Source organism: Paenisporosarcina sp. FSL H8-0542, assembly GCF_038632915.1.
Lineage (GTDB): Bacteria > Bacillota > Bacilli > Bacillales_A > Planococcaceae > Paenisporosarcina.
In genome coordinates, this window is the sequence record NZ_CP152050.1 from 2,063,912 (window position 1) to 2,120,141 (window position 56,230).

General features: G+C 38.1%; 69 protein-coding genes and 1 pseudogene (2 of these 70 cut by a window edge). 17 read left to right on the forward strand and 53 right to left on the reverse strand.

What is annotated here, in order from left to right; genetic code table 11:
* The 7 genes from ccsB to MHH33_RS10710 form a co-directional block, all read right to left on the reverse strand.
* A protein-coding gene (ccsB, locus tag MHH33_RS10680; RefSeq protein WP_016427447.1) for a c-type cytochrome biogenesis protein CcsB crosses the window boundary here: on the reverse strand, window positions 1-363 show its 5' end (the start). It extends 822 nt beyond the left edge of the window; only the first 363 of its 1,185 coding nucleotides appear in the window; the start codon lies at window positions 361-363; its stop codon lies off the left edge, out of view.
* Window positions 360-2,018: a cytochrome c biogenesis protein ResB gene (locus tag MHH33_RS10685; protein ID WP_016427448.1), complete on the reverse strand. Its 1,659-nt coding sequence runs from the start codon at window positions 2,016-2,018 to the stop codon at window positions 360-362. The genes ccsB and MHH33_RS10685 overlap by 4 nt, the downstream gene beginning before the upstream one ends.
* A gap of 12 nt (window positions 2,019-2,030) precedes the next feature.
* Window positions 2,031-2,567: a thiol-disulfide oxidoreductase ResA gene (resA, locus tag MHH33_RS10690; RefSeq protein ID WP_016427449.1), complete on the reverse strand. Its 537-nt coding sequence runs from the start codon at window positions 2,565-2,567 to the stop codon at window positions 2,031-2,033.
* 160 nt (window positions 2,568-2,727) lie between these two features.
* Window positions 2,728-3,462: a pseudouridine synthase gene (locus tag MHH33_RS10695; RefSeq protein ID WP_016427450.1), complete on the reverse strand. Its 735-nt coding sequence runs from the start codon at window positions 3,460-3,462 to the stop codon at window positions 2,728-2,730.
* A 96-nt stretch (window positions 3,463-3,558) separates the two neighbouring features.
* On the reverse strand, window positions 3,559-4,554 hold the full coding sequence (locus MHH33_RS10700) for a serine hydrolase (RefSeq protein WP_016427451.1): 996 nt from the start codon (window positions 4,552-4,554) through the stop codon (window positions 3,559-3,561).
* A 20-nt stretch (window positions 4,555-4,574) separates the two neighbouring features.
* On the reverse strand, window positions 4,575-5,150 hold the full coding sequence (scpB, locus tag MHH33_RS10705; protein ID WP_081637822.1) for an SMC-Scp complex subunit ScpB: 576 nt from the start codon (window positions 5,148-5,150) through the stop codon (window positions 4,575-4,577).
* Window positions 5,143-5,922 carry a segregation/condensation protein A gene (locus MHH33_RS10710; RefSeq protein ID WP_016427453.1) on the reverse strand — a complete coding sequence of 260 codons (780 nt, stop codon included), beginning with the start codon at window positions 5,920-5,922 and terminating at the stop codon, window positions 5,143-5,145. The genes scpB and MHH33_RS10710 overlap by 8 nt, the downstream gene beginning before the upstream one ends.
* Before the next feature lie 57 nt (window positions 5,923-5,979).
* Between MHH33_RS10710 and MHH33_RS10715 the strand changes: the two genes are divergently transcribed.
* Entirely contained in the window at window positions 5,980-6,477 is a 498-nt protein-coding gene (locus MHH33_RS10715) for a DUF309 domain-containing protein (protein WP_016427454.1), read from the forward strand.
* Here the strand turns inward: MHH33_RS10715 and MHH33_RS10720 are convergent.
* The 14 genes from MHH33_RS10720 to MHH33_RS10785 form a co-directional block, all read right to left on the reverse strand.
* On the reverse strand, window positions 6,474-6,839 hold the full coding sequence (locus MHH33_RS10720) for a GNAT family N-acetyltransferase (RefSeq protein WP_016427455.1): 366 nt from the start codon (window positions 6,837-6,839) through the stop codon (window positions 6,474-6,476). The genes MHH33_RS10715 and MHH33_RS10720 overlap by 4 nt on opposite strands.
* A gap of 185 nt (window positions 6,840-7,024) precedes the next feature.
* Window positions 7,025-8,353 (reverse strand): diaminopimelate decarboxylase, encoded by a 1,329-nt coding sequence (gene lysA, locus MHH33_RS10725; protein WP_016427456.1) that lies wholly within the window; start codon window positions 8,351-8,353, stop codon window positions 7,025-7,027.
* A gap of 78 nt (window positions 8,354-8,431) precedes the next feature.
* Entirely contained in the window at window positions 8,432-9,886 is a 1,455-nt protein-coding gene (locus MHH33_RS10730) for a spore germination protein (RefSeq protein WP_036659386.1), read from the reverse strand.
* Complete coding sequence (locus tag MHH33_RS10735; protein ID WP_016427458.1) at window positions 9,883-10,665, reverse strand: SigF/SigG family RNA polymerase sporulation sigma factor; 783 nt, start codon at window positions 10,663-10,665, stop codon at window positions 9,883-9,885. Before MHH33_RS10735 ends, MHH33_RS10730 begins: the two co-directional genes overlap by 4 nt.
* Complete coding sequence (gene spoIIAB, locus MHH33_RS10740; RefSeq protein ID WP_016427459.1) at window positions 10,662-11,114, reverse strand: anti-sigma F factor; 453 nt, start codon at window positions 11,112-11,114, stop codon at window positions 10,662-10,664. Before spoIIAB ends, MHH33_RS10735 begins: the two co-directional genes overlap by 4 nt.
* Window positions 11,104-11,460 carry an anti-sigma factor antagonist gene (locus tag MHH33_RS10745; protein ID WP_016427460.1) on the reverse strand — a complete coding sequence of 119 codons (357 nt, stop codon included), beginning with the start codon at window positions 11,458-11,460 and terminating at the stop codon, window positions 11,104-11,106. Before MHH33_RS10745 ends, spoIIAB begins: the two co-directional genes overlap by 11 nt.
* A gap of 396 nt (window positions 11,461-11,856) precedes the next feature.
* A complete protein-coding gene (locus MHH33_RS10750) occupies window positions 11,857-12,204 on the reverse strand; it encodes a hypothetical protein (RefSeq protein WP_342541725.1) in 348 nt (115 codons plus the stop codon).
* Window positions 12,205-12,229: 25 nt separating this feature from the next.
* Window positions 12,230-12,427, reverse strand: coding sequence for a hypothetical protein (locus MHH33_RS10755; protein ID WP_342541726.1), 198 nt, complete (start codon window positions 12,425-12,427; stop codon window positions 12,230-12,232).
* A 169-nt stretch (window positions 12,428-12,596) separates the two neighbouring features.
* Window positions 12,597-13,901, reverse strand: a complete 1,305-nt coding sequence (locus tag MHH33_RS10760) for a pyrimidine-nucleoside phosphorylase (RefSeq protein WP_342541727.1) — start codon at window positions 13,899-13,901, stop codon at window positions 12,597-12,599.
* A 17-nt stretch (window positions 13,902-13,918) separates the two neighbouring features.
* Window positions 13,919-15,103 (reverse strand): phosphopentomutase, encoded by a 1,185-nt coding sequence (gene deoB, locus MHH33_RS10765; RefSeq protein WP_016427463.1) that lies wholly within the window; start codon window positions 15,101-15,103, stop codon window positions 13,919-13,921.
* Window positions 15,104-15,186: 83 nt separating this feature from the next.
* Window positions 15,187-16,089: a site-specific tyrosine recombinase XerD gene (xerD, locus tag MHH33_RS10770; protein ID WP_016427464.1), complete on the reverse strand. Its 903-nt coding sequence runs from the start codon at window positions 16,087-16,089 to the stop codon at window positions 15,187-15,189.
* 155 nt (window positions 16,090-16,244) lie between these two features.
* A complete protein-coding gene (locus MHH33_RS10775; protein ID WP_016427465.1) occupies window positions 16,245-16,709 on the reverse strand; it encodes a Fur family transcriptional regulator in 465 nt (154 codons plus the stop codon).
* Window positions 16,710-16,809: 100 nt separating this feature from the next.
* Window positions 16,810-17,346 carry a hypothetical protein gene (locus tag MHH33_RS10780; RefSeq protein ID WP_342541728.1) on the reverse strand — a complete coding sequence of 179 codons (537 nt, stop codon included), beginning with the start codon at window positions 17,344-17,346 and terminating at the stop codon, window positions 16,810-16,812.
* A gap of 33 nt (window positions 17,347-17,379) precedes the next feature.
* Entirely contained in the window at window positions 17,380-17,928 is a 549-nt protein-coding gene (locus MHH33_RS10785) for an NUDIX hydrolase (protein WP_016427467.1), read from the reverse strand.
* Window positions 17,929-17,998: 70 nt separating this feature from the next.
* Between MHH33_RS10785 and MHH33_RS10790 the strand changes: the two genes are divergently transcribed.
* Window positions 17,999-18,901, forward strand: a complete 903-nt coding sequence (locus tag MHH33_RS10790; RefSeq protein WP_342541729.1) for an aldo/keto reductase — start codon at window positions 17,999-18,001, stop codon at window positions 18,899-18,901.
* Window positions 18,902-19,001: 100 nt separating this feature from the next.
* The gene (locus tag MHH33_RS10795; protein WP_342541730.1) at window positions 19,002-19,148 is read left to right on the forward strand and encodes a hypothetical protein; all 147 of its coding nucleotides are present in this window, start codon (window positions 19,002-19,004) and stop codon (window positions 19,146-19,148) included.
* Between the two features lie 59 nt (window positions 19,149-19,207).
* Here the strand turns inward: MHH33_RS10795 and MHH33_RS10800 are convergent, their stop codons facing one another.
* Window positions 19,208-19,468 (reverse strand): YqkE family protein, encoded by a 261-nt coding sequence (locus MHH33_RS10800; RefSeq protein WP_016427470.1) that lies wholly within the window; start codon window positions 19,466-19,468, stop codon window positions 19,208-19,210.
* Window positions 19,469-19,485: 17 nt separating this feature from the next.
* Window positions 19,486-20,673: an acetyl-CoA C-acetyltransferase gene (locus MHH33_RS10805; protein ID WP_342541731.1), complete on the reverse strand. Its 1,188-nt coding sequence runs from the start codon at window positions 20,671-20,673 to the stop codon at window positions 19,486-19,488.
* An 82-nt stretch (window positions 20,674-20,755) separates the two neighbouring features.
* Here MHH33_RS10805 and MHH33_RS10810 point away from each other — a divergent pair, with 82 nt between their 5' ends.
* Together MHH33_RS10810 and MHH33_RS10815 are read left to right on the forward strand one after the other, a co-directional pair.
* On the forward strand, window positions 20,756-21,658 hold the full coding sequence (locus MHH33_RS10810) for a hydroxymethylglutaryl-CoA lyase (protein WP_016427472.1): 903 nt from the start codon (window positions 20,756-20,758) through the stop codon (window positions 21,656-21,658).
* Window positions 21,659-21,669: 11 nt separating this feature from the next.
* Window positions 21,670-22,602 (forward strand): alpha/beta hydrolase, encoded by a 933-nt coding sequence (locus MHH33_RS10815; RefSeq protein WP_016427473.1) that lies wholly within the window; start codon window positions 21,670-21,672, stop codon window positions 22,600-22,602.
* Window positions 22,603-22,676: 74 nt separating this feature from the next.
* Here the strand turns inward: MHH33_RS10815 and MHH33_RS10820 are convergent, their stop codons facing one another.
* The 6 genes from MHH33_RS10820 to MHH33_RS10845 form a co-directional block, all read right to left on the reverse strand.
* Complete coding sequence (locus MHH33_RS10820; protein ID WP_016427474.1) at window positions 22,677-22,895, reverse strand: YneF family protein; 219 nt, start codon at window positions 22,893-22,895, stop codon at window positions 22,677-22,679.
* A gap of 78 nt (window positions 22,896-22,973) precedes the next feature.
* Complete coding sequence (sirA, locus tag MHH33_RS10825; protein WP_016427475.1) at window positions 22,974-23,429, reverse strand: sporulation inhibitor of replication protein SirA; 456 nt, start codon at window positions 23,427-23,429, stop codon at window positions 22,974-22,976.
* Between the two features lie 134 nt (window positions 23,430-23,563).
* Complete coding sequence (gene tkt, locus MHH33_RS10830) at window positions 23,564-25,570, reverse strand: transketolase (protein WP_016427476.1); 2,007 nt, start codon at window positions 25,568-25,570, stop codon at window positions 23,564-23,566.
* Window positions 25,571-25,658: 88 nt separating this feature from the next.
* The gene (locus MHH33_RS10835) at window positions 25,659-25,892 is read right to left on the reverse strand and encodes a DUF896 domain-containing protein (protein ID WP_016427477.1); all 234 of its coding nucleotides are present in this window, start codon (window positions 25,890-25,892) and stop codon (window positions 25,659-25,661) included.
* 67 nt (window positions 25,893-25,959) lie between these two features.
* Complete coding sequence (locus MHH33_RS10840; RefSeq protein WP_016427478.1) at window positions 25,960-26,619, reverse strand: recombinase family protein; 660 nt, start codon at window positions 26,617-26,619, stop codon at window positions 25,960-25,962.
* Window positions 26,619-26,936: a LysM peptidoglycan-binding domain-containing protein gene (locus MHH33_RS10845; RefSeq protein WP_016427479.1), complete on the reverse strand. Its 318-nt coding sequence runs from the start codon at window positions 26,934-26,936 to the stop codon at window positions 26,619-26,621. The genes MHH33_RS10840 and MHH33_RS10845 overlap by 1 nt, the downstream gene beginning before the upstream one ends.
* Before the next feature lie 170 nt (window positions 26,937-27,106).
* Here MHH33_RS10845 and lexA point away from each other — a divergent pair, with 170 nt between their 5' ends.
* Window positions 27,107-27,727, forward strand: a complete 621-nt coding sequence (gene lexA, locus MHH33_RS10850) for a transcriptional repressor LexA (protein ID WP_016427480.1) — start codon at window positions 27,107-27,109, stop codon at window positions 27,725-27,727.
* 245 nt (window positions 27,728-27,972) lie between these two features.
* Here lexA and MHH33_RS10855 read toward each other — a convergent pair whose 3' ends face one another.
* From MHH33_RS10855 to MHH33_RS10865, 3 genes are all read right to left on the reverse strand, one after another.
* Window positions 27,973-28,218, reverse strand: a complete 246-nt coding sequence (locus tag MHH33_RS10855) for a phage holin (RefSeq protein ID WP_016427481.1) — start codon at window positions 28,216-28,218, stop codon at window positions 27,973-27,975.
* A 178-nt stretch (window positions 28,219-28,396) separates the two neighbouring features.
* Entirely contained in the window at window positions 28,397-29,467 is a 1,071-nt protein-coding gene (gene rlmN, locus MHH33_RS10860) for a 23S rRNA (adenine(2503)-C(2))-methyltransferase RlmN (protein WP_016427482.1), read from the reverse strand.
* Between the two features lie 189 nt (window positions 29,468-29,656).
* Entirely contained in the window at window positions 29,657-29,842 is a 186-nt protein-coding gene (locus MHH33_RS10865; RefSeq protein WP_016427483.1) for a hypothetical protein, read from the reverse strand.
* Between the two features lie 280 nt (window positions 29,843-30,122).
* On the opposite strand from MHH33_RS10865, the gene MHH33_RS10870 reads away from it, so the two are divergent.
* Window positions 30,123-30,293, forward strand: coding sequence for a hypothetical protein (locus tag MHH33_RS10870; RefSeq protein ID WP_342541732.1), 171 nt, complete (start codon window positions 30,123-30,125; stop codon window positions 30,291-30,293).
* 141 nt (window positions 30,294-30,434) lie between these two features.
* Here MHH33_RS10870 and glnA read toward each other — a convergent pair whose 3' ends face one another.
* The 3 genes from glnA to MHH33_RS10885 form a co-directional block, all read right to left on the reverse strand.
* Window positions 30,435-31,769, reverse strand: coding sequence for a type I glutamate--ammonia ligase (glnA, locus tag MHH33_RS10875; RefSeq protein ID WP_016427485.1), 1,335 nt, complete (start codon window positions 31,767-31,769; stop codon window positions 30,435-30,437).
* Window positions 31,770-31,815: 46 nt separating this feature from the next.
* Complete coding sequence (locus MHH33_RS10880) at window positions 31,816-32,196, reverse strand: MerR family transcriptional regulator (RefSeq protein ID WP_016427486.1); 381 nt, start codon at window positions 32,194-32,196, stop codon at window positions 31,816-31,818.
* A gap of 111 nt (window positions 32,197-32,307) precedes the next feature.
* Complete coding sequence (locus tag MHH33_RS10885; RefSeq protein ID WP_342541733.1) at window positions 32,308-33,573, reverse strand: methionine gamma-lyase family protein; 1,266 nt, start codon at window positions 33,571-33,573, stop codon at window positions 32,308-32,310.
* Window positions 33,574-33,728: 155 nt separating this feature from the next.
* Between MHH33_RS10885 and MHH33_RS10890 the strand changes: the two genes are divergently transcribed.
* Window positions 33,729-34,346 (forward strand): trimeric intracellular cation channel family protein, encoded by a 618-nt coding sequence (locus MHH33_RS10890; RefSeq protein WP_342541734.1) that lies wholly within the window; start codon window positions 33,729-33,731, stop codon window positions 34,344-34,346.
* Window positions 34,347-34,372: 26 nt separating this feature from the next.
* Here the strand turns inward: MHH33_RS10890 and MHH33_RS10895 are convergent, their stop codons facing one another.
* The 6 genes from MHH33_RS10895 to glpK all read right to left on the reverse strand — a co-directional run bounded on the left by MHH33_RS10895 (window position 34,373) and on the right by glpK (window position 40,021).
* Complete coding sequence (locus MHH33_RS10895; protein WP_016427489.1) at window positions 34,373-34,672, reverse strand: rhodanese-like domain-containing protein; 300 nt, start codon at window positions 34,670-34,672, stop codon at window positions 34,373-34,375.
* A 70-nt stretch (window positions 34,673-34,742) separates the two neighbouring features.
* Entirely contained in the window at window positions 34,743-34,970 is a 228-nt protein-coding gene (hfq, locus tag MHH33_RS10900) for an RNA chaperone Hfq (protein WP_016427490.1), read from the reverse strand.
* Between the two features lie 67 nt (window positions 34,971-35,037).
* Window positions 35,038-35,958: a tRNA (adenosine(37)-N6)-dimethylallyltransferase MiaA gene (gene miaA / locus MHH33_RS10905; protein ID WP_342541735.1), complete on the reverse strand. Its 921-nt coding sequence runs from the start codon at window positions 35,956-35,958 to the stop codon at window positions 35,038-35,040.
* Window positions 35,955-36,875 carry an alpha/beta hydrolase gene (locus MHH33_RS10910; protein ID WP_342541736.1) on the reverse strand — a complete coding sequence of 307 codons (921 nt, stop codon included), beginning with the start codon at window positions 36,873-36,875 and terminating at the stop codon, window positions 35,955-35,957. The genes miaA and MHH33_RS10910 overlap by 4 nt, the downstream gene beginning before the upstream one ends.
* Window positions 36,875-38,518 carry a glycerol-3-phosphate dehydrogenase/oxidase gene (locus MHH33_RS10915; protein ID WP_342541737.1) on the reverse strand — a complete coding sequence of 548 codons (1,644 nt, stop codon included), beginning with the start codon at window positions 38,516-38,518 and terminating at the stop codon, window positions 36,875-36,877. The genes MHH33_RS10910 and MHH33_RS10915 overlap by 1 nt, the downstream gene beginning before the upstream one ends.
* 12 nt (window positions 38,519-38,530) lie before the next feature.
* A complete protein-coding gene (gene glpK, locus MHH33_RS10920) occupies window positions 38,531-40,021 on the reverse strand; it encodes a glycerol kinase GlpK (RefSeq protein ID WP_342541738.1) in 1,491 nt (496 codons plus the stop codon).
* A gap of 335 nt (window positions 40,022-40,356) precedes the next feature.
* Between glpK and MHH33_RS10925 the strand changes: the two genes are divergently transcribed.
* The 4 genes from MHH33_RS10925 (at window position 40,357) to MHH33_RS10940 (ending at window position 43,466) form a co-directional block, all read left to right on the forward strand.
* Window positions 40,357-41,100 carry a metal ABC transporter ATP-binding protein gene (locus tag MHH33_RS10925; protein WP_342541739.1) on the forward strand — a complete coding sequence of 248 codons (744 nt, stop codon included), beginning with the start codon at window positions 40,357-40,359 and terminating at the stop codon, window positions 41,098-41,100.
* Complete coding sequence (locus MHH33_RS10930) at window positions 41,100-41,963, forward strand: metal ABC transporter permease (protein WP_342543765.1); 864 nt, start codon at window positions 41,100-41,102, stop codon at window positions 41,961-41,963. The genes MHH33_RS10925 and MHH33_RS10930 overlap by 1 nt, the downstream gene beginning before the upstream one ends.
* A gap of 19 nt (window positions 41,964-41,982) precedes the next feature.
* Entirely contained in the window at window positions 41,983-42,924 is a 942-nt protein-coding gene (locus tag MHH33_RS10935; RefSeq protein WP_342541740.1) for a metal ABC transporter substrate-binding protein, read from the forward strand.
* A gap of 149 nt (window positions 42,925-43,073) precedes the next feature.
* Complete coding sequence (locus MHH33_RS10940; protein WP_016427498.1) at window positions 43,074-43,466, forward strand: SET domain-containing protein; 393 nt, start codon at window positions 43,074-43,076, stop codon at window positions 43,464-43,466.
* 25 nt (window positions 43,467-43,491) lie between these two features.
* Here MHH33_RS10940 and MHH33_RS10945 read toward each other — a convergent pair whose 3' ends face one another.
* The 7 genes from MHH33_RS10945 to MHH33_RS10975 all read right to left on the reverse strand — a co-directional run bounded on the left by MHH33_RS10945 (window position 43,492) and on the right by MHH33_RS10975 (window position 48,122).
* Window positions 43,492-43,767 (reverse strand): hypothetical protein, encoded by a 276-nt coding sequence (locus tag MHH33_RS10945; RefSeq protein WP_016427499.1) that lies wholly within the window; start codon window positions 43,765-43,767, stop codon window positions 43,492-43,494.
* A gap of 133 nt (window positions 43,768-43,900) precedes the next feature.
* Window positions 43,901-44,218: a hypothetical protein gene (locus tag MHH33_RS10950; protein WP_342541741.1), complete on the reverse strand. Its 318-nt coding sequence runs from the start codon at window positions 44,216-44,218 to the stop codon at window positions 43,901-43,903.
* Window positions 44,219-44,417: 199 nt separating this feature from the next.
* Window positions 44,418-44,645 carry a hypothetical protein gene (locus tag MHH33_RS10955; protein ID WP_342541742.1) on the reverse strand — a complete coding sequence of 76 codons (228 nt, stop codon included), beginning with the start codon at window positions 44,643-44,645 and terminating at the stop codon, window positions 44,418-44,420.
* A gap of 114 nt (window positions 44,646-44,759) precedes the next feature.
* Window positions 44,760-45,890 (reverse strand): hypothetical protein, encoded by a 1,131-nt coding sequence (locus MHH33_RS10960; protein WP_342541743.1) that lies wholly within the window; start codon window positions 45,888-45,890, stop codon window positions 44,760-44,762.
* Window positions 45,883-46,407, reverse strand: coding sequence for a sigma-70 family RNA polymerase sigma factor (locus MHH33_RS10965; protein ID WP_342541744.1), 525 nt, complete (start codon window positions 46,405-46,407; stop codon window positions 45,883-45,885). Before MHH33_RS10965 ends, MHH33_RS10960 begins: the two co-directional genes overlap by 8 nt.
* A gap of 629 nt (window positions 46,408-47,036) precedes the next feature.
* Window positions 47,037-47,405, reverse strand: a complete 369-nt coding sequence (locus MHH33_RS10970) for a VOC family protein (protein ID WP_342541745.1) — start codon at window positions 47,403-47,405, stop codon at window positions 47,037-47,039.
* 237 nt (window positions 47,406-47,642) lie between these two features.
* Window positions 47,643-48,122 carry an immunoglobulin-like domain-containing protein gene (locus MHH33_RS10975; RefSeq protein ID WP_342541746.1) on the reverse strand — a complete coding sequence of 160 codons (480 nt, stop codon included), beginning with the start codon at window positions 48,120-48,122 and terminating at the stop codon, window positions 47,643-47,645.
* Between the two features lie 304 nt (window positions 48,123-48,426).
* On the opposite strand from MHH33_RS10975, the gene MHH33_RS10980 reads away from it, so the two are divergent.
* Window positions 48,427-49,200 (forward strand): hypothetical protein, encoded by a 774-nt coding sequence (locus tag MHH33_RS10980; RefSeq protein WP_342541747.1) that lies wholly within the window; start codon window positions 48,427-48,429, stop codon window positions 49,198-49,200.
* Between the two features lie 255 nt (window positions 49,201-49,455).
* Here the strand turns inward: MHH33_RS10980 and MHH33_RS10985 are convergent, their stop codons facing one another.
* From MHH33_RS10985 to MHH33_RS10995, 3 genes are all read right to left on the reverse strand, one after another.
* Window positions 49,456-49,863, reverse strand: a complete 408-nt coding sequence (locus MHH33_RS10985; protein WP_342541748.1) for a hypothetical protein — start codon at window positions 49,861-49,863, stop codon at window positions 49,456-49,458.
* A 286-nt stretch (window positions 49,864-50,149) separates the two neighbouring features.
* Window positions 50,150-50,503, reverse strand: a complete 354-nt coding sequence (locus MHH33_RS10990; RefSeq protein WP_342541749.1) for a metalloregulator ArsR/SmtB family transcription factor — start codon at window positions 50,501-50,503, stop codon at window positions 50,150-50,152.
* Window positions 50,504-50,923: an SRPBCC domain-containing protein gene (locus MHH33_RS10995; protein ID WP_342541750.1), complete on the reverse strand. Its 420-nt coding sequence runs from the start codon at window positions 50,921-50,923 to the stop codon at window positions 50,504-50,506.
* Between the two features lie 462 nt (window positions 50,924-51,385).
* On the opposite strand from MHH33_RS10995, the gene MHH33_RS11000 reads away from it, so the two are divergent.
* Window positions 51,386-52,204: a protein-glutamine gamma-glutamyltransferase gene (locus MHH33_RS11000; protein WP_342541751.1), complete on the forward strand. Its 819-nt coding sequence runs from the start codon at window positions 51,386-51,388 to the stop codon at window positions 52,202-52,204.
* A gap of 56 nt (window positions 52,205-52,260) precedes the next feature.
* Here MHH33_RS11000 and MHH33_RS11005 read toward each other — a convergent pair.
* Window positions 52,261-52,580, reverse strand: a pseudogene (locus tag MHH33_RS11005) (antibiotic biosynthesis monooxygenase).
* 172 nt (window positions 52,581-52,752) lie between these two features.
* Between MHH33_RS11005 and MHH33_RS11010 the strand changes: the two are divergent.
* From MHH33_RS11010 to MHH33_RS11020, 3 genes are all read left to right on the forward strand, one after another.
* Window positions 52,753-53,535: an alpha/beta hydrolase gene (locus tag MHH33_RS11010; RefSeq protein WP_342541752.1), complete on the forward strand. Its 783-nt coding sequence runs from the start codon at window positions 52,753-52,755 to the stop codon at window positions 53,533-53,535.
* A 385-nt stretch (window positions 53,536-53,920) separates the two neighbouring features.
* The gene (locus MHH33_RS11015) at window positions 53,921-54,346 is read left to right on the forward strand and encodes a ferritin-like domain-containing protein (RefSeq protein ID WP_342541753.1); all 426 of its coding nucleotides are present in this window, start codon (window positions 53,921-53,923) and stop codon (window positions 54,344-54,346) included.
* A 589-nt stretch (window positions 54,347-54,935) separates the two neighbouring features.
* Window positions 54,936-55,118, forward strand: coding sequence for a hypothetical protein (locus MHH33_RS11020; protein WP_342541754.1), 183 nt, complete (start codon window positions 54,936-54,938; stop codon window positions 55,116-55,118).
* 340 nt (window positions 55,119-55,458) lie between these two features.
* Here the strand turns inward: MHH33_RS11020 and MHH33_RS11025 are convergent, their stop codons facing one another.
* On the reverse strand, window positions 55,459-56,230 hold the 3' portion of the coding sequence (locus MHH33_RS11025; RefSeq protein WP_342541755.1) for an MBL fold metallo-hydrolase. 188 nt of this gene lie beyond the right edge of the window; only the last 772 of its 960 coding nucleotides appear in the window; its start codon lies off the right edge, out of view; its stop codon occupies window positions 55,459-55,461.

The following is a 56,230-nucleotide window of genomic DNA, read 5'->3' on the forward strand; positions in this document are numbered from 1 at the left end:
CATGCTCGCATATGCAATAATGATGATTGCAATTGGTAATGCGAACAGTCCGAGTGATGGTGTCCGGTAAATGAAAAAGATTAAAATAAACGCACCAACTACCATCATGCCAAAAGCGGTTGTAAACTCAAATAAGTTACTTACCGGAGCATGTCCAGCAGCTATCCAACGAGTGATGAAGTAAGCCAAGTTTGCGATGAATCCAACAATCGTTACAATAATACCGATGCGTCCCCATCGCTTCTCAGAAGCTGATGCTTCTGACTTTGACCCTTTCACTGCTCCACCGAAAAATAATGTTGCAATCAAATAACAAACAAATGCAAAAAACAATAAATTCCCACTTATCGAGACGAGTGTCATGACGACTTCTCACCATCCTTTTTGAGCTCATGTGATTCAGAGTCCTGTTGATCCATGTATGGAGGCAGTTGTGCTACTTCCGTTAGCTGATCCAACTCTTTTTTAATAGCAAACCAGTTTTTATTCGTATGGGCAGCGACAGCAACCTGTCCATCTTTCGTTTCATGAATCCATATTCTACGGTGATTGAAGTAAGATCCTTGCGCAACCCCGATCATGAAAATCAAGCCACCTAAAGCTAAAATCCATAATGTTTTATCTTTCCGTATAGTGAGACCGGAAACATCACGCGTATCTACATTTTGGAATTCAAGTTTATATTCATTATCCCCAAGCGGCTCCACAGTTTGTTTTATCGCCACAAAACTGGTTTCCCCTTCAGGAGTTTCAGGTGTCTTCATTTCCACTAAAAATGCAGGGTTGTTCGGAACTGGAGACTTCGTTTGAGGCTCTCCCTTTTCAAATCCAGAAAAATCCGGATAATATCCTAACAATTTTACAGAAGACCCATTACCTAAATCATAAGTAGTTTTTGGATTCGTCAAATCGATGGAAAGATCACCTAAAGATTCGCCAGTCGCTTTATTTGATAGATTAAAATGCATTGTGCGAAGTTCATCCAAACGGAAGTCCATTTGATAAACAGAAAAACCTTCAAATTTCAAAGGATGATTCACCTGAATGGATTCTTTTTTCACTTCTTCAAGATTATCAGTTTGACCAGGTAATGCAGTTTCTGGTTTTTTATATAAAACTACATTTGTCTGATAGTTAGATGCAATCGTTCCGACACGATCAATAGCATCTCCGAATACTTCGTCTGATTTTTCTTTATCGTAAGTTTCAAGAATAAATTCTTTACTTTCCAAGTAATAACCAGGTGCTTCCGGAATGGCCCGTGTTTCACCTTCGCGAATCCACATCGTTTCATCCACATAGAATCCTGGTAATGCCCTCAGCATAACCCCGAACAGGAAAATAATAAGACCAACATGATTAACATAAGGACCCCATCTTGAAAAGCGACCTTTTTCCGCCAGTAACGCTCCGTCTTCTCGCTTCACGTTATAACGGAGTTCTTTTAGCTTAGCTTCACTTTTTGTAAACGTTTCTTCTATGGAACTGATGCCACCAAGAGCAAAAAGACGTTGACGTTTCATAAAGCTTTCATGTCTTTTCGTGCGTTGTTTTTTCAAAGAGTTGTATAAAGGAATAAAACGGTCCAAACTTGCAACGATAAGGGAAATACCAAGCATCCCGATTAACGTCTGGAACCACCATGAGCCATATAGATCTGATAAGCCCAATTCGTAATAGATCTTCCCAAACGTTCCATACACTCTTTCATAATAAGCGGCTATATCCGCTTCTGTTGTTGCTGGAACGTAAAGTACTTGCGGTAGAATTGTTCCGATGGCAGCTGCCACCAAAATCATGATAATAATCGTTACTCCGATTTTAACACTTGAAAAGAAGTTCCATATCTTATCAATAATCGATTTGTTGTATGTTTGCGAACGGCGTGCAGAACCTTCGTAACGCATATCCGCTAATTTTAAATCTTTTGCTTCTTTTGTGAGGGGCCGACCACAGTTCCCACATAACACTGTTCCTTCTGGATTTTCATGCCCACAAGCACAAATGATGTTGTTCATATGATTGACTCCTTAATCGGGACGTATCTGCTCCATAAAATGAGCGATGTCCTGTTCTGTCATCTCTCCGCGTACGATCTTCTCAATTTTACCTTCAGGATTGATTAACAAAGTCGTTGGAAGCGGATCAATGTTGTATGTTTCCATCACACTTTTCGTTTTATCAATAACAATCGGGAAATCCAGTCCATACTGGTCAGCAAACTGTTCTACTTCAAAATTGGATTGCGCGATGTTTACAGCCAATATTTCAACACCTTGTTCTTTAAATACTTCGTATTGACGATCCATTGCGGGCATTTCTTTTGCACACGGCTTACACCATGTACCCCAGAAATTTAGAAAGACCCCTTGTCCTTTATAATCTGACAAGCGATGCTCTTCCCCATTTAAATCCACCAAAGTGAAATCCGGTGCTTCGTCCCCAACGCCTAGAACATCCACCTTGTCTTTAGAAGCATTGTTGTAAATAGTGTAAATGATTGCTACTACCAGAACAGACAAAATCAATGTCCGTATCAAAAATCTTTTTTGTTTCGTCTGAGCCATTTTTATACCCTCCTACATGACGAAATAATCATTTATCATTATAACAAAGAAAAGCGGTTGCTAAGACCGCACATTTGAAGGGTTTGTGAACGTTTTCAGGTATTCCGAAAACCTCTAAATTATTTGTGAATAGATTTAAGCAATTTCCAATACCTACTAATTATGAACCAATTTTTCCTGTTTCAGCCATAACACGCAGTAATTTCACTTCATGGGACGTCAACTCACGTGATTCACCTGCATTAAGACCATGAAGCGTCAAGAAAGCAAAGCGTTCACGTTTCAATTTTTGCACAGGGAAACCGATGGCATCGAACATGCGACGAACTTGACGGTTTTTACCCTCATGAATCGTGATTTCAATAATTGCCTTGCTTTGTTTTGGATCAGCCGATAATAATTTGACACGGGCTGGAGCTGTCTTTCCGTCTTCTAGTACAATTCCACGTTCTAACGGTCGGAGTTGCTCTTTCACTGGGATTCCTTTAACTCGTGCAACATACGTCTTATCAATTTTGAATTTAGGATGAGTCAGCGTATATGATAAATCGCCATCATTCGTCATGATTAAAAGACCCGATGTCTCATAATCTAAACGCCCCACCGGAAATAGTCGTTCTGGTATGTGCGGAAATAAATCTGCAACCGTTTTACGTCCTTTGTCATCCGTCACTGCCGAAATAATTCCTCTTGGTTTATATAATAAATAATAAACCTTTTGCTCTTTTTCCAACTTCACGCCATCTACTTCAACTGTATCTGATGCAGATACTTTTGTTCCAAGTTCTTTGACAACTTGTCCATTCACTTTCACTTTTCCTTCTAAAATCAGTTGCTCGGATTTTCTTCGTGACGCAACCCCAGCATGTGCTAACATTTTTTGTAATCTTTCCATACTTTCACCTCATCGTCGATTCCTATACTCTTTAAAAATTATGTCACACTTTCGCTCAAAACAAAAGAAGACCGCTTATTTAATAAGCAGTCTTCGTCATTCATTCCGCTCAATATGTACTTTTTTTGTAAGTATGGTTTTCCCGTTTATTTGTACTTCCCATTTTGCCATCTTTTGAGACGCTTTCGCCCGATTCAAAACGACAAGATGCGAAACTTGTTCATCTTTGTGTTTTAGAATGTAGGCTGACTTGTCAGCTTTCATCACCAATCCACCTGGTAAATCATATGAGCCTTTTTTAATGACTTGAACTCTATCATATTGTGCAAAGACGTTCTCTGCAAGTTGCATGTGCATTTGCCAATCATTCGATTGGTTCAATGTAACAACAATCACTTCTTCGTCTCCATCTTTGAAATACGTTGCAAGTGTTCTACCTGCTGTTTTCGTAAATCCTGTTTTCCCGGCAATCGCTTTCGTTTCCAAGCGAACGAGCTTATGTTTGTTATCCCAGTACTTCCCGTCTTGTTTGAAATGGGGTGCAGTTAAGATCGGTTTGAGTTCTTTATTCTCCATTGCGATTTTCAACATAAGAGCTGTGTCATAAGCGGTAGATAAGTGTTCCTCGTGGTGTAATCCTGATGGGTTTTCAAAGTGTGTATCTTTTAATCCCATAATTTTTGCTTTTTCATTCATCAATTTAACGAAGCCTTCAACTGATCCTCCTGCATGCTCTGCTAGAGCAACTGCTGCATCGTTACCAGACCTCAGCATTAATCCATAAAGCAATACATCAACGGCTGTTTCTTCTCCATTTTTAAGATAAATGGATGAACCTTCTTGCGATGTGGCTACAGGAGAAATTTTGACCTTTTCTTTTAAATCTACTTCATCCGCCACGACAACCGCTGTCCACATTTTTGTTAAGCTGGCAATCGGCATTTTTTGGTCTTCACCACTTCCTGCCAATAACCGTCCTGTCTTCGCATCAATTACTGCATAAGCAGATCCCTGCGCCTCAGATAATCGAGGGTACAACAGACTTACACCTACCAGGAGAATCACTAACAATATCAACCATTTATTTCGCAACCAGCAGCACCTTTCGCTTCTTATTCTTGTTGTTCCCCAAAAGCTTCCTGGAACTTTGTCATGAATAAATCTGTTTGGTCATCATCTTCCGTCCCTTGTGTTTCCGGTAACGGCGGCAACTCATTCATATCATTTAATCCAAATACATTTAAAAACTCTTTCGTGGTACCGTACAGGATGGCACGCCCTGTACCTTCAGCTCGACCGACTTCCTGAATCAGACCTTTAAGGCTTAACGTGTGTAATGGTCTTTCACTCTTCACGCCCCGTAAGTCTTCAATCTCGATTCGTGTAATCGGTTGTTTGTAGGCAACAATCGCCAACACTTCCAATGAAGCCTGTGAAAGAGGTTGATTCGTTGGGTTTTCAACGAGACGTTGAATGGTTTCTGCGTTTTGTTTTTTTGAAATTAGTTGATATGTACCGGCTAATTCTTTTAATTCAATTCCGCGGTTTTTGGATTTTGTATAGTCATCCTGTAATTTCTCTAATGCTTCTTTTACCTCTATAGATGTTGCACCAGTTAAATTTTCAATCTGTTTACTTGATAACCCTTCGTCTCCTGTGACAAAAAGTAAACTTTCAATTCTACTCATCAATAGGCTCAAAAGATTCTTCCTCCCATCGATCATTTATTAGATTAACTGTCAGATCATCAAAATTCTGACGTTGTTCGACCATTACCATTTGTCTTTTCATAAGTTCCAGCAAAGATAAAAATGTGACAACCAGAGTTGGTTTGTCTTCTGATGGAAAAAGTTCTGAAAAAGAACAACTTCCGCCTCGGGATTTCAAAGTCTTGAAGACACTTTTCATTTGGTCCTTGATGGATAGTTCTTGTCGAGTAATTTTGGTGGCAAGCGGGGCTTTCAATCGTTTCCTTCTCAGCATTTTCTGAAAAGCACCCAACATGTCATAGACATTCAAAGGATCATCAAATGCAGTTAATTGTTGAGTTGGCTGATAGTCGGTCAAGTCACTTGGTGCTCTTGTAAAGACTTGTGCTCTTTGTTCTTCTAATTGCTGCAGATTCTCAGCTGCTTCTTTATACTTCCGATACTCAATCAGACGATTCACCAATTCTTCCCTTGGGTCATTCATATCAAGGGCAAGTTCGTCATCATCCAATTCACCTTCGTGAATCGGAAGCAGCATTTTACTTTTGATTGCAAGCAGGGATGCGGCCATTACTAAATATTCACTTGCTTCATTCAATTCAAGCACTTGCATAGCACGAATATGTTCCATGTACTGTAAAGTTAAATCAGCCATTGGAATATCATATATATCAATTTCCAAACGATGGATTAAGTGCAATAATAAATCGAGAGGACCTTCAAAAGCGTCCAATTTTACTTCATAAGACATGTTAAGATCACCCGATCAAATAGATTCAAATTTTAGTATAGAGGAAGTGTGAGAAGAATGCATCCGTTGTTTCACCCACTTTTTGTGCAGTTTGTCATATATTTTAATGAGCACGAGGATTTTTTTGAATGCCACGAAGTGTTGGAAGAATACTGGAAAGAAATTGCACCGAAAGATAAAACACATCCGCTTACTGCTTGGATTTTGCTCTCGACAGGAATGTATCACTGGCGAAGGGGTAATTTCAATGGCGCGAAAAGATCACTGGCCAAATCATACGATCGTTTCCATCTGAATGGTACGAGTGCTTTTTATGAAGGCATTAACTTTTCAAGACTTATCGTGAATTTGGAACAATCACTAGAATCCATTGAAAATAATACATCTTTTCAGCCATTTAAAATACAAGTCGATTCATCTGAGTTATCATCAGCCATCCTACAACAACCAGCATTAGAAGCACTAACAGGTGATCAACTCATACACAAGCATATGCTCCGGGATCGTTCAGAAATACTTAATGCCCGTGAAGAAAAAAGAAGGAACAGACATTAAATGTCTGTTCCTTCTTGCTGGATTGTGCACTTATCTATGAATGGTTTTGTCGATTCAGCAGCCTTTATTTCTGTACATGGAAGGAAATTTTGCACTTTGGATACCATTTCTTTTCCAATCCCTTCACCTCTAAATGAAGGTGAAACAGTTATATGCTGAATCAAACACTCTGTATCTGTAGTTTCTATGCCAATCAAGCCCACAAAATCTTCCTCTTTTTTCCACATAAACAAATGCCAGTTCGGATTATTTTCATAGGTTTGAATGGTTTCTTGTAATTTTTTTAAATCTTTTTCTTGTGGCATAAACGACAGGAGACCCATCGCAATTTTTTCACATATTTTTTTATATCGTACTAACATAATAAATCCCTCATTTTTGATTCCGCTTCAGCACAATGACTATCCTACATCATTTGCAATAAAACTTCAACTCGCAATCCATTATTTAACAGTTTATTGGTTCGGTGCAATAAATATCCAATAAAGAACTCCCCAAACAATACTTATTAATAGGATAAATAAATATAATTTGTTATTGTTTCTTTTCATGAGTGTGCACCTACCGTCTCATCTTGTAAAGAACAATCCAACTTTACGAGATCTTCATAAGTTTCTCTCTTAATGACAATGCGATGATTGCCCTCCTCCACGAACACGACAGCGGGTCTAGGAAGCCTGTTATAATTGCTGGCCATCGAATATCCGTATGCCCCTGTGCAGAATACAGCGAGTATATCTCCCGCTTCTACTATTGGCAAAGAAATGTCTTCGATCAGTTTATCGCCTGATTCACAACATTTACCGGCTACTGTGTAGGTTTTAGTGGCTTCAACTGTCATTTTGTTCGCAACAGCCGCATCATATTTTGCTTGATAAAGTGCAGGACGAATATTGTCTGACATTCCGCCATCTACAGCCAAGTAATTTCTGACACCCGGCACTTCTTTTTGAGATCCAATCGAATATAAAGTAGTTCCTGCGTCACCTACTAGTGAACGGCCAGGTTCAATCCAAATCTCAGGCATTGGATACTTTGCTTCGCCGATTTCAGAACGTATGGATTTAATCATGTCTTCTACATAAATTGCGGGTTGAAGTGGTTTATCTTCTTCTGTATAGCGGATGCCAAAACCGCCCCCTAAGTTTAAAACTGGGCAAACAAAGTCATAACTCTTTTTCCAGGAAAGCATTTTCCCAATTAGTTTTTTTGCTGCCAAGGAGAAAGCAACAGTATCAAAAATTTGTGAACCAATATGACAATGCATGCCTAGTAATTGAATAGATTCTTCATCTTTTACTGCATGGAACGCTTCATCTGCCTGGCCATTATTCAGATCAAAACCAAATTTTGAATCAGCTTGTCCTGTCGTGATATAGTCATGCGTATGCGCTTCAATACCTGGCGTCACACGTAATAAAATATTTACTTGTTTTTTAAGGATTTCTGTTAATCTCTTTAACTGTTCTATTTCATAAAAATTATCAACCACAATACATCCAATACCCGAATTCAATGCAAAGACTAATTCATCATCACTCTTATTATTGCCATGAAAATGAATTCGTTCCACTGGAAAACCGGCATGAATGGCTGTATACAATTCGCCTCCAGACACAACGTCCAAAGACAGTCCTTCTTCAGCTGCAAGCTGATACATTGCAATACTTGAGAAAGCCTTACTCGCATAAGCTACTTGAGCTTCAACTTGCTCACGTTCAAATGTGTGAATAAAAGCACGTGCCCGTTCTTTTATTAATGCTGTATCGTAAACAAATAATGGTGTTCCATAGTTTTTTGCTAATGTCATTGCAGAAGTTCCACCAATTGTTAAGTGACCATGTTCATCCACGGACTGTGTTCCAAATAAATGCATCTTCATCTCTCCCAGTGGTAAGTGGTTTTTCAATATAAGAACTTTACCATAGGGAAAGACTCCGATGCAATGAGTGGATTACGAACGTTTGCGCTTAGGCGAGTGAACAATGAATGGTCTGAGTGCGCCATTTGATGTAGGAAAGCGAACCAGAATGCGTGCCAATGCTTTAGGGAAAAATGGAACGAGCGGCCACAAATAAGGGACTCCCATCGGCTTAATTGAAACCAGGTACATGAAAACGAATAGGATTCCAATGAAAAAGCCATTGGACCCAAATATGACGGTAGCAATAAGCATCACATTTCGGAATAACTTGGCGGCAACACTCAATTCATAAGAAGGTAATGCAAATGTTAAAATGGCTGATACCGCTGTATATAACACTACTTCAGGAATGAAAAGTCCGACATCGATTGCAATTTGACCAATAATAATGGCCGCTACTAAGCCCATTGCCGTGGAAAGAGGTGTAGGGGTATGAATGGCTGCTAGCCTCAAAAATTCAAGACCTAAATCAGCGATCACGATTTGAAGAAAAAGCGGGACCTCTCCATTCTCTTTTGGACCAATGTAGGAAAGAAACTCAGGGACTCGATCTGGTTCCACCACTAATAAATACCAGAAAGGCAAAAGTGTTAAACTCAGGAAAAATCCCGAGAAGCGAAGTATGCGGACAAACGTTCCTATCAAAGGAGCTTGTCGATATTCTTCTGCATGTTGCAAATGATGAAAAATCGTTGTTGGAACTAAAATTACGGAAGGAGAGGTGTCCACGATAATCGCAATATGACCTTCCAATAAATGAGCTGCACATGTATCAGCACGTTCTGTATAGCGGACAAATGGGACAGGATGGAACTTTTGCTTGAATATCCATTCTTCTAGCGACTTGTCTGTCATTGTCAACCCATCGTGATGGATTTTTTTCATACGTTTGCGGATATAATCGATATGCTGTTCATTCGCTACACCTTTAATAAAAGCGATGACCGTATCCGTTTGACCACGAGTGGAAAGCTTTGTTAATTCGAAGCGTAGCGAGACATCCCGGATTCTTCTTCGAATTAATGCCGTATTTTGTAAAATATTTTCCGTGAAGCCATCACGAGATCCGCGAATGACTTTTTCATTATCAGGCTCATCGGGTTGTCTTCCTGGATATGAACGAACATCGATTGTGAAAACATAACCACCAGATGTTACAATACCAAGCTGTCCACTTAAAATTGCGGACAGCCAGGCATCTTTAGAGTCATAGATTGTGACTGAATGATATGGAAAATAACTATTCATTGCTTCAATTTCATGAATCTCTAATTTATGTTTCACTTGAGATGTCGTGCTCTGTGTTAACGTCAAAATTTGTGTAAGCGTCGTAGAATCAATCAACCCATTCATATAGACAAATAATGATGGTATTGACCAAACGTGTGCGTTTTTGACACCAACATCGAAGCTTTCTCCCTTTCCAAACTTGGAATACACAAAGGATTCAGCATCCTGGATATTGGCAAAAAGTGACTTATCTATTGAGATCCATCCTTTAATGTCGCCTGTTTAGGCATCATCCAACTTTTCAGTTGCTTAAGTATTTTCTTTTCCAACCTGGAAACTTGCACTTGTGAAATACCGAGTCTTTCCGCAATATCACTTTGCGTACAGTCCAAGTAGTAGCGTAAATAGATAATCATTTGTTCCCTTTTTCCGAGTTTCGATAAAATATCTCGCAATGGAATGTGATCAAACGAGCGCTCCGAACGTTCGTCTCTTAATTGATCCATCAGAGTTAAGGCGTCCCCTTCACTTTCAAATAATTGTTCATGAAGAGAAGCTGGATCTCTTAATGCATCGGAAGCTAAAACCACTTCATCCATCGTCACATCAAGCGTTGTGGCAAGTTCCGACAAGGAGGGTTGGCGTTCATGTAGCCGAATAAATTCATCGGTTGCATGACGAATTTTAAAACTCAATTCCCGGATGGAACGACTTACTTTAACCATGCCGTCATCTCGCAGGAACCGTTGTATTTCCCCAATAATCATTGGAACAGCATAAGTGGAAAATTTAACTTCGTACGATAAATCGAATTTGTCGACAGATTTCATTAACCCTATACAACCGATTTGAAATAGATCCTCTAAATCCGCTCCCCGTGAAGCGAATCGTTGGACGATGGACCAGACAAGACGGGTATTTCCTTCTACCATGGTTTGTCTGGCAATTTTGTCTCCCTGTTGAGACAAAAAGATCAATTCACGCATTTTTTCTTGAGTCAACAACACGGGTTGTTGTCCGATAGGCGTCGTCATCGTTCACCTAAAACGAAGTTGGATTGTATGGGTAAAAATTCCTTCGTAAAGGTAATCGCAGTTCCTTTCTGAGGCTCTGACCATACCGACAAATGATCCGAGAAACTTTCCATAATGGTAAAGCCCATCCCGGAGCGTTCTCTCTCCGGTTTTGATGTATAAAGAGGTTCCATCGCTTGCTCGAGGTTTGGAATGCCTCTGCCTTCATCGCTGATGGTCATCGTGATTGATTGTCCATTTCTTTTGGCACGTATGGTTACTATGCCCTCCCCATCTTCTTCATATCCATGAATGATGGCGTTCGTCACTGCTTCAGAAACAATTGTTTTAAACTCAGCTAATTCATCAATGGTTGGGTCAAGAGATGCAATAAAGCTCGTCATCACCATACGTGCCAAACCTTCATTTTCACTAATGGCAATAAACGATAGCGTCATTTCATTGTCCATTTAAAATACCCCCTAACTGTGCGATTGTTTCTTCTTCTGTTGTTGGCCAAACATAGGAACCGAGACCAGAATATTGAAAGATTTTTTTCATCGTTTCAGAAGGATGTAAAATAACTGTTTGTCCATTAGTAGGGACAAAATCTCTCATTCTTCCTAAGATAAGTCCAATACCTGCACTGTCCATAAAATGTAAGTCTTGCAAGTTCCATATGATGGCGCGAAGAGTTCCTCTATAAAGAGATTGTGAAATTTCGTCACGGATTGTTTGTGTGGCATGATGGTCAAGCTCGCCCTTTAAGCGAATAATAGCTATACCATCTTCGACAAATAAAAGTTGATGTTTCATCTAGTAACTCCTCCTTTCCGTGACTATTCGAGGTGAGCTACTCCAATTCCTTGTCGTTGACAAATAAAGGTTAAACCTCTTAATTCTCGACAGAAATTGCAACATTCTATTCATTAACAGTATGGAAAATCTTTCATACATTTAAACATCAGAGAAGAAAAAAGGTTTTACTTTTTTGTAGGCATTTACGTTTTGAGCTAAAAGACACTTCCTGTGCTGAGACATGATTTCGAAATGAAAACTGAAGCATAAGGTTTTCAGTTCGCTGTGGACGCCTCATTTGCTGCACCCTGATTTAGAGAATAAAGAGGATGAGGTTGTGACTGTGTCACAACCCCATCCTCTTTTGTTAGATCACCTTGCGGCTTTGTAAAATCATTGAACTAACTTGATCCGTTAGTCTAGCAAGGAATATGTAGTACAATTCCAATGCCTTGCACTTACTTTACTTTTTCCTTCCCACCCCTTCTTCTGCAATTCCTTTGCAATTAACATATTAAAAAAACCATGTCCTACTAAAGCTATCGATTTATGCTCATGTGCATAATCAATTAGCAGTTGGACAGCCATTCCTGCCCTGTCTTTCGCCTGACGGAAAGACTCGCATTCGTTAGAATATCCACTAAACCACAGTAACCTTAAAATCACTGCCCAGATATTTGGCTTTAATCTTACATTAAATAATTTAGTTGGAATTGAAGGTAACTCTGTTTCTCTAAATAAACAATCAGAAACTATTTTCACTTTTGTATTTAATAACCTTGCTGATTCAACTGACCTTTTTAAATTGCTGGATAAAACAATTTTTTGCAGTAGTTACTTTTTCAAGCGTTTCCGACGGGTATAATGACTCTTCAAACACGCCGTTAAAGTCATATTTTCCCACCCATTCCTTAAACTCCATACAAGTCATTTTATTATTTTCAGTCAGTAGTGATCTTCCATGCCGAATCAATGAAATTTCCATATACATCTCCTTGTAATACAATGATTTTTGTACTAATAACTTGTTATTTTCTATAAAAAGATTAACAATCCTTGTTTAACCAAGCTCGATGTACGTCTATTAAAGTACACGTTATTTTAAAAATACCATAAAAAAAGCGATCTCCGAGAGACCGCTTTGATGATTTAGATTATTGAGTGATGATTTCTTCGATTAATTTTGGTGCTTTGGTTGGTTCTTTTGAGAACTCAATATATTTGTACAATATCTCCATAACTTTTTCTACATTTTGAGTGTTAGCGTGGATTGTTGCAAGGGACTCGCCCTCTTTAACCGCATCGCCAACTTTTTTGTGAAGCACGATGCCGACTGCCAAATCAATTTCAGATTCTTTTGTCGCGCGTCCCGCTCCAAGAATCATAGCAGCTGTACCAATTTCGTCAGCTTCAATGAAAGAGATAAATCCGCTTTCTTTTGAAGGCACTTCAAACGTATATTGAGCTTGTGGCAACAATTCTGGTGAGTCTACAACTGCTGGATTTCCACCTTGACCTTCAATGAAATTTTTCAGAATTTCAATCGCAGATCCATTTTCAATTACTTCAAGAAGCATACCGCGTGCTTCTTCCAAATCTTTTGCTTTGCCACCGACAACGACCATTTGACTTCCTAGGACCATACATAGTTCTGTTAAATCTTCAGGACCTTTACCGCGAAGTGTATCAATCGCTTCTTTCACTTCTAGTGAATTACCAATTGCAAACCCTAAAGGTTGGCTCATATCAGAGATAATAGCCATTGTTTGGCGACCTACGTTGTTGCCGATCTGTACCATCGCTTTTGCTAGGGCACGTGCGTCTTCAACAGTTTTCATGAACGCGCCTTCGCCAGTTTTCACGTCAAGAACGATTGCATCTGCACCTGCTGCGATTTTCTTACTCATAATCGAACTTGCGATTAACGGGATGCTGTTAACAGTTCCCGTAACATCACGAAGCGCATATAATTTTTTGTCTGCAGGAGTCAAATTACCACTTTGACCGATTACGGCAAGCTTCATTTCATTAACTTGTTTCGTAAATTGTTCAGTCGTCAATTCAACATGGAAGCCTTCAATTGCTTCCAGTTTGTCAATCGTACCACCTGTATGACCTAGGCCACGTCCACTCATTTTAGCAACAGGCACACCACATGCTGCCACTAAAGGTCCAAGCACTAATGTAGTTGTGTCACCCACGCCTCCAGTTGAATGCTTATCCACTTTAATACCTTCAATGCCAGACAAGTCAATCTGATCGCCTGACTCTACCATGGCAATTGTTAAATCTGCACGTTCGCGATCGTTCATGTCCTGGAAATAAATAGCCATCATTAAAGCACTCACTTGATAATCGGGAATGCTTCCGTTTGTATATTGCTCAATGAAAAAACGAATTTCTTCAGTTGTTAATTCCGCGCCATCACGTTTTTTTTCAATTAAATCAACCATTCTCATGAATATTCACCTATCCTTCAGTTTAAGTGGGAAAGGAAACTGCGGCCAAATTTAGGCATTGAAACATTAAAGTTTTCCGCAATAGTCGCCCCTATATCGGCAAATGTTTCGCTTAGTGGAAGTTCTTTGCCTTCCGTAAAGCGAGGTGAATAAGCCAGCACCGGTACAAATTCACGTGTATGATCCGTACCTGGGAAGGTAGGGTCATTTCCGTGGTCCGCTGTGATAATTAGTAATTCTTCATCAGTCAAAGCATCCAACACTTCTGGCATACGTGCATCGAAAGCTTCCAATGCTTCTCCGTAACCGATTGGATCACGACGGTGACCATACAATGCGTCAAAATCAACAAGATTCAAGAAACTGATGCCATGGAAATCTCTTTTCACGACTTCAGCCAACTTGTCCATTCCGTCCATATTATCTTTTGTACGCAATGACTCAGTTACACCTTCATTGTTGTAAATATCCGAGATTTTACCAATGGCAATCACATCATAATTTGCATCTTTTAATTCGTTCATCACTGTACGTTCAAACGGTTTCAACGCGTAGTCATGACGATTCGTTGTACGCTTGAATTCACCAGGTTGTCCGATGAATGGACGTGCAATAACGCGTCCTACTAAAAATTCGGGTTCAAGTGTTAATTCGCGTGCAATTTCACAGATTTTATATAGTTCTTCTAAAGGGATAATTTCTTCGTGAGCAGCAATTTGCAATACTGGATCTGCAGACGTATAAACGATAATTGCACCTGTTTCCATATGCTCTTGTCCTAACTCGTCCAAGATTTCCGTACCACTTGCTGGTTTATTGCCAATGACTTTACGTCCTGTCTTTTCTTCCAAAGCATTGATTAATTCATCAGGGAATCCGTCTGGGTACACTTTAAACGGTTGATTAATGTTAAGCCCCATGATTTCCCAGTGACCTGTCATTGTATCTTTACCAACTGACGCTTCCTGCATTTTTCCATAATGAGATGAAGGAATCGTTACAGGCTGAATACCTTGGAATGGACGAATATTGGAAAGTCCCATTTTTTCAAGGTTTGGCATGTTCAAGCCATTCATTTTTTCTGCAATATGTCCCAGTGTATCGGAACCTGTGTCTCCGAAAGATTGGGCATCTGGTGCTTCGCCAATTCCAACGGAGTCTAGAACAACTAAGTGAATGCGTTTAAATGATTTATGTGTCATACATATCCTCCTTCAACTTCTACTCATATCTTATCAAACGTTTGGAAAAAATACACGTCAGACTTCTGACGAATTAAGTCGAATTATGCGCGCGGATGAAATTGTTTATACACATCTTTCAAACGGGTTTTACTGACATGCGTATAAATCTGAGTCGTCGAGATGTCTGCATGTCCTAGCATTTCCTGTACAGCGCGTAAATCTGCTCCATTTTCAATTAAATGTGTGGCAAATGAGTGGCGCATAGTATGAGGCGTAATATCATTTTGAATGCCCGCTTGTATAGAGTATTCTTTCATAAGCTTCCAGACCCCTTGTCTGGTCAATCCTTTTCCTCGCTGGTTAACAAAAATAACGTCGGTGCGATGTGTTGGTTTAATCAGTTTTGGACGACCTTCTTTTAAATATTGTTCACATGCTGCCAGTGCTGTTCGTCCAAGAGGAATGATTCTCTCTTTTCCGCCTTTACCGAAGCATCGAACAAATCCCATCGTTAAATGTAAATCTTCCATATTTAATGTAATACATTCACTAATCCGCATTCCCGTCCCGTAAAGAATCTCGAGCAATGCGCGATCCCGTAGCCCTTGAGGTTTCCCCAAGTTGGGTGCCGCAATCAATTCCTCTACTTCTTCAATTGACAATATTTTCGGAAGTGTACGATCCATTTGTGGCATTTCCAAGTGGACCGAGGGATCTGAACCGGATACTTTTTCCCGCAGTAAAAACTGATGGAATGACCGGATTGACGAAATATGACGGGCTAATGTTCGCGAAGATTTACCACTCGTCTTTAACGATTGCAAGTGAGAAAGAATATGAATTCGCTCGACGTCGTTCAAAGTGGATAATTGCTGTACTTTAGAAAGGTCCTTAATATATGCAAGTAAATCTCGTTCGTACGAAGTTAAAGTATTGGTTGATAATTGTCTTTCTACACGTAGAAAATGAAGATAATCTGCGACTGCATCTTGCATTTCTTTCATAATGATACCTCCCTGTAAAAACACTTTTATGTATATATATGGACAATATATTTTTATTAATGAAAACATAAAAAAGGATAGCAATTCTGCCATCCTTTTGTTTTACAGTATAACATGTCTGTGTCGAGCTAGAAGCGATGTTTTCCGCTTTTCTGTTACTCAGACTCCTCTTTTTCATCCTGGGTATCGTGGCAGCGCCAACAAATACCATGGAACGTCAACCTGTGGTCTTTAATACGGAAATTCCATCTTTTTTCAACAACGACTTCCACATCTTCCAGCAAGTCCTCCTGGATTTCATCTACAGCTCCACATTCAATACATACGAGATGGTGATGGAAGTGTGCTGCACCTTCCTGACGCAAGTCGTATCTTGAAACGCCGTCTCCAAAGTTAATTTTATCGACAACTTTTAATTCGGTAAGAAGTTCAAGCGTTCGATATACTGTTGCAAGTCCAATATCAGGTGCTTTATTTTTAACGAGAAGATATACATCTTCTGCGCTCAGATGATCTTCTTCATTTTCAAGAAGCACTCTAACTGTCGCTTCACGCTGTGGCGTCAGTTTATAGCTCGCACCATGAAGCTGCTTTTTTATCCGGTCAATACGGCTCTCCATGTGACGCCCCCCCAAACTTCCTTCATTATACCAAATTGGTCTTTCCCTTTACAAGATAGAGAAAGTTATCCACATGATAATAATTATAATCTAAAATTGATTATAAACCATGAATATAAGGAAGGACAAACAATTCAAGTCCAATTAATACAATATAGATTAGACTTAGTACGCCTATACCTTTAAAACTGCGGGCTTGTTTGAATTGATTATACGATGGTGGTGGGACAAGTAAAAATCCAATCAGTAGTAATAAAGAACAATAAATTAACTGGAATGGGAACCACCATAATGCATATGCCCAAAATTCTGTTTCCTGTGCAATTAAAAAACCTGAGCAAATTCCCCAAAAAACAGCTCTCATTGTACCTATTAATAGAATGGTATATTTCAGGATTAAATGAGTAGCAAAAAGTAGGAATAATAAAATCGTAACGAGTTGCGGGAGAATTGAATCAAAACCACTTGGTATGTTTTCGTTCAAAAGTCTTGGGTCTATCCAATGTATGACTCTTTCAACTTGATCAAAAGGCATTTTTGAATACAGCCATAACCCACCTAAATAACCGATGACTAGCAATCCTAGTAAATAAAATATTGGGAAAGAGCGAGTCAACATCTGCCACCTACCTTTCATAGAGTAGCTTATGCGTGTCCCACTATCAATCATTCATCGATTTTGTAAATATTCCTTAGCCCAAAGAACACTATATGCTGTTTTTGCATCAAAGATTTGGCCAGACTTCATCATTCCTTCTGCTTCTTCTAAGGTTGCCTCGATTATCTCAACAAACTCATCTTCATCCAGTGATGCCGCGTTTTCAATTTTTGACAATCCTTCTGCCACATATAGGTGAATAATTTCGTCTGCAAAGCCCGGAGAAGTTGCGAACGATTGAATGTGTGTCAATTTCTCACAACCGTACCCTGTTTCTTCTTCCAGTTCTCTTCTTGCAGTTACTTCCGGCTCTTCTCCTGGCTCTAGTTTCCCTGCAGGCGTCTCAATCAGAGAACGTTCGAGCGCTTTTCGATATTGCTCGACAAAGACAATTTTACCTTCGTCTGTAATCGGTACAATGGCAACCGCTCCAGGGTGTTTAACCAATTCACGCTTCGAAGTCATACCATTTGGCAATGTTACTTCATCCACTCGAAGAGAAATAACTTTCCCTTCATAAATCGGTGTTGACGATATAGATTTCTCTTCATATTTTTTCATATTTTTCGCCCTTTCTGTTTGTCTATTTTCAAAGACAATTGTACCATGTATGAAATGAGGAGGCTGACTGATGAATAAACGCGAACTTGGACAAAGTGGAATAATGGTATCGGAAATCGGACTGGGTTGTATGTCTCTTCCGACAAATCAACGTGAAGCCCAACTAATAGTGGATGCAGCCATTGAACATGGAATTACATACTTTGATACAGCGGATCTATATGATAAAGGTAAAAATGAAGATGTTGTTGGACACGCTCTGAAAGGTAAACGACAAGACATCATTTTGGCTTCGAAGGTGGGTAACAAGTGGAATGAAGATGCTTCAGGTTGGACGTGGGATTCATCAAAGTCATATATCACGTCTCAAATTAAAGAAAGTCTACAAAGGCTTCAAACCGATTATTTAGATCTATATCAATTACACGGAGGCACGATGGAAGATGATTTAGAAGAAGCAGTCGATGCTTTTGAATCTTTAAAAAAAGAAGGTTTAATTCGAGCATACGGCATTTCATCCATACGCCCGAATGTCATTCATCGTTTCCTACGTAACGGTAAAGCAAGCTCTGTCATGATGCAATACAGCATGTTAGACCGCAGACCCGAAGAATGGTTTGACATGATTGCATCACATAGTGCTTCTGTTGTCACCCGGGGTTCTCTAGCAAAAGGTCTGCTTACGCCAGATGCATTGAAACGTGCCGAAAAATCGGATGGATACGGAGAATACAAAAAAGAAGCTTTAATAGAAACACTTTCACAACTCACTCAAACCACTCAATATCTTCATAGTGCGGCATTGGCATTTGTTCTTCAATACGACCAAGTGTCCGCTATCTTAGCAGGAGCAAGCTCAGCAAATCAATTAGAGGAAACGATGCAAGCATATCATCAGCCTATGACCCCTGAGCAACTAGCACACTTGAAGGAATACTTAAGAGCAGATATTTATATAGACCATCGCCTTTAAAAAATCGTTATAATTCTAAATCTCGTACTTTTACTCCTTATAGATTGAAACCTACCTATTTGTTAAAACGTATACATATGGATTCAAGGAGGCGATATGAATGACGAAGTTTATTGATGACTTTGCCGGTGCACTATATGATATCTTCAAGTTTGCGTTAAGGAGTATGTGTTATTTTATCGCAGGCATGATCATCGTTGGCGTCCCTCTTTACTTAATTTCAATGATTTTTGATATTTTTAATTAAATAGTTCGCTGATGATGGCAAAACAAAAAGGACTTCAAAAATTCGAAGTCCTTTTTTTCTTAAAATTTATTACCCTTCATTCCATACTCATCTAGAAGTTCAGCAAAGGATTTGTTTTTCTCTTTTTGTTTACGATCAAATTCAGCTTGCGCGAGGCGTTCTTCTTCCTGTTGACGCTCTGTATCCTGTAACTGCTTTTTAGCTAACTTCAGTTTTTCAAGCACATCCCCTTGCAGTTGATCGGACAATGTGTTGCCTGATGATTGTTCAGATCGCTCAGGTTGTCTGCGTTGTTGCTGTTGTTGTTTCTTTTTTGCCATATTTTTTCACCTTCTACCTATGCTCTTTTCACAATTGTAGCGACACCTTGTCCGCCACCAATACATAAAGTTGCTAACCCTGTCTTCGCATCTTGTCTAGCCATTTCATGAAGCAGAGAAACGAAAATACGTGCACCACTCGCGCCGATTGGATGTCCTAGAGCGATTGCACCACCATTAACATTCAGCTTGTCATGATCAAATGCAAGCTCGCGATCTACAGCAATTGATTGTGCTGCAAAAGCTTCATTTGCTTCCACTAAGTCAATATCCGCCATTGATAGGCCTGATTTTTCAAAAACATTTTTCACTGCTTTAACAGGGCCAATTCCCATAACGGATGGATCAACACCAGCTGATGCGTTCGCTACAATCGTTGCTAATGGTGTTAAACCTAACTCATCTGCTTTTTCTTTAGACATAACGATAACCGCTGCTGCTCCGTCGTTAATACCGGAAGCATTCCCAGCAGTGACACTGCCTTCTTTTTTAAACGCTGGTCGCAATTTACCTAACTTCTCTGCTGAAGTCCCACGTTTTGGATATTCGTCCGTATCAAATACGATTGGGTCTCCTTTGCGTTGTGGAATTTCGACAGCAACGATTTCTTCTTTAAATTTCCCGCCATCAATCGCCTGAACCGCACGTTCCTGTGAACGAGCTGAGAATTCATCTTGTTGTTCACGTGTAATTTCGTAACGGTCACATAAATTTTCTGCTGTTATGCCCATATGGTAATCATTGAAAGCACACCATAAGCCGTCAGAAATCATGCTATCCACCACTTTTTGGTCGCCCATTCGGAAACCTTCACGCGCATTTTTCAACAAATATGGAGCTTGGCTCATGTTTTCCATTCCACCTGCCACAACAATGTCCGCATCTCCTGCGATAATAGCCTGTGTTGCCAAATGAATCGCTTTCAATCCTGATCCACACACTTTATTAATTGTCATGGAAGGAATTGTTTCATGAAGACCTGCAAGAATCGATGCTTGTCTAGCAGGGTTCTGTCCCAAACCAGCTTGCAAAACATTCCCCATGATCACTTCACTCACTTGATTTGGTTCTAGACCCGCTTTTTCTAATGCTTCTTTTATGACAATCGCACCTAACTTTGTAGCCGGTACGTCTTTTAATGCCCCTTGGAAAGAACCTATTGCTGTACGGACAGCACTTACTACAACCACTTCTCTTGTTGACATTGAAAATCCCCCTAATCCCCTAAGAAAATATATTTGCTAGCACCCCTATCTCATCATTACAATAGAATAAAGGAGGGATGATATGTTTAGTTTACCAAACAATGTGACAATTATCGAGGTCGGTCCAAGAGATGGTCTTCAGAATGAGAAAAATGAGGTTTCAACCGAAAATAAGCTTGCATTTATTCAAGCATTACAAACAGCTGGAATAGAAGAAATGGAAATCACTTCGTTTGTATCTCCAAAATGGGTCCCACAAATGGCCGATGCAACCGAGATTGTACAAGGGGTTCACAAGCAAGGACGTCAAATCGTGCTAACACCCAACTCTAAAGGAGTAGAACGTGCACTTTCTGCAGGAGCAAAAAATGTAGCAGTTTTTGTAGGTGTCAGTAATACATTCAATTTAAAGAACATAAATAAAACAACGGCGCAAAGCATGCAGGAATTAAAACCTGTTATCATCGATTTAAAACAACAAGGAATTTTTGTTCGGGCATGTATCTCTACGGCTTTTTATTGTCCGTATGAAGGGAAAATCGACATTAATGAAACGGTGGCTTTATGCAAAGAGTTCGCAAGCTGGGGTATTGACGAACTTAGTGTTGCCGATACAATCGGCATGGCGAATCCACAGGAAAGTTATGAATTATTCACATTACTGATTCGCGAAATTCCACAAGTTTTGATGAATGCACATTTCCACGACACACGAAAAATGGGCTTAGCAAATATTTACGCGGCTCTTCTTGCAGGTGTAACACGATTCGATACATCAGCTGGTGGACTGGGTGGTTGTCCTTTTGCGCCCGGGGCAACAGGAAATGTAGCAACTGAAGATGTCGTGAATATGTTACATACAATGGGAGTAAACACAGGAATTGATCTGAATAAATTATGTAAAGCGGTTTCTATTATAGCTCCTCACGTTTCGAGACCGATAGATACGGGCATGTTTAGATTATACGAATTAAATCAAGCATAGGAGGATTTCCCATGAAGCGTCGCATTCTTTGGATCACCAGTATTCTCTCGAGTATTATGACCGCAGGAGCGGCGATTTTTGGTTTTGTGTTTACAAACCGACTCATGTATCTGAAGAAAAAAGATGATGCGTTTATATTAAATCGTGAAATTACTGCGAAAAGATTCGATGAGGCTTGGTTCAATATTGTACGAAAAACGGAGAAATGGATTGACAGCCCTAATGGCTACCCAGTTAAAGCAATTTTCCTGGAACCTTTGGATACAAATAACTTCGTCGTCATTTGCCACGGTGTCACAGAAAACAAAATAAATTCAGTAAAATATGCCCGTCTCTTTGAACGGTTGGGTTTTAATTCAGTTGTATATGATCATCGTCGGCATGGTGATTCTGGGGGTAAAACAACGAGTTTCGGTCACTATGAAAAAATGGATTTACAGGTAATAGTCAACGCAGTTAAAAACTATGCCGGTGAAGACGCAATCATTGGGATTCATGGGGAGTCGATGGGAGCCGCTACAACCATTCTGTATGCTGGAACTTTGGAAGATCAAGCTCATTTTTATATATCTGATTGTGCGTTTTCAGATTTTACCGATCAACTACTGTACTTAATGAAAAAAGAAACACCACTTCGTTCAAGTCTTGCAATAAAATTGGCGGATGTCTTTTTACGGGTACGGGACGGATATTCCATGAAACTTGTATCACCTAGAGAAGCAGTATCTCATATCGAGAAACCGGTTTTATTCATTCATAGTTTACCTGATGATTTCATTTTGCCTGAAATGACTAAAGAGCTGTATGAGTTGAAACAAGGACCAAAACAATTAAAACTATTTGAAATTGGTCCCCATGCACAATCATATAATCAAAATGCTGAGGAATATGAAAAAACAGTCGCAGAATTCCTTCACACCTATGATCTTTTACCAACATTATAAAAACATAAGTCGTATTACCTATAAGAACTAGATATAATAACCAATAAAAAATAGCACTCACGGAGTGCTATTTTTTATTTTTGCATTTTATTCATTTGGTTCATCATTTGTTTCACTTGTTTTTCAGATGGTTTACGACCCATTTGAGCCATCATCATGCGAAGCATTTGTTCATTGATTGGTGGGTTCTCTTTTAAATACTTCATCATATATTGACGGGCGCCATAAAAACCGATTACAGCTCCACCTACTAACGCCACGATGATTAAAGTAATTGCTAACCATAATTGCATTGTTGTTTTCCCCCTTCTCGGTGATTAACCTTACTTTCTATCTCCAAGAAGGATTATACAACAAAACCCTTCTCCTTACTAGGCGAAGTCTAGAATTTCTGTAAATGAATGAATGGATCCTACTTTGATTGGCTTAAGCCAGCCAAAGGATGCTTCTTCTTGCTGGAAAGCCATATAGCAATCACTAGAATCGGAAAACCCTGCAAATAAATCCAAATCAAGCATATGGGACCCCTTACACCACACATGTACACAATATGGTTCAAACTTCATTTGAATGGATCCTTTTAATGGATGTTCAAGCAACAGTTTATGCATATCCTGTTCGTTATGCGAAAACAAACGACTTAGTTTTCTCTCCAAACTTTGTTTGATGAATTCTTCATCTATTTTCTCGCACACATATGTCATCTCATTATGGTCCTGGTTACTTTGCATATTGTCTCTTCCCAGTATTTCCTGAAGCATTTTTTCCCGGCCTAAAACGAAAGGTTGGTATGCTTTTTTAATGTGAAAAATTTTATATGTGCGCATATGTTAAACCCCCACTTTTTTTATTAAGTATAAAGGGTGCTCTTCGCTAAAGTTGTCGAACTGCGATTCTGCTTGGTCACTTTTATTGACGAAAAAAAACAAGCAGTGGCGAATGCACACTACTTGTTTTTTTATTATTTATTCAATAAAGATTTCACACGCGCTACTACGTTTTCTTTAGAGAAACCAAATTCTTTCATAACGATTTCTCCTGGTGCGCTTGCACCAAAACGATCGATTCCTAACACACTGCCTTCGTCACCTGTGTAACGTTCCCAGCCAAATGATACGCCCATTTCGATAGCCAAACGTTTTTTGACCGTTTTCGGCAAGACACTATTTTTATATTCGGCATCTTGCTGTTCAAAGCGATCCCATGACGGCATCGAAATAACTGCTACATCAATTCCTTCTTCTGCTAACAGTTGTTGTGCATCCACAGCAAGTGAAACTTCAGAACCAGTTGCTAAGAGCAATGCGTCTGCCAGTTCTTTGTTTGCAGGAGAAACAACATAAGCCCCTTTTGCAACACCTTCAGCTGCTCGAGCAGCAGAGTGTTCTAGAACCGGTAAGTTTTGTCTAGATAAAATCAACGCTGTTGGCACTGATTTAGATGAAACAGCTAATTTCCAAGCTTCTGCCGATTCGTTGGCATCTGCCGGACGAATGACGGACAAGTTTGGCATAGCACGCAATGATGCCAATTGTTCAACCGGCTCATGCGTTGGACCATCTTCTCCAACTGCAATACTGTCATGTGTAAATACATAAGTAACAGGAAGTCCCATTAATGCTGATAAACGTACAGCTGGTCGTACATAATCGCTGAATACGAAGAATGTACCGCCAAATACGTGTAAACCACCATGTAGGGCCATACCGTTCAAGGCAGCACCCATCGCAAATTCACGAACACCGAACCAAATGTTACGGCCTTCGTACGAGTCACTTGAGAAATCACCCGCACCTTTGATTGTCGTCTTATTTGAACCAGCTAAATCCGCACTTCCTCCGAAGAATGAAGGGACAGTTTTTGCGATTGCATTCAAAACGTCACCAGAAGATGAACGAGTTGCATGAGAAGTACCAACTTCATAAACTGGAATTTCTGAATCGTAATTTTCAGGAAGATCCCCTTTAATTGCAAGCTCCAACTGTTGTGCAAGCTCTGGATATTCTGATTTATAAGATGCAAATTGTTCGTTCCAAGAAGCTTCATTTACCCCGCCAAGTTTTTCAGCTGACTCTTTGAAAGCAGCATAAACTTCTTCCGGTACATGGAAGTCTTGTTCGAAAGTCCATTTGTAGCTTTCTTTTGTAAGCAGTGCCTCATCTTTACCTAATGGCGCGCCGTGAACATCTGATTTACCAGATTTGTTTGGAGAGCCAAAACCAATGATCGTTTTCACTTCAATAAGAGTTGGTTGTCCTTTATGGTTTTTAGCCGTTTCAATAGCATTTGAAAGATCTTCTAGTGAATTCCCATCTGCTACATGCAAATAGTTCCAACCATAAGACTCAAAGCGTTTCTGAATTTTTTCAGAGAAAGATTTATTCAAATCCCCGTCCAACGAGATATCATTACTGTCGTACAATACAATCAGTTTATCCAATTGCAAGTGTCCTGCTAGTGAAATGGCTTCCGCAGCAACACCTTCCATTAAGTCCCCATCACCACATAAAGCATAAGTGTAATGATCTACAACTTCATGGTTCGGTTTATTGTAAACCGCAGCTAAATGGCGCTCAGCCATTGCCATACCAACTGACATAGCTATCCCTTGTCCAAGTGGTCCTGTTGTAGCTTCAACTCCAGCAGTATGACCGTATTCAGGATGTCCTGGTGTTTTAGAATTCCATTGTCGGAAGTTTTTAAGCTCTTCCATTGGTAAATCATAACCACCTAAGTGCAATAAGCTATAAAGCAACATGGAACCATGGCCCGCTGATAATACAAAACGGTCACGATTAAACCAGTTAGGATTTTCCGGATTATGACGTAAATGTTTCGTCCAAAGAGTATAAGCCATAGGGGCTGCACCCATTGGTAAACCTGGATGACCTGAATTTGCTTTTTCAATCGCATCGATTGATAACGTGCGGATAGTACTGATGGCTAAATGATCTACGTGTTGAGACATACTTGACATCCTTTCTGATACAGAAGTTTTCTTCATTCCTTAGTGTAGTCAACTTTTGATAAACTGACAACGGTTAGCAAATGTTGATTTAATTCAGAAATTTCTTTTCTTTTAACGCTTTCACTTTATCTGGTGTAACATCATTTCCTTCTGGATCAACCACTTTAACATTTTCAATGGTACTTCTCATAGATGAACGAAACGTTTCAAGATATTCTTTTCGTAAGGACGTTTGTTCTTTCGCTTCTTCTATACTAAGACCCACAGACTTGGATTTTTTGGACAATTCATTAATTCGTGAAATTTTATCAGGAGATAACATTCAATACACACCTTCCTTCTAATAACCTTATTAAAAGGTATGCAAAAAAGACTTGGAGCGCAAGTATTTAGCCTCCAAATCTTTCTTTATACTCAATATATCTTCGATGAACTGTGGCTTTGCTCACAGGAAAACCGAAACCTCTCAGTGTCGAAGCAATTTCTTCATAGGTCAGTCCGTTATTTCGCAATTTCACAATTTCTTCGATAGGAATATCTTTTCGTTCTCTTCCTTCTGGATTCCCTTGATCTCTGAGATTTTTTTCAGGCTTGAAACCGTGTTCTACTGCCCTTCTCATCCCTCTACGAATTTTCGCATTATGCAATTTCCGTTGGTATTCTTCTACCAGCGCTAAAATTTCCAACATCATCGTATCCATTTCATTCAATCGGATTGAACCGCCATCGTTTAAAGAAATAACTTGAACCTCTAATTTTTTTAGCATATGTAAAATAGCCATTCGTGAATTGCCTCGTCCCAACCTTGTTTCATCCTGAATTAAAACGGTTGAAATTGAATGTTGTTTTACATAATCCAGTAAATCAAGCAATCCTTCTCGTTCTACAGAGTAACCACTATGTTGATCAATGAATACGTCCCAGACAAAATAATTCTGTTCTAGAGCGAACTGGCGTAATTCTTCTTCTTGGCGGGACAGCGACGTCTCCTGAGCCTCTTTTTCCGTACTGACACGGCAATATAATACAACGGAATTAGAATTATCCATCACTCTGTGTCTCCCGCATATTCCACTCCATGATCTGGTGCGTATTGCTGTAGAGAGTCTGGAATAATTAAAGAATCACCTGAATGAATCATTTGTGAATTTAGGTTGTTTGCTACCATCACTTCAGAAATCCAATCCTGTTTTGGTGTATTACCACGATATTTTTCAGATAGCGTCCAGAGTGTATCTCCGTCTTTTATGTAGATTTCATTGTAAGATTCCTCATGGTTAACATTAAAGAGCACAAAAAATAGTGTGCAACCCAAAGTTACTGCTACTAATAAAGAAATAAATTGATTGTTTTTTATCCAATTCATGTTGTTTCCTCCTCGAACCGAATGTTTGTTCGGAATATATGCTCTCACTATAAACCGAACACTTGTTTCTTGTCAACAATAATTAGAACCTATGTTTGCATTTTTACAGTCGGATTGTTATACTACTCTTAGATGAAAGAGACAACCATTTAGGTGAAGAGGTGAACTAGTTGAAAAAAGTTTCGAAACGACAAGAAGATATATTAGCTTTTATAAAAGATGAAGTTCGAAAAAAAGGGTATCCACCTTCCGTACGTGAAATCGGCGAAGCGGTTGGACTTGCTTCTAGCTCGACAGTTCATGGTCACTTAGCTCGATTGGAAAGCAAAGGATTAATAAGACGCGACCCTACAAAGCCACGTGCTATTGAAATTTTAGAGCTTGATAACGTTACAGAAATACGACCAAACGTTGTTAATGTGCCTTTGATCGGTAAAGTTACTGCAGGATTGCCTATTACTGCCATTGAAAATATTGAAGAGTTCTTCCCTCTTCCTGAGACTTTCGGAACTTCAGAAGACAATCTCTTCATGCTGGAAATTATGGGAGATAGTATGATAGAAGCCGGAATTTTAAATGGTGACTATGTTGTCGTGAAACAGCAGCAAACTGCAAATAATGGTGATATCGTTGTTGCCATGACTGAAGATGATGAAGCTACTGTTAAACGGTTCTTTAAAGAAAAATCATATTTCCGCCTTCAACCTGAAAACTCATCAATGGAGCCAATAATCGTTGAACAAGTTTCGATACTTGGTAAAGTCGTTGGGGTTTATCGTCAAATCCATTAAATTATTAATAAAAGGCTGGTCCATTTGTCTAATGCATAGACTTTGGATTAGCCTTTTTTGTGAAATTATATCAATTGTATGTAAATCTTAGTTGAATTATCACTCTTAAAATAATCTTGTAGACTTATGGTGACTATGCTATACTAGTAAATGAGCCGATATCACGCCGACTGACATTTTCATCTTCAGTCGGCCTTTTTGTGCACTTTTTTTGTGTTAAACTGAATTTCCGAAATTTTAATAGTTTACTTTAACCCTTTATCCTTTAAATACTGTGTATTTCTTCTTGCTTTAAAACGAACATCATTGTTTTTCCACCAGGCCCACATAGATGCTGCAAAAGTAATGAAAGCCGTAATCTCCGTATCACTGATGGGCAATGGACTATTACCTTTTATGACCAAATATTGATTGAGCCAAGCTAATAAAAGAACTACTGTCCGAACGATCATCATTTTATCAAACGGGGCGTGATTATTTGTTTCGCTCACAAGTAAACCTCCTTATTATTTTGGTGTTAGCTCATCATATGACAATAAGTTGGGAGCTAGTATTAATTCCCTTATTTTTTTGAAATAAAATTGGATATTTCTTTTGATTCCACTAAAAAAATTCACAAAAAGACGAAAAACGCCCCATATATGGAGGCGTTTTTCGTCTTTTGTTTAATTATGTTGTCGCTTTATCAGCTTTTTTTATTTGTTTACTTCTTAACTGACCACATGCAGCATCAATATCTGCACCTTGTTCATGACGTACTCCACAGTTAATTCCTTTTTTCTTCAGTGCATCGTAAAACGCACTGATTGCTTCTGGCGTACTTTGTTGATATTGGCCGTGCTCATCAACCGGGTTATAAGGAATTAAATTGACATATGAAAGGTGACGCTTGTTTTCAAGCAATTTGGCTAGTTTCACCGCTTCTTCCACATGATCGTTTACATCGCGTAACAGGATATATTCAAATGTAATTCGTCGGTTTGTTTTTTCTAAATAGTAATCAATCGCATCCATTAATTTTTCAATTGGATAAGCTTTATTGATTTTCATGATTCGTGTACGCAATTCATTTGTCGGTGCATGAATTGAAATTGCGAGGTTAACTTGCAAACCTTCATCAGCATAGTCATAAATTTTAGGAACAATACCACTTGTTGATACGGTGATATGACGCGCCCCAATCGCAAGTCCTTTTTGTGAGTTTACTACATTTAGGAAACTCATCAAATTTGAATAGTTATCAAAAGGTTCGCCAATTCCCATTACAACAATATGGCTCACTCTCTCGTCTTTTTTCACTGTATCCAAATGTTGCTGAACTTTCATGATTTGCTCCACAATTTCTCCTGAAGATAAATCACGACTCTTTTTCAGTAAACCACTTGCACAAAAACTACATCCGATGTTACATCCAACTTGCGTCGTCACACAGACTGATAAGCCATACTTGAATCTCATCAGAACAGTTTCAATTAAATTTCCATCTTTCATTTTAAACAGGAATTTAATGGTACCGTCTGCAGATTCCTGCTTAACGCTTTGTTCTAGTGTATAAAGAACGAAGTTTTCTTCCAGTAAATGAATACATTCTTTACTGATGTTTGCCATTTGTGAAAACTCAGTAATACGCTTTATATATAACCAATCCCAAATTTGCTCTGCTCGGTATTTTTTTTGTCCGTTATCTAAAAGCCATGCTGTCAGCTGTTCCAATGTCAATCCAAAAATAGATGTTTTCATTTGATATCCTCTTTTCATAAAACAAAATCAGTACTCATTCTACTAGAAACAAGCGAACATAACAACTGATTGAATTTTCAATGATACTTTCTTTCATTATGAACTTAAACACATTCTTTATTCTCGAATGAATTTTATCCACTTTATGAACAAAACCCTACCGAATAATAAGTAGGGTTTTGTCAATGCTTACTTTATATGTGCTTTAATCCACCAGTCGATATGATTTAGTTCAAATAGAAGGATAACGCTTATAGGACTTATGTGAAGTACCTCTTTTCGCGCCATAAGATCGATTAAATTTTCTTTAGTCATTGGGTAATTTACTGAATCGAAATAAGCCATCAAACTTTTAACACCTTGGACTTTTCGCAATTAATCACCTCCCACTAAAAAGAAGGCTTAACGACAGTTACTAAATTCATTACTCATACCACTTTATACCCACAAACTGTACATTTAACCCAATTACAAACCTATTGACTAAGAAAAAATATTATATTTTATTAATTCTTCTCTTCTGTCATATAATTTAGATTTTCTTTCCAGGTAGAAATTAGCTAATTTTGGGAACAAGTTTAATCAAAGTTCCCTTGCAGTTGTAAGAATAAAACCTTCTATACAGAGCACATTAGAATCTAGGAGGTGAACACTCATGAAAAACAACAAAAAAACATTGAATGAAAGAACGCATAACCCCTTTGGATCCTACAAAACCCCCAACAATCAGAAAGCGGAATTTGCTGTTACAGAATTTGATTCCAACCCTAAAAATATTGTTAACAATAAAAACAAGAATCAACAAACCAACAAGATAAATAAATAATACGATTTAAAGGTGAGACCTATATGGTATCTCAACCTAATTAATGTTGTATCCTAAATATGCAAAATTATTGCAGGTCTTTCATGAACTTTTTTCCGTAAAAAAAAACGTTGGAAGTCTTAAAGACTCCAACGTTTTTTCTTAGTACATTTTCAAATATTGTTCGCGCTCCCATGGGTGTACGGATGTACGGAACATATCCCATTCAATTTCTTTTGAATCCACGAAGTTAGCGTAGATGTGCTCGCCTAAAGCTTCACGTATCGTACTATTTTTTTCAAGTTCTTCTAAAGCTAGATGTAAATTAGCAGGAAGATCCTCTACACCATTTGCAAGACGTTCTTCTTTATTCATTACATAAATGTTGCGATCAACTGCTTTTGGTGGAGTTAGTTTGTTTTTTACTCCATCAAGACCAGCTTTTAATATTACTGCCATTGCTAAGTAAGGGTTAGCAGCTGGATCCACTGAACGCACTTCTACGCGTGTACTTACTCCGCGTGAAGATGGGATACGGATTAGTGGGCTACGGTTTTGTGCAGACCATGCAACGTAACATGGAGCTTCGTATCCAGGTACTAGACGTTTGTAAGAATTTACTGTCGGATTAGTAATCGCTGTAAATCCTTGAACGTGTTTCAGAATACCTGCCATGAATTGATAAGCTGTTTCACTTAACTTCAGGTCACCCGTTTCGTCAAAGAACGCATTCTCTTTACCTTTGAATAATGAAACGTTCATATGCATCCCTGATCCATTCACACCAAACAATGGTTTAGGCATGAATGTCGCATGCAATCCGTGTTTACGGGCAATTGTCTTAACAACTAATTTAAACGTTTGAATATTATCACATGCAGTTACAGCATCTGCATATTTAAAGTCAATTTCATGTTGACCTGGAGCTACTTCGTGATGGGAAGCTTCGATTTCAAAGCCCATTTCTTCTAATTCTAGAACAATATCACGTCGGCAGTTCTCCCCTAAATCCATTGGTGCTAAGTCAAAATAGCCACCAGCGTCATTTAGTTCAAGCGTAGGCTCACCGTGTTCATCTAATTTGAATAAGAAAAATTCTGGTTCTGGCCCTAAATTGAAATCTGTAAAGCCTAACTCTTCCATTTCTTTTAATACACGTTTTAAGTTACTGCGGGGATCTCCTGGGAATGGTGACCCATCAGCTTTATTTACGTCACAGATCAATCTTGCAACTTTCCCTTTACCAGTAATCCACGGGAAGACTACCCATGTGTTCAAATCTGGCACTAAATACATATCAGACTCTTCAATTCGTACGAAACCTTCGATTGAAGAACCATCAAACATCATTTTATTGTCGAGAGCTTTCTCAAGCTGGCTTACAGGTATCTCAACATTTTTAATCGTCCCAAGAATATCAGTAAATTGTAAACGGATAAAATTAACCTCTTGCTCTTTAACAAACTTATGAATGTCGCCTTTTGTGTACTTGCTCACTTCTTGTCACTCTCCCAATTATTATTTATATATTTATAATGCTCGTTTAATGGTAAAAACGAGATAAATCCCCTTGTCTTAAAGAAGCCTTCTGATATCTTCCTGCCTGTTGCATTTCCATACGTAAGATATTACGTAATTCAGCATCCGTTAATTGAGCTTTCGCTTCCTGGATAATTGGCTGGTTTTTCATTTCAAACAATTTCTTTATTCCAGCCATATTGATTCCTTGCTCAAGAAAATCTTTGATTTCAAGTAGAGTGTCGACATCAATCAATGAAAACATTCGTCGATTACCTTCAGTACGGGCAGGATGTATCAAATCATGATCCTCATAATAGCGAATTTGTCGTGCAGTCAACTCTGTCAGCTGCATGACGATGCTAATTGGTAATAATGGCATTGACCTTCTTAATTGCTGACTCACAAAGCTCACCTCCACTTTCACAAGTCTTATCATAATATATGTGAGGTTTCCTGTCAAGTGCATGTCATATTATCTAACATGAAAAAAATCCTCCAAAATAGGAGGACGATTTTATTTTTCAAGATCTTCTGATTGCAATTGTTGTACCGCTGACAGAATCGCGAATTTCACATGTTCATATGTTAATCCACCTTGGATATATGCTGTATAGGGAGGCCTGATGGGACCGTCTGCTGTTAATTCGATACTGGAGCCTTGAATAAAAGTACCAGCAGCCATAATGACATCATCTTCATATCCTGGCATATATGCGGGCTCGGGTGCGAAATGTGCATTAATTGGAGAATTAGCTTGAATAGCTTTGCAAAAACGTATCATTTGTTCAGCCGTTTTAAAAGATACGGACTGGATGAGGTCTGTGCGATTTTCCATGTAATGAGGAGACGTATCCATGCCGATGCTTTCAAGCATCGCTGAAGTAAAGATGGCACCTTTGACAGCTTGTGCAACAACATGTGGTGCCAAGAAAAATCCTTGATACATATCAGCTAATGTATTTAAGGATGCGCCTGCCTCTCCTCCTATACCCGGAGAAGTCATGCGGTAAGCACACATATCTACATACCTTTTTTTACCAGCTATATATCCTCCGATTTTCGCAAGCCCACCACCTGGATTTTTAATAAGGGATCCGGCCATCAAATCGACTCCAACGTTAGTCGGTTCAAGCTCTTCTACAAATTCTCCATAACAGTTATCGACAAAAATAATTGCTTGCGGTTTTAAGGCCCGAATTTTTTTTGTCATCACTTCAATTTGTTCAATGGTAAACGACGGGCGGTTTGCATACCCTTTTGAACGTTGAATTGCTATGACTTTCGTTTTCTCAGATATGGCTAGTTCCACTTTGGCCCAATCGATTTGTCCGTCTTCTTGTAAATCGACATGTTGATAGGAGATATTAAAGTCCTTTAATGACCCTGTGTCCTCTTCTCCCCCATCTACAATTGATTGCAATGTATCATATGGCTTACCTGTTATATATAATAGTTCGTCACCAGGACGGAGCACGCCAAATAAACTGATTGTTATAGCATGTGTTCCGGAAATAATCTGTGCTCTGACGAGTGCCGCTTCGCTCCCGAACACTTCAGCATAAACTCTTTCCAGATTATCTCTTCCTTCATCGTCGTAGCCATACCCAGTCGAAGGATGTAAATGAAAATCGCTGACTTGGTTATTGCGAAATGCAGTAATAACTTTTTCCTGATTAAAAAAAGCTATATGATCAGCCGCTTCATGTTGAGCAGAAACGAGTTGTTCCATTTGCTTGGCTTCATTTAATAATTTTGGTGTCAAAATTGTTCGAAATGTCATGATATATGCCTCAATTCTTCTATTTTCCTTTTTCATCTTATCAGTCCCACTACTATCGTCAACTAATTATATTGATAGCTAGCTGAAAAGTATTGTAATTAACTGAAAATCTGCTACAATTTAATCCGTTCTATTGAATTCTGGAGGAATGTGAAGTGGCTTGGGAAGTATTAAGTATTATTGGAACAATTGCGTTCGCGGTTTCTGGTGCAATTGTTGCCATGGAAGAAGAATATGATTTATTCGGGGTGTATTTACTTGGAATTGTAACAGCCTTTGGTGGTGGAGCAATTCGAAATTTACTTATAGGTGTACCGGTATCTGCACTTTGGGAGCAGGAAATGATGTTCCAAATTGCCTTTGTTGCGATTACCGCAGTCTTCTTATTCCCACAAAACTTATTGAAACATTGGAATCGTTGGGGAAATTTCTTCGATGCAATCGGCTTGTCTGCTTTTGCCATTCAAGGTGCCTTGTTCGCTGTTCAGCTCGGATTGCCTCTAAACGCAACGGTAGTGGCTGCAGTCCTGACTGGTTCGGGTGGTGGCATCGTCCGTGATGTCCTAGCGAAACGAAAACCTTTAATCTTGCAAAATGAAGTATATGCAGTATGGGCAGCGATTACTGGATTAGTTATTGGGGTGGGACTAGCCGCAAGCGACGTATCACTTTATGTATTGTTCATGATTACAACAGCTTTACGTGTTGTTTCATATATGAATAAATGGCGCCTGCCATTTCGTTCTTTACAACAAACTGAAAAAACAGCTTAACTCATTATTCGAGTTAAGCTGTTTTTTTATAGTTCTACTTCACCTTTCCAATCCAGCATGCCACCAGAAAGGTTTGTAACGTCAAAGCCTTGTGATTCCAAGAACTGACAAGCTTGTCCACTGCGTCCACCAGAGCGACATACTATGACATATTCTTTCGTTTTATCTAATTCTTGGTGTTTATATTCAACTAACCCCAATGGTAAATGTTGCGCACCAGGAATCATACCGTTAGCAACTTCATCAGCTTCACGTACATCTATCATATGAACTGTTTCCCCTGCATCAAGTCTTGCTTGTAACTCTTCAGGTTGAATCGTTTTCATGTTTGTTCCTCCAATCAATTAAATACAACCCTTATGATATATCCTAGCGGGTATACAATCAAACAATTGATTATGCTTCGTCAGTGGAAATAGAAATTGCTTTCGCCGGTACAAACGTAGAAATGGCATGTTTATAAATCAATTGCTGCTTCCCTTCTGATTCCAGCAACACTGTGAAATTATCATAAGATTTAATAAGTCCTTTTAGTTGGTAACCGTTTAATAAAAAGACCGTCACAAATATATTATTTTTTCTTACTTGATTTAAAAATGTATCTTGCATATTGATCGATTTCATTGTTTAGTTCCTCCAATTTCAACTCACGTATTGGTTGTAAATTTATTATCACTGATAGTATTCGCTTTTAATGATGGGATTCCTGCATAATGCTCGGAAGAATTTCCGATAAAGTAATCTCTGGTTCAATCCAAACGACAGGCAGCTTATTGCGGAAATAAGTTAATTGTCTCTTTGCATATCGGCGTGAATTTTGCTTAATTTGTTCGATGGCTTCTGCCAATGAAATTTCTTCTCTGAAATAAGAGAATATTTCTTTATAACCAATAGCCTGTACTGACTGAGTATCCCTGATATCATTATCCCATAGAAGCTTCGCTTCCTGGACCAAACCTCGTTCGATCATGCGGTCGACACGCAAATTAATGCGCTCATAGAGAATTTCCCTTTCAACATCAAGTCCGAGAATCACATGCCGATACATAGGTTCATGTCCCTGGTTTTGTGGTTCGGCAGATTTAGTTGTATCCGAATGCTCTGCGATTTCTAACGCCCTTACCACTCTGCGTGTATTATTAGGATGAATCTCCGCGGCACTTCGAGGGTCCACCTGTTTAAGTTTCTCATGCATCGCAAGGGGGCCCAGTTCTGCAAGTTGTTCATAATATTTGTTGCGGATGGTCTCATCGACCCGCTCCTCAGTAAATTGAAAATCATATAAAACAGATTGTACATAAAGCCCGGTACCGCCAACTAGAATAGGCAATTTTCCTTTTGCTCTAATTTCTGCGATTTTTGCTCGTACTATTTTTTGGTATTCTGCTACCGAGAAAGATTCATCTGGCTGTTTTATATCCAGTAAATGGTGAGGAATCCCTTCCATTTCGTCTAATGTGATTTTGGCTGTACCGATATCAAGTCCTTTATAAACTTGCATGGAATCACCATTAATTACTTCACCGTCCAGCAATTTAGCAAGCTTAATTGATAGGGCTGTTTTACCGGATGCGGTAGGTCCAACTATGGCTAACACTTCTAATTCATTCATTTTTTCTCCATCCAATTAATAATCAGTTCAAATGTTTCTTCTTTATTAATCTCGTTTAGTAATTCGTGTCTTTTTCCTTCAATTAAAACAACCGTAATATCAGTAAGTCCTGCTTTCTTATATTTTTCAGCAACTCCCCAAAGTTGATTACCATTTTGACTGACGGGATCCAACGCACCAGATATCATCAAAATTGGGAGTTGTTTTGGAATGTCATCCATCCCTTTCATTTCATGTATCTTATTTATGCCTGTGATTAAATCAACAAAGAATTGGTTACTTGCTACAAATCCACAATAAGGATCATCAATATACTTTTGGACTTCAACAGAATCTGTCGATAACCAATCAAATTCTGTTTTAGCATCTGTAACACCTTTATTGAATTTTCCGAACGACAACTTGTTCAATAATGGATTCTCAATTTGAGTTCCTTTGACTCGAGCAAATCCCTTGGCGATCAATTTCCCAACTTTACCAGAGAAACCAGCAGGACCTCCTGTACCAGATAAAACGATTTTTGAAATGGAGTGGCCATATTTTTGTAAATAGCGTCTGCCAATGAATGAACCCATGCTGTGAGCAAAAAGAATGGGGCTTTCACAAGTAAAATCTTTTCTAACATCCTGTAAAACTTCCCGGACATCTTCTGTCACTCGATCAAAGCCGTCCTTTTCTGCAAAGAATCCCTTTTGATTATTTTTTTGTCCAGTGAAACCATGTCCCCGATGGTCATGCCCAGACACGACATATCCTTTGGAAACCAAAAATTGTGCAAACTCTTCATATCGTCCGATATGCTCCGCCATGCCATGCAATATATGGACATGACCAATTGGTGGGTTCTGGGGTTTATAGACAACCGTATAGACTTCATGTCCATCTGACATCTTTACATAATGGATGCTTTTCGTCATTATGCATGCTCCTCTCGGAATGATGTTGCTGCATTCAGTTGATTTTCTAAATCAAAAAGATAATATTCCAATTGATCTTCCGTGTAGCCAAGTTGTGCTTTCATCATTTGACACACTTGTTTTTTATACGAATAAACTTCTTCAATGTTGAAAAATAAATCTCCCGTTCTACGGACAAAAAAATCTGACGGTGTACAAGTCATTTCGAATTGTATTCCATACGCAAGTCTAGCAGCTAGTGGCAGTGGCAAATCAAAGGCATTTCCCTGTAGAACGCTCGCGTAGGCAAATAAATGATCGACATTTGTTCCATAAAAAGATGCCAGTTGGAGAGCCTCGTCATACGTTAAGCCATACCGTTGACCTTCCAGAGCTTTCATTTCAACAAAGGATGAAAAACGATTTGATCCACCTACATCTCCCCCTGATAATGGAAGATTTTTTGTTATGGAGGCACCATAAGAAAAAGTGGATTTTTTAATTACACGATCGACAACCATCTCCGCCATTTTGCGATATCCTGTCAGTTTGCCACCAGCAATCGTAATCAGACCGCTTGACGATTCCCAAATTTCATCTTTGCGGGAAATTTCGGATGGATCTTTTCCTTCTTCAAAAATAAGTGGCCTTACACCGGCCCATGTCGACTCAACTTGTTGCGGAGTCAATCTTATACTTGGAAACATAGATGTAATGGCTTCTAATATGTAAGTCACATCTTTACTGGTTGCAACAGGATTCTTCGGGTCATTCTCGTAAAATGTGTCCGTGGTTCCGACATAGGTTTTGCCATTACGGGGTATCGCAAATACCATGCGCCCATCGTGTGTATCAAAATAAACCGCTTGCTTTAACGGGAAATCCGTTTGATCCACTACAACATGTATACCCTTTGTCATTCGAAGCTGTTTGCCATTTTCAATTGAATCTTTGGCACGGACTTGATCTACCCAAGGACCAGTTGCATTGACCACCTGAGTGGCATGAATCGTCGCTAGTTCTCCGGATAGTTGATCTACTACTTCTACGCCGACAATTCGACCTTGTTCATAAATGAAGGACTCGGCTTTCACATAGTTTACGCAAACGGCTCCTTTTTCAGCCGCTTTTTTTATGACTTCAATTGTCAAACGCGCATCATCAGTACGATACTCAACATAGTATCCCGCACCACGAAGTCCTTTTGTTTTCAACAGAGGTTCTTTCTTCACCGTTTCTTCTGATGTTAACATTTTACGGCGTTCGTCCCGTTTGACTCCCGCCAAGAAATCATAAACGCGAAGTCCGGCTGAAGTCGAAAGCGGTCCAAATGTTCCGCCTTTATGAAACGGTAATAGCATCCACTCTGGTTCTGTTACATGAACTGCATTTTCATATACGATTTCACGCTCTTTCCCCACTTCCGCCACCATCTGAACTTCGAATTGCTTCAGATAACGAAGTCCTCCGTGAACAAGTTTGGTGGATCGACTGGACGTACCTGCAGCGAAATCCTGCATTTCAACTAAAGCTACTGACAGACCTCGAGTGACGGCGTCAAGTGCAATTCCGGCACCCGTAATTCCACCACCGATTACGAGTAAATCGAATTGAAACGTATTTAAAGTCTTGATTTGTTTTGGACGTCCAATTGCTGAAAACATGACGATCTCCCCTTATTTAAACAGTCGAGTTGCTTCCACTGCTTTTTGCCAACCTCTATAAAGTTCCTGTCGCTTCATTTCTTCCATTTGAGGTGCATATGTTTTTTTGCTGCTGCGCATTTTTTCGATTTCTTTTAGATCCGACCAAAAACCAGTAGCTAATCCCGCCAAGTAAGCAGCACCTAGAGCTGTTGATTCGTTTAATTTTGCTAATTCAACATCAAGCTGAAGCAAATCACTTTGAAACTGCATCAAAAATTCATTATTAACTGCACCACCGTCTACACGCAACGTTTCTACTTTTATGTCCGCATCCTGTTCCATAGCATCAAGAACATCTTTTGTCTGGTAGGCAAGCGATTCGATTGTAGCGCGAATGAAATGTTCTTTTGAAGTACCTCGAGTTAAACCGAAAATTGCACCTCGGGCATCTGAATCCCAGTAGGGTGTACCGAGTCCAACAAAGGCCGGCACAACGTATACCCCGTCTGTTGAATCCACTTTTTTAGCATACGATTCACTGTCAGCAGCATTTTTCACCATTCGAAGCCCATCACGCAACCATTGAATGGCAGATCCTGCAACAAACACACTTCCTTCTAATGCATACGTAACTTGACCTTCCACTCCCCATGCGATTGTTGTCAACAAACCATTATCTGATGTAACTGCGGTTTCACCAGTATTTAATAACATAAAACAGCCCGTACCGTAAGTGTTTTTCGCCATCCCTTTGTCAAAGCAGCATTGACCAAAAAGTGCCGCCTGTTGATCTCCAGCAACCCCGGCTATTGGCACCGCAGCTCCATAGAAAACAGCTGGATCAGTTTTTGTATACACTTCAGAAGAGGATGCCACTTTTGGAAGCATAGTTAATGGAATATTTAATTTCTCGCAAATTTCTTCATCCCATTTTAAGTCATGGATATTAAATAATAATGTCCGTGACGCATTTGAGTAATCGGTCGTATGTACTTTCTCACCTGACAACTTCCAAATCAACCACGTATCAATCGTTCCAAATAACAAATCCCCTTGATCCGCTAAATCTTTAGCACCATCAACATTTTCCAAGATCCATTTAACTTTTGTCCCTGAAAAATAGGGATCTAAACGTAGGCCAGTTTTTTGCTGAAACCACTTTTCCAAATCTTCCTCTTTCAGTTCGTCCACAATTTTTTGTGTTTGCCGGGATTGCCAAACAATGGCATTATAAATCGGGCGACCGGTCTTTTTGTTCCACACAACGGTCGTTTCGCGTTGATTGGTAATACCAATACCATCAATCTCTGTCTGTTGAATACCACTCTCAGTCAATACTGCGGCAATTACCGATAGGACTGAACCCCAGATTTCATTTGCGTTATGTTCGACCCAGCCCGGCTTAGGAAAATACTGCTGAAATTCTTTTTGTGCCGTATGTACAATTTCACCTTTTTGATTAAATAGGATTGCTCTGGAACTCGTTGTTCCCTGGTCAATCGCCATTATATACTCACCCATACTTAATCCTCCTCGAAAGATCATTCCTGACAACTAATGCATCGTGCCATTTTTCAAGAAATTATTTCCTCTAATTATACTGTTTTTCCTAAATGAATGTACATGAAACGTGCCTTGCGATTTATCGTGAAATTTAGTTAATAAGTTTTTCTTTATGATATGAATTTCGCTACACTATCAAGCTTTCTAAAATAAATTCACACTATTCTGTAGTTGCTTTATTGAACGTTGTCGCATATAGTTGTTCTAAGGAAACTTTTTTTCGATTAGGAAATAATTATTTTTATATAAAAAAATGTCGCATATAGATATTTAATTATCAGGAGGGATTAGAAATGACAACAGCTATTGCCGTAAGTGATTTATTTGTATCATACAACGGAAACGAAGCGTTAAAAAATATCAGTTTTACAGTCGAAGAAGGAAATTTGGTTGGCATCATAGGACCCAATGGAGCAGGGAAATCCACCCTGCTGAAAGTTCTATTGAATCTCATTAAAAAAGATACAGGTAAAGTTGAAATACTCGGAAAATCGATAAAGGAAATGAAGACGAAAGTTGCTTATGTTCCTCAACGCAGCAATATTGACTGGGATTTCCCGATTACCGTTATGGACACAGTACTAATTGGCACCTATCCTAACTTAGGAATTTTCAAGCGTCCTAAAAAAGAACACAAAGCTTGGGCTTTAGAATGTTTAAAGAAAGTTGGCATGGCCGATTATGGCAATCGCCAAATTGGTGAACTTTCAGGCGGACAGCAACAAAGAGTATTTCTTGCGCGTGCATTGGCACAAAAACCTGAAATGTATTTTCTGGATGAACCATTCGTAGGTGTTGATGTAACAAGTGAAGAAAAAATCATTTCCATTTTGAAAGAACTTCGCGATAGCGGAAAAACAGTTGTTGTTGTTCACCATGATTTGAGCAAAGCCAGCGATTATTTCAATGAATTGATTTTGCTTAATAAAGAATTGATTGAGCACGGCATTGTCGAGAAAGTATTCCAACCTACCGTACTGAACAAAGCTTACACCAATCACTTCTCTCCAATTGTGGGCACGGAGGTGACATCATGATGAATTTTATTGATGCTGTAATTCAATATGAATTTTTACAAAAGGCATTGCTCACGTCGATAATGGTCGGAATTATTTGCGGGGTTATTGGATGCTTTATTATTTTACGGGGCATGGCCTTAATGGGAGATGCAATTTCTCACGCAGTCCTTCCAGGTGTGGCATTGTCATACATGTTAGGAATTAACTTTTTCATCGGTGCTGTCTTTACAGGAATTCTGACTGCCATCGGCATCGGATATATCAGCCAAAACAGTCGAATTAAAAATGACGTATCAATTGGTATTATGTTTACTGCTGCATTTGCCTCTGGGATTATTCTCATTACGCTTATGAAAAGCAGTACTGATTTATACCATATCCTATTCGGGAATGTACTGGCCGTTAGACCGACAGAAATGTTGTCAACATTGGTGATTGGAATCTTTGTTCTAATCAGTATCTTTGTCTTTTATAAAGAACTTCTTGTCAGTTCATTTGATCCGACGATGGCAGCAGCATATGGACTTCCTACAAAAGCCATTCATTACTTTTTAATGGCGCTACTGACTTTGGTAACAGTCGCTTCTTTACAAACCGTAGGAATCATTCTGGTGGTGGCAATGCTCATTACTCCGGCCTCGACAGCTTATTTGTTAACCGATCGACTGTGGGTCATGATTTATCTATCAGCTGGAATTGGTATATTATCATCCATACTCGGCTTATATTTCAGCTACACATATAATTTGGCTTCAGGTGCAACAATTGTACTTGCTGCAACTGTATTATTCATTCTCGCCTTTTTATTTTCGCCGAAGCAAGGATTGGTCTGGAGATCACTAAAAAGTGCTCGAAAACGAGAACTGCATTCTCAATCTTAATTATTTCCTGGAGGTTAACATGAAAAAAACACTATATATATTAAGCACGATGAGTATTCTTTTGCTGCTACTACTTTCAGGTTGCACAAAAGAAAATGGCAATGAAACAGATGACAATGGGAAAATTCAAGTCGTAGCTACCTATTCGATCATTTACGATATCGTTAAAAACGTTGGCGGCGATCGAGTCGAAGTTCATACACTAGCACCCGTTGGTTCAAATCCGCATGAGTACGATCCATTGCCAAAAGATGTGCAATTGACTACTGATGCAGATGTTGTCTTTTACAATGGTCTAAATCTTGAAGGAGGAAACTCTTGGTTTGAGAAACTCCTCCTTACGGCAGGAAAGTCCGAAAAAGATGCACCGGTTTTCCGATTAAGTGAAGGTGTGGAACCTAAACATCTAACGACTAAGGGCAAAGAATCAGAAGAAGATCCTCATGCATGGTTGGACATCCGTAACGGCATTAAATATGCTGAAAACGCCAAAAATGCATTAGTGAAAGTCGATCCAGAACATGCGGCTGAATACGAAAAAAATGCGGAAGCCTATATTGCTGAATTGAAGAAGTTACATGAAGAAGCAGTTGCCCGTTACAACGAAATTCCTCAAGAAAAAAGAGTTTTAATTACCAGTGAAGGTGCTTTTAAATATTTTTCAGAGGCATATGGATTTGAAGCGGCTTATATTTGGGAAATTAATTCAGAAAACCAGGGCTCCCCTGAACAAGTAAGTAAAGTCGTTGATTATATCCGCTCTAAAGAAGATCCAGTACTTTTCGTAGAAACGAGCATCGACCCACGTAGTATGGAATCCGTGTCTGCTGAAACTGGTGTACCGATTTACGGAAAAGTTTTCACCGACTCCATCGGCAAGCCCGGTGAAGATGGCGACACATATATCAAGATGATGGAATGGAATATTGATACAATCTTCAAAGGCTTGACTGAAAAATAATGGGGTCGCTTCGACGTTGATTTATCGTTTACCCTACCGATTGTGATATGACGTGGTATACTTGTAGCTGGCGTGAAGGGTAAAGATCAATAATATTTTCCCAAATGTGCATGTCTTTTACAGACAATCGAATCGAGAAGGTGAAATCAATGATTGAAATAAAAACATCAACATTAAGTGATGGAGAATTAAATCGTGGCGTTTTTGCTACGCGTGATATTAAAAAAGGTGAACTGATTCACGAAGCACCAGTTTTACCCTACCCAAATGAAGAGCATGAGCATGTGGAAAAGACGTTGCTTGCGGACTATGCATTTGAATATGGCATAAACCATACTGCATTAGTGCTCGGTTATGGCATGCTATTCAATCATTCGTATCAACCGAATGCTGTGTATGACATTAACTTTGATAATCACACGTTTGATTTCTTCGCTTACAAAGATATTAAAGCTGGAGAAGAAGTTTTGATTAACTATAATGGTGAAGTCGATAATGAAGATCCATTGTGGTTTAACAAAGAAAACCCAACAACGGACTAGTTTTCTAGTCAAGTGTTGGGTTTTTTTATGATGTTCGATATGATTTCAATGTTGTTTTAATTGATGCATATGTGCCGATTGCTGCAGCACTATAGAAAAAACCCATGAATATTCCAGCAGAAAGGTTATCGGGATGACTGATGAAAATCGAAATGAATAAACCAATCAAGGTTGCACAAGTAGGGATATATTTTGAAGGTACGTGAACAAGGAATTTTAGGATGAGGAGCAATATTATAATTACAGGGATTGCCCATAGTGCATCCCAAACATTTGTATGTATGATTGGAAACTCAGCCATTGAATAGTCTCCTTTAGCAAATTACTTTTTACAAAGCATTACCGTGAGGGACAGTTGTTATACATTGATTTTTTCGAGGCGATTATTCACAAATAAGTGAACTTGTTTTCGGTTCTACCTTTTTGAGCAAAAATCATCTAATTTCCTTAGCTGATGTGACTCTTTCAGATTTCTTCATTTTTATAAATGAAAACAATTCTCTAAAAAAGATATAATATCCAAGCAACATTAAAACTATCATTGAATATGCAATCGTAGGGTACTCATTAAATATATAATCTCGTTGACCAATGATAAAATAATGTACCATTATTAATATACTCAAATAGTAAATTACTGAAATCACTTGTTTATGTTTTTTGATAATCAATAAGGATACTAAATATAAAACACCAGCTAGAGCAAAGGTCTCCAAAAAAGCAATCGCAAATACTGTTATTTCCCTTTCCACTATTAACACACCCCTTAAAAAATTTGTTCCTTATTAAGATGATAATTCACAATACCTTCATCAATTTCCTTTACCATAAAGCAAATTTCTTATTCAACTAACCTGCCATGTTAGTTCAATAAGAAAAAGGCTTCACTCCTTATTGAAGTAAAGCACCCGTTAGTTTAACAGGGAATCTAATGGTCTTATCTAACATTCGTTATTCAATTGAGTTAGCAATTTCAACAAATGTAGCAGGAGTTACCTTAGATACCCTTTTATCTATTCCAAGCATATATTGCCAATTACCACTTTCAAAAACAAAAAAATTAAATAATTGATGTTCAAAATAAATGGCTTTCTGTCCATTATTAAGTGTATAGGCTTCCTTATCTTCATAAAACCTTCCGAATTGATGGGTGAAAGGAACTCTTTCATTAATGTTCAAGAACTCGTTCAACAATCTAAGTTCAGTAACCTATACGACACTAAGTATAGGTACACGATTAAAATCTTGGCCATAAGAAAAAGCCGCCTTATAAGGCAGCCGGTTCTTCAACACTCATTTTTGCAAATCTTCTTTCAAGCCTCCATCATTCAATATTTCTATTTTTTCCACTGGTCCATCATTAATCTTTGCAATCCCCTTAACGATAGCGGTCTTTTGTTCGCCACCTTCTTTTTTATAATGAACGACGATCGAGGTGTTATAGCTTGTCAGTTCATTTTCATCTTGTACTACTTCAATTTCCCCAACGCTCAATTCATATCCATTTTCAGCGGCAATGGCTGGATAGACAAACCCGAATGAGGCAATAAAATCTTCCAACCCCTCCTTTGAAAAGGAACTATATATTTTACTTAAATACTCCACTAGTGGCTTATTATCCATTGGATTTTCGGAACCGGACCACAACTTATTCAGCTTATAATCTGTCCTGCCAAACTGCTCCTGCAGAATTCCCCAAGCGAGTGCTCCATTATCGCGACCCACGTTGGAAATTCTCATCATCTCTTGATAGAATCCACTATCACTTAAGCTCTTGACCCCACTGATTTTACCCTTCTCAGACATGGTGACGAAACCGGACAGCGTTGCAAAGTTCTTCTCCCCATCTTTTTCAAAGGTTACATCTACTATATAGTCATAGTTCCTCTCAAAACCTTCTTGTTGCTGAATCTGGATTTGATCGGTCTTGAATGTGTATCCGCTTTCCTGTGCTTGATAATGATATGTGAATACTAAATTTTTTAAAATTAACTCTTGAATTTCCTCTTCCTCTACATAAGGGCTAAAGGTATCATTAATGTAATCTTTATACTGTTCTACTCCTGTCTTTCCGGAATCAGTCGTAGCGTCGAACATTTCGTTTTGGACTCGTACAGCCTCATCATCCGGCCCATTATATTCGATTTCCAAGTACTTTTTAATCGTTTCGATATTTAGATTTTCAGGAGAAGGATTAACGCTCGTTTGATTAAGCAGATCACCATCTTCATTCAAAAATGAAGGAATTATATTTATGCATAGTGCTAGAACCCCTATAAAGGCAACAATCGTTGCATAATATCCCCAATGTATTTTTCTTACAGGTTGCTGCATCTTTTTAAAGTTCACTCTCTGTTGTACACGAATTGCCCTTTCAGATGTCTCACCTATTTTCGCATTCAACTGATGCTTAATTTCATTCATGTAGAAGCACCTCCCACTGATTGTGTTTCAATTGTTCCTTCAATAGAGCTCTCGCTTTCCTTAGCCTTGTTTTTACGGTATTGTCCGAAACGGATAATATTTGTGCAACATCCAGCACTGAAAGCTCCTCAAAATAATAATAAATAATGACTTCACGATATTTTAATGGTAGCTGTAATACTGCATCTGCCAGTTCCAATTTTTCATCTTGTTCAATGAAACTGTTTCGTGCTTTCTTTGCCTGATAAGAAAAGCTATTTGTCAACACCTGCTTTCGATAACGCCAGCTTTTTAGATAATCCTTGCATTTATTGATTGTCATCCTAGTTAAATAGGTCTTTAATGATGATCGCTTTTCAAACTGTCCGAACTCTAGATAAAATTTTAACAACACATCCTGCACAGTATCCTCGGCTGCAGGCCAATCTTTTACATATAAATAAGCAAGTCTTAATAAATAATCCGTATGCTCTTGCATCACCTGTTGGAATTCATGCTCTTCAAAGAAATGACTCACACAATCCCCCCTTTCTTGGCTTTAACTATTAGACGATTCTAGATTCGGGTACGTTTTCGGAATATGAAAAATGAATTTTTTTACTTTAGTAAACTGTTCAAGTAGAAGATATTAAGAAGAGGCTTTCTCGACATGATCTAATATCGAAAAAGCCCTAGAACCTATATTCAATGATTTTGATTTACACCTCACTCTTATACTGCTTTCTTCATGATCTGTCCTGAAAACATCGATTCAATTATTTAATTGGATTGTATCACGTATATAAAAAAAGTTGACATAACACTTCTTCAGGGAAGTTACACCCTGCACGCTAACCTATATCAAGGCTCACTTCTTCCTCTTTTCACCGATTCATCTCATATTCACCAAGTATACATTGTTGATTTGACGGGCTTCTGGCGGTTTCGCTTTCCCAGTCCCATAAATAAATACCCAATCTGTCTTGGGGCTTTAGCCAAACAAAAAAGACCGTCTCTGACGATCTCCCGTTCTTCAACTAAAGCACCCGTTAGTTGAACAAGACTTATTGTAGTGTTGACTTATGATATGTACTAAAGTAGTTACCACAAAAAAAGCTGCTCATATTAGAGCAGCCAAAAAAAAGCACCAAAATTTTAAATTAAAAATTAGTTATGTACTTGAAGTTTGTTTCCGTTTGGGTCATAAAAGTAAAAAAACTGATGCCCTTCATCTTCTTGTATGGATTCTACTTTTACATCTTGACTCACTAAATATTCGTAGAGTTCATTAATATTTGGAGTTGTGAAGCCAACAGAAAATTCTGCTTGACCACTTTTGAGAAAGTGACCACGGGAATTCTTATCTGCTTCTACTAATACTAATAATGGGCCTGTTTCAAGCTCAAAAACAGCTATGTCATCTCTGTTAAATCTTAATTTGAACCTTAAACATTCTGAATACCATGCAATTGATTCACTGAGATCGACAACTGGAATTCTAAAATAATGGATACCATTGAATAGAGAATTACTCATCTGTTCCTCCTATAGTAAATTTGACTCTGTATATTTCTCTAATCTTATATAAAAATCCTTTATTTTATTGAATGTATGTTTTTAGTGCACAGTTCGACCATACTACGCTTCTTCAACTAACCTGCCCCGTAGTTCAATAAGAAAGGACTGCTTAAGCAGCCCTTTGAACCCGTTAGTGGGTTTATAATTTGGTTTTAGGCCTACCATAACTATCTTTCACCACAATATTCCATTGATTTATGGCTTTATAACCTCAAAAGGTGCAGCAAGTGATGTAGCTCCAAACCTTTGAATTAAACGATATTTTCCTGGAGAAAGCTTGTTTTTTAGAGATTCCAGAGAGTATGTTTCTGACTTTGTTTCATGGGGTTTAAGTATGTAACCTATATCTGGAATTGTAGTTCCTTCTTTAAACAATACATAATACCACTTTCCATCAACCTTTTGCTCTATGGTGAATCCAGCACCATAGATTAATTCCTCATCGCTCTTGTTTTGAAAGTTTAACGTGATTTGATTATCTGTTGTTAGATATTCTTCTTTTTCCATTTTAACCGTAATATTGTTCCTGAAACTAAGAATCTCTTGGTATTTTGCTTCAACTAGTTTTTCTTCCGGTACTTTTGTTTTTTCATTAGTTGTTTCATTTGATTGACATCCTGATAGTAAAAGTGAAATCAAAAGTAAAAAGAAGTGAAAACAATTTATTTTTCTCATAAATTTCCCCTAACTTAAATTAGCTTGTGTACGTAAATTCGACTAAATAATAAGTGTGAAAGTTACATTTGAAACTCTGAATGAATAAAAGTCTTCTTCAACTAAACTGCCCCGTTAGTTTAAGTGTAGCATTTCACAATGGATAGCCGAAATCTACCTGATGTTTTGGACGTAAAAATAGACCATCGAAATGATGGTCTTGATTAACTAAAGCACTCGTTAGTTTCTATAAGCACATACTTTATTCAGAAAAGGTAACAATACAATTAATTAGATAAAGTCGTAAAGAGGTGTATTGAAGAAAATGAAAAAGATGTTAAACGTTTTTATACTATTACTATCACTTGTTCTTATTATTGCTTTTCAAAAAACAATAGTCTCATCAGCTAAACCAACTCAAGACTCTCAAACAGGAAAAGCATATGCGGTTCAGAGAGTTGTAACATCACACATTATATCTGATGTGTGGTATGAAAACATTTTTTTAATTGCTGATAAGATAGATAGTATGGCTACTAATAACTTTACTGTTCAAGTTGGCGGTGGAGAGGACAGCGTTGGTGGCGAATTATTATACAACTTTCCAAATTGGTACAATGATAAATTTGCCCCCACCTTATTTTATGAAGATATTAATGGTGATGGACTAAAAGATGTAATAGTCGAATTGATTTCTGGTGCAGGTTCTGGAATTTCCACAAAGGAAATACACGTGTTAAATCAAGTACAAGACCCTTATAGAAGATACGAAGAAGTGTCAGTTGAATCCATTAATGATGCAGTCAAAAGACTTGTGAAAATGGAGCGACAAGGCGATGAGATTACTGTTTTAATTGGTAAAAAGAAATACGTAGTGGACTATTTAAAATTTGATTATCAATATTCTGATGATCCTCCTGGATTTGGCTCAAGGGAGGATTATAAACCTGAAAATGGTGTTCTTTATGGCTATACAACTGTATTTGTAACTATTCCTGAAGCAGGTATAGGCAGTCTGAAAGTTAAATATGGTTGGGATGGAAAAATGTATAAAGCTGAATCTGTTACTTTTGAGAAAACAGAACCATTTAAACGATAAAGTGATTACCACAAGTTTAGCACTAGGGTAGTACGTGGAGAACAATTCGAACCTATTGTTCGTTAATGAATTACGATACTAATGAGCAAAAAAAAGCAGAGGATTGGTATCCATCTGTTTTTTTTTTTGCTTATTTACCTTCGAAATCATCCAATTATTGAATCCTAGCTTGTTAATCTTAATGCTGACTAAACATTCTGTAATTTCATTATCTCCATATTAAACTAACCTGCCCCGTTAGTTTAATAAGAGGAGTTACGAATTCATCAATTTATTAAATTTTTTGTCGTAAAGACTTCGCTTTAAAAAATCTGAACGCCAATAATCATATAAATCTTTTCGACTTGCTTTTAGAAAAGTTTTTAATACTTTTTTTAAGTCAGAGTCATAAGGAAATAGGACGTCTTTACCTAGACTGTAGCCTTTATTAAAGTAAAGTGCTGCAGATTCATACTCTTTAATTTCTTGATATAAATAGCCTATGAAAATAAATCCACTAGCTAATTCTTCTACTTCGAAATCTTCGTCAATTAATTTACTTTTTAAAAACTCTATCGCTTTTAATTTTTTCTTCCTCGAAAACAAACCGAACAAAGAATTAGCTTGTTCTACTACTTCAATATATTTTTTTGAAGGGTCTTTTAATTTGTATTTGTCTTTCATTTAATCACCTATCTCCTTAAAACCTTTTTACACTATCTATTCCTTTTCTTTTTATAATTAATCTTACCATTGATAATTCTTCCATTGAATATCCAATAAGAAAAACATATCCATCATCCTCTGCTAATTTTACGAAAAAGAAACTACTACTTTTTACACTAACCTTGCCCCGTTAGTTCAACAAGAAAAAAGGCTTCACTCCATAATGAAGTAAAGCACCCGTTAGTTGAACAACACAAAAAAACCGACATTTTATTGTCGGTTTCTGAATTAATTTTATATAACCTTATTTACTATCTGTTTTTACTACTTTAAAACCATTTACACCTTCATTTTCAACCACATGTTTAAGAATTGACAATTTGTTATTCCAAAACTGTTCATAATAAGAAAGCCATAGTTTTAATTCTGCTAAGGGTTCTGGTTGCAACTGATAAATTTTTTCCCTACCAACTTTTTTTCCGCTTACTAAATTTGCTTCTGAAAGGATAAGTAGATGTTTTGCTACGGCTGTCCGACTAATTGGAAAATGAGATGTTATTTCTGAGATTGGTAATTCCTTGTTAGCAAGTAATCGAAGTACCTCTCTTCTAGTTGGATCAGCAATAGCTTGAAATACATCATGCTTTGCTGCTGTCATTTATCCTTCAACAACCTTTCGAAGTCGTTCATTTACAATTCCGACCCAGCCATTGTCCATTCTGTCACGAATAATAGAACTTTTCTCGTTCGCTTTTGGAAGAACAGTATCAGGAGATTTCCAACCACTGTGTATAAGTGTAAACTCCGTCTTCTCATCCATCTCTTTTAAAAGAAACGTAACCATCCAACCTTCTGTATCCCATGAAAAAGAAACTTTGGTTGGTTCATCAATTTCTAATACTTTGCAAGGTGATGGACCGAATGGGGATTGTATATGAAATTCATGTCCTACTTTAGGTTCAAAATCATTTTGCATAAACCAAATTGCAATTCCCTCCGAAGTAGAAACCGTTTCCCACACTTTTTGTATAGGTGCTACCAAAGTAACAATCTGCTTAATATCTTGTATTGTTTCCAAAATTATATTCTCCTTTATTATTAAATAAAACCTTTTGGTTATACATTAGATGATATAACACCTTTTGGTTTTATGTCAAAGAGGATTTCTCATATTTATTCTTCTTTTCAATAATTTTCATTCAACTAACCTGCCGCGTTAGTTTAAGTGTAACATTTCACAATAGATTGCCGAAATCTACTTGATGTTTTGGACGTAAAAATAGACCATCGAAATGATGGTATTGTTTAACTAAAGCACCCGTCAGGTGAATAAGCAGTAAATCAATTTAGTTGTTCCACCAGTTCGAATATGAACTCCACCATTCTTCTGCTTCTTCTAAAGAATTATAAATACGAGTCCTATTAATAGGCGAACTTCCACCTATTATTGTTTTGTTTGTGATAACTACACATTAAAACGATTCTTGAATATGCTATGTAAGAATGTAAATTAATACTCGAACTTGGAGAGAGGTATATTATGATTCAACTATCGGGGATGCCCTTTCAACAAAGTGACATGTGGTCGTCTGGTAGTATTGAAAGTATGATCATTCAACGGATGATTGAAGATACAGTCGTTTACTCGTACCAATTCATAGGTGAATTATCGTTTGAGCTAAAGTTACGAAAAAATATCATATTAAGTGCAAGGGCCATGAATCAAAGCAATGTGCGGTTTGAAATACTTGAAAATTCCCGTGGTAATCCTCAATACTGGCATTTGACGAGTACCGGCGGATTCCTGCTGCGGCATGGAGTAAAACCATCAGACGCGATTCAAGATTTCTACATGAACAGTTCACAATATGCTTTTGAGTGTGCTACGGCAATGGTCATTATCTATTACCATGCGGTCCTAAACACTATGGGAGAATCCTTATTTAATCAATTATTTCAAAACATCTATTTATACAGCTGGCAAAATGATTCTGAACTCCAAATAAAACCGTATTATACAAGCCATTTTTTGCCTGGAGATGTCGTATATTTTGAAAATCCGGACTTCGACCCGAGAACCCCTCACTGGAGAGGGGAGAATGCCGTTGTTTTAGGAGATGGTACGTATTTTGGTCATGGGTTAGGAATAATGACAGCTGAACAAATGATTCATGCTCTGAATCAAACCAGAATGCCAGGGGCAAATCAATCAGCCTATCTGACAAATGTAGTTGCAAGACCATCTTTTAAACATTTGGCGAAACTTTCGATGTCGCAACCAGGTTATTTGATTCATAATTACCAACATATCGTCCATCATAACGAAAGTTCGATTCCAATTGATCGATACATGTTCTAATCGTAATCGCATTGTTCCCTGAGCCATATTGTGAATAAAAAACACAATAACAATTGTCACATTTCAAAAAAGTTATGTCTCACTACTTTACAAACTTTGAGAAAAAAGTTTTTATACCACTCTGGTTTCCCTTTATTTTGTGTTACTTTATGTGCTGAATTTCCCATCCAATCTTTTTGGATTGTAAAGAAACCCAATACGGAACTGTAATTCCTAATCCTTCGTCCTGTGCACTTTCGAGACCTAAGAATCCCTTCTGCCGAGAAGCTAATTCCACCATTTTATCCGCCATTATCCCATAACCCCTGTCTACTTCCGGTCTAAAAGCTTCTTCTTTATCTGTATCGTTAACTAAATCAATAATGTATTCAGACATAATTAACCCTGATCTGTTCTTGTATTTATTTTTTTCCCCAATTTTATTGTTCAACTAACCTGCCCGTTAGTTGAAGTAGAAAGAGTGCTTAAACAACCCAAGCAATTCACCTATGTTTCCCTAGATGAGTATCTTATTGTTGATGCCACTTTAATTAAACGGAGGGAACAACATGGGATACTTTGTTAATGTAGAACCTGGTGTAAGGATATATGTTGAGGATGTAAACCCGGAGGGAAATAAAACAATACTATTTATACATGGTTGGCCATTAAACCATAAGCAGTATGAATATCAGTTTGATGTTCTTCCAGCAATGGGATATCGATGTATAGGCATCGACTGGAGGGGGTTCGGTAATTCGGATAAACCATTCCATGGCTACAACTTTGACAGATTGGCAGATGATATCCATGCAGTAGTAGTCGCGTTGCAGTTAAAAGACTTCACACTAGCAGGACACTCTACAGGAGGGGCAATCTCGATTCGATATATGGCTCGACACCAAGGTTATGGAGTATCCAAACTTGTCCTTATAGACGCGCAATCTCCGTATAGTGTTCAAGAAGAAGTTGCAAATATGTTCATTTCAGGATCACTTAATGATCGACCTAAAATGTTGCAGGGATTAAATGATCTCTTCTTCTTCCAGTATCTTACCACCCCATTATCGGACTGGTTTTTTCAGCTAGGATTACAGGCAGCTGGTTGGTCGACTGTAGCAGTCATGAAGACACTAAGAGATGAGAACGTGTACTATGATCTTGACAAAATACTAGTACCTACACTGATTATTCACGGAATACATGATAAAATTGTTCCGTTTGATAAAGCTCAGGAAACAAATACGCTAATAAAAAATTCACTGCTTGTTCCATTTCAATACAGCGGTCATGGTCCTTTTTGGGAAGAACGTGAGAAGTTTAACCAGCTATTGATGCAATTTATTGGCTAATAGTTCACTTCAGCTAACGGATAACGATATTTTTTTAACCGCTCATGTCATGGGCGGTTTTCCTTTGTAAATATCAACAATAAACGATAACAGAGCCTTTAATTAAATCTTTCTAATTCTCTCCTCCTTTTTATTCACCATCGATTGTTGTTCCTTCTTTATCTGCCCAGCGAGTTCATTTCACTGTTCGTGATAAGGTTTCCCACTGAACTTTAGTTACATTTCAGTTTTCTAGTTAAACTACCTGCCCTGTTAGTTGAATAAGCACCACCTTATCTTTTATTACACATTATGGTCGAACTGCGTACTAAGACCTTCACTCCCATAAGACAAGGTCCACAAAACATGGTGTACCCATATATTGATAAAAAGGAGTGAAAGCAAATTGAATCAATATTCTGTGCAGCCTTCTGCAAACATGGAAGTATTAAACGACATTTTGAAAGCAATTAATGGTGAATATACAGCAATTGCCTGCTATGAATTATTAGCGAACCAGGCTCAGAACGCCGAAATAAAAAATCGTATTCTTGAAATCAGAAATGATGAAATCAGACACTATGAAACCTTTTGGCATCTTTATATTTCTTTGACGGGAAAACAACCTACTCCACAAATCACAAAACAATGTCCTGCAGATTATAAAAGTGGGATACTTGCTGCATTCATAGATGAACAGGAGACTGTAGACTTCTATCACGATATAGCGCGAAGTACTAATAATCCTGTTATTAAAGATGCTTTCACGCAAGCTTCTGCAGATGAACAAAATCATGCGGTTTGGTTTTTATATTTCATGAATCATCATTAATTGTTTAGCAGCCGGCTATCACGTCGGCTTTTTTTCTTGCACCTTATGTGTCAAATGCGACATAAAAACTCCCATTCTCATCTTCAACTAAACTGCTGCGTTAGTTGAATAATAAAAATGCTTTGCATCTTTATTGAAGTAAAGCACTCCGTTAGTTCAACAATAACCCATCTTTTAGTTATCGGTTATTTTTGAATTATGAAGCGTTAAAATTCTATTAACACTGCTACCTATATTTCCTATCCATGCCCCTAAAAAAGACCCAAATGTGTTGAATATTAAATCATTTACATCAGATACTCTTCCAGTTGGGTAAATGTATTGAATTACTTCAATTAGCAGGTACAGCCATTCGCCGTTCTAGCCTAGGCGGACATATAAATAACAGTGGGCATTCTTAATCTTGTGTCTATTGTTCATTTTTTCACGGTAGATGAAAGAAATATTATCTTAACCATATAGGGATTTAAAAATATTATTGATTAACTTGTTAGGAATTGTTTATGGAGATTGATAAATACCTGCAAAATGCTAGGACGTATATTTCTACTTTCATTTCTCATACTAAAGAACAAAAGGAGTGATATCTATGGCGAAACGGACTAAGAAAAATTACGCTGAACAAAAGAATAAACAAGGGTTTGACTCCAGCAAAACAGATTCAGAATTCTCCAAAGAATTTGGCAGTGCAAATGCTAATCGAGCGAAAAAAGAAAAGGAGAAAAAAGAAAAAGCATCCAAAAATCAAGGGGAATGGAAAGGAATGCATTGATTGTTTTATCAAGATTTGAAAGAACGCCCCTCCCTCATAGGATGTATGGCGTTTCCAAAGAACAGGATATAACTCTTTTGATCTACAGCGTGGATTTTTTATCAACTTTCCACAACATCATTTCCACTCTCAAAATCTGATAAATCTACCATTTCTTCAAAGAAAACCACTATAATGAACTGCACCTCCAATTGTTAGTTGTGTCTAACGATTGAAGGTGCAGTTTTTTTACCCCCGTAAGTTCAATAAAAAATGGTTTCACTCCTTTATGAAGTAAAGCACCCGTTAGTTGAATAAGCCAGTAGTGTAACCCCCTTCTTGGATCAACGTCCCAATAGAGTTAGACTTTAGTTGAATTAGCTAATGAATAAAAATTATATATTTTTGTAAGGTTGTCCTTAATACCATTTACGCCTCTCCACTCGGTGTATTCTTTTGGTGTAGTAAACTCTAATAGAAATGAATCAATTGAATGATTGTTTTCCAATGCTTGTAATGAGCTGTTAATTAAAACTGAAATATAACGTTCTAATGAATTCAACTGTTCTCTATTTCCTACATTTCCATGACCAGGAACGAAAGTTATGATATCCATTTCCTTCACTTGCCTTAGAATTGATTTGTATTCATCAGGGTTATAAATAGGTAAGTGTAGATTTTCGGTAACTAAATCTCCCATAAATGCAATCTTCTCTTCTGGCAAATACATGAACGTATCGCTTAGGGTATGACCCCCACCTAAACAATGCAATTCGACCTTTCTCTTCGAACCTTCAATAATGAGCTTTTCTTCAAAAATAACTGTAGGTAAAACTAATTTCAATCGAGGTAAGTCAACTAGTACCTTTGACATTTCATTAAACTGATTGATCAGACTGTCTCTTATTACTTGTTCTTGATTATTCTCTATTTGGATTTTGAGGTTATTTAGATATTTTTCCGTCTCTTCTATTTCTCTTTCTAAATCACCAATCACATTTTTCTCAATGAACCACTTCTTTGTAAGTGAAGTAGAAATAATCGTAGTGTCTTCAAATGCTTGATTACCAAAAACGTGGTCTCCATGATAATGACTGTTAATTAGATACTTTGCTCTTTTTCCTGTAATATTT

Excerpts from the sequence above, each read along its gene's own strand:
- MHH33_RS10685 (WP_016427448.1), bottom strand. The coding sequence starts at position 2,018 with ATGAACAACATCATTTGTGCTTGTGGGCATGAAAATCCAGAAGGAACA.
- resA (WP_016427449.1), bottom strand. The coding sequence starts at position 2,567 with ATGGCTCAGACGAAACAAAAAAGATTTTTGATACGGACATTGATTTTG.
- MHH33_RS10695 (WP_016427450.1), bottom strand. The coding sequence starts at position 3,462 with ATGGAAAGATTACAAAAAATGTTAGCACATGCTGGGGTTGCGTCACGA.
- scpB (WP_081637822.1), bottom strand. The coding sequence starts at position 5,150 with ATGAGTAGAATTGAAAGTTTACTTTTTGTCACAGGAGACGAAGGGTTA.
- MHH33_RS10710 (WP_016427453.1), bottom strand. The coding sequence starts at position 5,922 with ATGTCTTATGAAGTAAAATTGGACGCTTTTGAAGGTCCTCTCGATTTA.
- MHH33_RS10715 (WP_016427454.1), top strand. The coding sequence starts at position 5,980 with ATGCATCCGTTGTTTCACCCACTTTTTGTGCAGTTTGTCATATATTTT.
- MHH33_RS10720 (WP_016427455.1), bottom strand. The coding sequence starts at position 6,839 with ATGTTAGTACGATATAAAAAAATATGTGAAAAAATTGCGATGGGTCTC.
- lysA (WP_016427456.1), bottom strand. The coding sequence starts at position 8,353 with ATGCATTTATTTGGAACACAGTCCGTGGATGAACATGGTCACTTAACA.
- MHH33_RS10735 (WP_016427458.1), bottom strand. The coding sequence starts at position 10,665 with ATGACGACGCCTATCGGACAACAACCCGTGTTGTTGACTCAAGAAAAA.
- spoIIAB (WP_016427459.1), bottom strand. The coding sequence starts at position 11,114 with ATGGACAATGAAATGACGCTATCGTTTATTGCCATTAGTGAAAATGAA.
- MHH33_RS10745 (WP_016427460.1), bottom strand. The coding sequence starts at position 11,460 with ATGAAACATCAACTTTTATTTGTCGAAGATGGTATAGCTATTATTCGC.
- MHH33_RS10755 (WP_342541726.1), bottom strand. The coding sequence starts at position 12,427 with ATGGAAATTTCATTGATTCGGCATGGAAGATCACTACTGACTGAAAAT.
- MHH33_RS10760 (WP_342541727.1), bottom strand. The coding sequence starts at position 13,901 with ATGAGAATGGTTGATTTAATTGAAAAAAAACGTGATGGCGCGGAATTA.
- deoB (WP_016427463.1), bottom strand. The coding sequence starts at position 15,103 with ATGACACATAAATCATTTAAACGCATTCACTTAGTTGTTCTAGACTCC.
- xerD (WP_016427464.1), bottom strand. The coding sequence starts at position 16,089 with ATGAAAGAAATGCAAGATGCAGTCGCAGATTATCTTCATTTTCTACGT.
- MHH33_RS10775 (WP_016427465.1), bottom strand. The coding sequence starts at position 16,709 with ATGGAGAGCCGTATTGACCGGATAAAAAAGCAGCTTCATGGTGCGAGC.
- MHH33_RS10780 (WP_342541728.1), bottom strand. The coding sequence starts at position 17,346 with ATGAAAGGTAGGTGGCAGATGTTGACTCGCTCTTTCCCAATATTTTAT.
- MHH33_RS10785 (WP_016427467.1), bottom strand. The coding sequence starts at position 17,928 with ATGAAAAAATATGAAGAGAAATCTATATCGTCAACACCGATTTATGAA.
- MHH33_RS10790 (WP_342541729.1), top strand. The coding sequence starts at position 17,999 with ATGAATAAACGCGAACTTGGACAAAGTGGAATAATGGTATCGGAAATC.
- MHH33_RS10795 (WP_342541730.1), top strand. The coding sequence starts at position 19,002 with ATGACGAAGTTTATTGATGACTTTGCCGGTGCACTATATGATATCTTC.
- MHH33_RS10800 (WP_016427470.1), bottom strand. The coding sequence starts at position 19,468 with ATGGCAAAAAAGAAACAACAACAGCAACAACGCAGACAACCTGAGCGA.
- MHH33_RS10805 (WP_342541731.1), bottom strand. The coding sequence starts at position 20,673 with ATGTCAACAAGAGAAGTGGTTGTAGTAAGTGCTGTCCGTACAGCAATA.
- MHH33_RS10810 (WP_016427472.1), top strand. The coding sequence starts at position 20,756 with ATGTTTAGTTTACCAAACAATGTGACAATTATCGAGGTCGGTCCAAGA.
- MHH33_RS10815 (WP_016427473.1), top strand. The coding sequence starts at position 21,670 with ATGAAGCGTCGCATTCTTTGGATCACCAGTATTCTCTCGAGTATTATG.
- MHH33_RS10820 (WP_016427474.1), bottom strand. The coding sequence starts at position 22,895 with ATGCAATTATGGTTAGCAATTACTTTAATCATCGTGGCGTTAGTAGGT.
- sirA (WP_016427475.1), bottom strand. The coding sequence starts at position 23,429 with ATGCGCACATATAAAATTTTTCACATTAAAAAAGCATACCAACCTTTC.
- tkt (WP_016427476.1), bottom strand. The coding sequence starts at position 25,570 with ATGTCTCAACACGTAGATCATTTAGCCATCAGTACTATCCGCACGTTA.
- MHH33_RS10835 (WP_016427477.1), bottom strand. The coding sequence starts at position 25,892 with ATGTTATCTCCTGATAAAATTTCACGAATTAATGAATTGTCCAAAAAA.
- MHH33_RS10840 (WP_016427478.1), bottom strand. The coding sequence starts at position 26,619 with ATGGATAATTCTAATTCCGTTGTATTATATTGCCGTGTCAGTACGGAA.
- MHH33_RS10845 (WP_016427479.1), bottom strand. The coding sequence starts at position 26,936 with ATGAATTGGATAAAAAACAATCAATTTATTTCTTTATTAGTAGCAGTA.
- rlmN (WP_016427482.1), bottom strand. The coding sequence starts at position 29,467 with ATGAAAACATCTATTTTTGGATTGACATTGGAACAGCTGACAGCATGG.
- MHH33_RS10870 (WP_342541732.1), top strand. The coding sequence starts at position 30,123 with ATGAAAAACAACAAAAAAACATTGAATGAAAGAACGCATAACCCCTTT.
- MHH33_RS10885 (WP_342541733.1), bottom strand. The coding sequence starts at position 33,573 with ATGACATTTCGAACAATTTTGACACCAAAATTATTAAATGAAGCCAAG.
- MHH33_RS10895 (WP_016427489.1), bottom strand. The coding sequence starts at position 34,672 with ATGAAAACGATTCAACCTGAAGAGTTACAAGCAAGACTTGATGCAGGG.
- hfq (WP_016427490.1), bottom strand. The coding sequence starts at position 34,970 with ATGAAATCGATCAATATGCAAGATACATTTTTAAATCAAGTAAGAAAA.
- miaA (WP_342541735.1), bottom strand. The coding sequence starts at position 35,958 with ATGAATGAATTAGAAGTGTTAGCCATAGTTGGACCTACCGCATCCGGT.
- MHH33_RS10910 (WP_342541736.1), bottom strand. The coding sequence starts at position 36,875 with ATGACGAAAAGCATCCATTATGTAAAGATGTCAGATGGACATGAAGTC.
- MHH33_RS10915 (WP_342541737.1), bottom strand. The coding sequence starts at position 38,518 with ATGTTTTCAGCAATTGGACGTCCAAAACAAATCAAGACTTTAAATACG.
- glpK (WP_342541738.1), bottom strand. The coding sequence starts at position 40,021 with ATGGGTGAGTATATAATGGCGATTGACCAGGGAACAACGAGTTCCAGA.
- MHH33_RS10925 (WP_342541739.1), top strand. The coding sequence starts at position 40,357 with ATGACAACAGCTATTGCCGTAAGTGATTTATTTGTATCATACAACGGA.
- MHH33_RS10930 (WP_342543765.1), top strand. The coding sequence starts at position 41,100 with ATGAATTTTATTGATGCTGTAATTCAATATGAATTTTTACAAAAGGCA.
- MHH33_RS10935 (WP_342541740.1), top strand. The coding sequence starts at position 41,983 with ATGAAAAAAACACTATATATATTAAGCACGATGAGTATTCTTTTGCTG.
- MHH33_RS10940 (WP_016427498.1), top strand. The coding sequence starts at position 43,074 with ATGATTGAAATAAAAACATCAACATTAAGTGATGGAGAATTAAATCGT.
- MHH33_RS10945 (WP_016427499.1), bottom strand. The coding sequence starts at position 43,767 with ATGGCTGAGTTTCCAATCATACATACAAATGTTTGGGATGCACTATGG.
- MHH33_RS10960 (WP_342541743.1), bottom strand. The coding sequence starts at position 45,890 with ATGAATGAAATTAAGCATCAGTTGAATGCGAAAATAGGTGAGACATCT.
- MHH33_RS10970 (WP_342541745.1), bottom strand. The coding sequence starts at position 47,405 with ATGAGTAATTCTCTATTCAATGGTATCCATTATTTTAGAATTCCAGTT.
- MHH33_RS10975 (WP_342541746.1), bottom strand. The coding sequence starts at position 48,122 with ATGAGAAAAATAAATTGTTTTCACTTCTTTTTACTTTTGATTTCACTT.
- MHH33_RS10980 (WP_342541747.1), top strand. The coding sequence starts at position 48,427 with ATGAAAAAGATGTTAAACGTTTTTATACTATTACTATCACTTGTTCTT.
- MHH33_RS10985 (WP_342541748.1), bottom strand. The coding sequence starts at position 49,863 with ATGAAAGACAAATACAAATTAAAAGACCCTTCAAAAAAATATATTGAA.
- MHH33_RS10990 (WP_342541749.1), bottom strand. The coding sequence starts at position 50,503 with ATGACAGCAGCAAAGCATGATGTATTTCAAGCTATTGCTGATCCAACT.
- MHH33_RS11000 (WP_342541751.1), top strand. The coding sequence starts at position 51,386 with ATGATTCAACTATCGGGGATGCCCTTTCAACAAAGTGACATGTGGTCG.
- MHH33_RS11010 (WP_342541752.1), top strand. The coding sequence starts at position 52,753 with ATGGGATACTTTGTTAATGTAGAACCTGGTGTAAGGATATATGTTGAG.
- MHH33_RS11020 (WP_342541754.1), top strand. The coding sequence starts at position 54,936 with ATGGCGAAACGGACTAAGAAAAATTACGCTGAACAAAAGAATAAACAA.